This is a genomic window from Lentzea sp. NPDC102401, assembly GCF_044765805.1.
In the GTDB taxonomy this organism is placed as follows: domain Bacteria; phylum Actinomycetota; class Actinomycetes; order Mycobacteriales; family Pseudonocardiaceae; genus Lentzea; species Lentzea sokolovensis.
The window spans coordinates 57672-115342 of the sequence record NZ_JBIWKS010000022.1 but is presented as its reverse complement, the minus strand read 5'-3'; the positions used below and the strand labels follow the sequence as shown (position 1 = coordinate 115342).

55 protein-coding genes and 1 pseudogene (2 of these 56 cut by a window edge) are annotated in these 57671 nt (G+C 66.5%); 36 read left to right on the top strand and 20 right to left on the bottom strand.

Translation table 11 applies throughout. The annotated features are described in order from the left end of the window. Window positions 1-92, bottom strand: the beginning of a protein-coding gene (locus tag ACIRG5_RS45775; RefSeq protein ID WP_402917324.1) for a hypothetical protein. The gene continues 265 nt to the left of window position 1, outside the view; 92 of the gene's 357 nt are visible here — the first part of the coding sequence; its start codon is at window positions 90-92; the stop codon falls past the left edge of the window. On the opposite strand from ACIRG5_RS45775, the pseudogene ACIRG5_RS45770 reads away from it, so the two are divergent. Both ACIRG5_RS45770 and ACIRG5_RS45765 read left to right on the top strand, forming a co-directional pair. Continuing rightward, window positions 21-341 (top strand): annotated as a pseudogene (locus ACIRG5_RS45770) (ATP-binding protein); the annotation flags it as partial. The gene ACIRG5_RS45775 and the pseudogene ACIRG5_RS45770 overlap by 72 nt on opposite strands. 184 nt (window positions 342-525) lie before the next feature. Continuing rightward, entirely contained in the window at window positions 526-678 is a 153-nt protein-coding gene (locus ACIRG5_RS45765) for a hypothetical protein (protein WP_402917322.1), read from the top strand. Between the two features lie 219 nt (window positions 679-897). Here ACIRG5_RS45765 and ACIRG5_RS45760 read toward each other — a convergent pair whose 3' ends face one another. Then, window positions 898-1716 (bottom strand): abortive infection family protein, encoded by an 819-nt coding sequence (locus ACIRG5_RS45760; RefSeq protein ID WP_402917286.1) that lies wholly within the window; start codon window positions 1714-1716, stop codon window positions 898-900. A gap of 642 nt (window positions 1717-2358) precedes the next feature. Here ACIRG5_RS45760 and ACIRG5_RS45755 point away from each other — a divergent pair. Then, the gene (locus ACIRG5_RS45755) at window positions 2359-3687 is read left to right on the top strand and encodes a hypothetical protein (RefSeq protein ID WP_402917284.1); all 1329 of its coding nucleotides are present in this window, start codon (window positions 2359-2361) and stop codon (window positions 3685-3687) included. A gap of 64 nt (window positions 3688-3751) precedes the next feature. Here the strand turns inward: ACIRG5_RS45755 and ACIRG5_RS45750 are convergent, their stop codons facing one another. After that, entirely contained in the window at window positions 3752-4561 is an 810-nt protein-coding gene (locus tag ACIRG5_RS45750) for an SAM-dependent methyltransferase (RefSeq protein ID WP_402917282.1), read from the bottom strand. Window positions 4562-4820: 259 nt separating this feature from the next. Here ACIRG5_RS45750 and ACIRG5_RS45745 point away from each other — a divergent pair, with 259 nt between their 5' ends. Continuing rightward, on the top strand, window positions 4821-5465 hold the full coding sequence (locus ACIRG5_RS45745; protein ID WP_402917280.1) for an HAD family hydrolase: 645 nt from the start codon (window positions 4821-4823) through the stop codon (window positions 5463-5465). 6 nt (window positions 5466-5471) lie between these two features. Here ACIRG5_RS45745 and ACIRG5_RS45740 read toward each other — a convergent pair whose 3' ends face one another. Beyond that, window positions 5472-6857 (bottom strand): multiprotein-bridging factor 1 family protein, encoded by a 1386-nt coding sequence (locus ACIRG5_RS45740; RefSeq protein WP_402917278.1) that lies wholly within the window; start codon window positions 6855-6857, stop codon window positions 5472-5474. A 404-nt stretch (window positions 6858-7261) separates the two neighbouring features. On the opposite strand from ACIRG5_RS45740, the gene ACIRG5_RS45735 reads away from it, so the two are divergent. After that, entirely contained in the window at window positions 7262-8161 is a 900-nt protein-coding gene (locus ACIRG5_RS45735; RefSeq protein ID WP_402917276.1) for an endonuclease/exonuclease/phosphatase family protein, read from the top strand. Between the two features lie 98 nt (window positions 8162-8259). On the opposite strand, the gene ACIRG5_RS45730 is transcribed toward ACIRG5_RS45735, so the two are convergent. Continuing rightward, entirely contained in the window at window positions 8260-8631 is a 372-nt protein-coding gene (locus ACIRG5_RS45730; protein ID WP_402917275.1) for a DUF397 domain-containing protein, read from the bottom strand. Between the two features lie 25 nt (window positions 8632-8656). Next, entirely contained in the window at window positions 8657-9544 is an 888-nt protein-coding gene (locus tag ACIRG5_RS45725; RefSeq protein ID WP_402917273.1) for a Scr1 family TA system antitoxin-like transcriptional regulator, read from the bottom strand. A 590-nt stretch (window positions 9545-10134) separates the two neighbouring features. On the opposite strand from ACIRG5_RS45725, the gene ACIRG5_RS45720 reads away from it, so the two are divergent. The 9 genes from ACIRG5_RS45720 (at window position 10135) to ACIRG5_RS45680 (ending at window position 18220) form a co-directional block, all read left to right on the top strand. Further along, window positions 10135-10464 (top strand): zinc finger protein, encoded by a 330-nt coding sequence (locus ACIRG5_RS45720; RefSeq protein ID WP_402917320.1) that lies wholly within the window; start codon window positions 10135-10137, stop codon window positions 10462-10464. Then, window positions 10461-11006: a hypothetical protein gene (locus ACIRG5_RS45715; protein ID WP_402917271.1), complete on the top strand. Its 546-nt coding sequence runs from the start codon at window positions 10461-10463 to the stop codon at window positions 11004-11006. Before ACIRG5_RS45720 ends, ACIRG5_RS45715 begins: the two co-directional genes overlap by 4 nt. 128 nt (window positions 11007-11134) lie before the next feature. After that, a complete protein-coding gene (locus tag ACIRG5_RS45710) occupies window positions 11135-11590 on the top strand; it encodes a hypothetical protein (RefSeq protein WP_402917269.1) in 456 nt (151 codons plus the stop codon). Between the two features lie 74 nt (window positions 11591-11664). Then, window positions 11665-11892 (top strand): hypothetical protein, encoded by a 228-nt coding sequence (locus tag ACIRG5_RS45705; protein ID WP_402917267.1) that lies wholly within the window; start codon window positions 11665-11667, stop codon window positions 11890-11892. A gap of 416 nt (window positions 11893-12308) precedes the next feature. After that, window positions 12309-13685, top strand: a complete 1377-nt coding sequence (locus ACIRG5_RS45700) for a hypothetical protein (RefSeq protein WP_402917265.1) — start codon at window positions 12309-12311, stop codon at window positions 13683-13685. 281 nt (window positions 13686-13966) lie between these two features. Further along, entirely contained in the window at window positions 13967-14476 is a 510-nt protein-coding gene (locus tag ACIRG5_RS45695; RefSeq protein WP_402917263.1) for a hypothetical protein, read from the top strand. A gap of 401 nt (window positions 14477-14877) precedes the next feature. Beyond that, window positions 14878-15465, top strand: a complete 588-nt coding sequence (locus ACIRG5_RS45690) for a hypothetical protein (RefSeq protein WP_402917261.1) — start codon at window positions 14878-14880, stop codon at window positions 15463-15465. A 503-nt stretch (window positions 15466-15968) separates the two neighbouring features. Then, complete coding sequence (locus ACIRG5_RS45685) at window positions 15969-17270, top strand: DNA cytosine methyltransferase (RefSeq protein ID WP_402917259.1); 1302 nt, start codon at window positions 15969-15971, stop codon at window positions 17268-17270. A gap of 173 nt (window positions 17271-17443) precedes the next feature. Next, entirely contained in the window at window positions 17444-18220 is a 777-nt protein-coding gene (locus ACIRG5_RS45680) for a hypothetical protein (protein WP_402917257.1), read from the top strand. Window positions 18221-18719: 499 nt separating this feature from the next. On the opposite strand, the gene ACIRG5_RS45675 is transcribed toward ACIRG5_RS45680, so the two are convergent. From ACIRG5_RS45675 to ACIRG5_RS45660, 4 genes are all read right to left on the bottom strand, one after another. Continuing rightward, complete coding sequence (locus ACIRG5_RS45675; RefSeq protein ID WP_402917255.1) at window positions 18720-19481, bottom strand: hypothetical protein; 762 nt, start codon at window positions 19479-19481, stop codon at window positions 18720-18722. A gap of 240 nt (window positions 19482-19721) precedes the next feature. Beyond that, window positions 19722-20102 carry a hypothetical protein gene (locus ACIRG5_RS45670; protein WP_402917253.1) on the bottom strand — a complete coding sequence of 127 codons (381 nt, stop codon included), beginning with the start codon at window positions 20100-20102 and terminating at the stop codon, window positions 19722-19724. Then, complete coding sequence (locus ACIRG5_RS45665) at window positions 20099-20884, bottom strand: hypothetical protein (RefSeq protein WP_402917251.1); 786 nt, start codon at window positions 20882-20884, stop codon at window positions 20099-20101. Before ACIRG5_RS45665 ends, ACIRG5_RS45670 begins: the two co-directional genes overlap by 4 nt. A gap of 276 nt (window positions 20885-21160) precedes the next feature. Beyond that, the gene (locus ACIRG5_RS45660; RefSeq protein ID WP_402917249.1) at window positions 21161-21565 is read right to left on the bottom strand and encodes a hypothetical protein; all 405 of its coding nucleotides are present in this window, start codon (window positions 21563-21565) and stop codon (window positions 21161-21163) included. Window positions 21566-22064: 499 nt separating this feature from the next. Between ACIRG5_RS45660 and ACIRG5_RS45655 the strand changes: the two genes are divergently transcribed. The 15 genes from ACIRG5_RS45655 (at window position 22065) to ACIRG5_RS45585 (ending at window position 34924) form a co-directional block, all read left to right on the top strand. Beyond that, a complete protein-coding gene (locus ACIRG5_RS45655; protein ID WP_402917247.1) occupies window positions 22065-23243 on the top strand; it encodes a hypothetical protein in 1179 nt (392 codons plus the stop codon). A 168-nt stretch (window positions 23244-23411) separates the two neighbouring features. Continuing rightward, entirely contained in the window at window positions 23412-24218 is an 807-nt protein-coding gene (locus tag ACIRG5_RS45650; RefSeq protein WP_402917245.1) for a hypothetical protein, read from the top strand. A 126-nt stretch (window positions 24219-24344) separates the two neighbouring features. Next, entirely contained in the window at window positions 24345-25421 is a 1077-nt protein-coding gene (locus ACIRG5_RS45645; protein ID WP_402917243.1) for a hypothetical protein, read from the top strand. A 138-nt stretch (window positions 25422-25559) separates the two neighbouring features. Beyond that, window positions 25560-25754, top strand: coding sequence for a hypothetical protein (locus tag ACIRG5_RS45640; RefSeq protein ID WP_401023487.1), 195 nt, complete (start codon window positions 25560-25562; stop codon window positions 25752-25754). 19 nt (window positions 25755-25773) lie between these two features. Then, window positions 25774-26604: a hypothetical protein gene (locus tag ACIRG5_RS45635; protein WP_402917241.1), complete on the top strand. Its 831-nt coding sequence runs from the start codon at window positions 25774-25776 to the stop codon at window positions 26602-26604. Further along, window positions 26604-26792 (top strand): hypothetical protein, encoded by a 189-nt coding sequence (locus ACIRG5_RS45630; protein WP_402917239.1) that lies wholly within the window; start codon window positions 26604-26606, stop codon window positions 26790-26792. The genes ACIRG5_RS45635 and ACIRG5_RS45630 overlap by 1 nt, the downstream gene beginning before the upstream one ends. 515 nt (window positions 26793-27307) lie before the next feature. Beyond that, window positions 27308-27625, top strand: a complete 318-nt coding sequence (locus tag ACIRG5_RS45625) for a hypothetical protein (RefSeq protein ID WP_402917237.1) — start codon at window positions 27308-27310, stop codon at window positions 27623-27625. 708 nt (window positions 27626-28333) lie between these two features. Continuing rightward, entirely contained in the window at window positions 28334-28594 is a 261-nt protein-coding gene (locus ACIRG5_RS45620) for a hypothetical protein (RefSeq protein ID WP_402917235.1), read from the top strand. Between the two features lie 126 nt (window positions 28595-28720). Then, window positions 28721-28996 (top strand): hypothetical protein, encoded by a 276-nt coding sequence (locus ACIRG5_RS45615; RefSeq protein ID WP_402917233.1) that lies wholly within the window; start codon window positions 28721-28723, stop codon window positions 28994-28996. Between the two features lie 48 nt (window positions 28997-29044). Further along, window positions 29045-29599, top strand: a complete 555-nt coding sequence (locus ACIRG5_RS45610) for a hypothetical protein (RefSeq protein WP_402917231.1) — start codon at window positions 29045-29047, stop codon at window positions 29597-29599. Between the two features lie 281 nt (window positions 29600-29880). Next, a complete protein-coding gene (locus ACIRG5_RS45605; RefSeq protein ID WP_402917229.1) occupies window positions 29881-30330 on the top strand; it encodes a hypothetical protein in 450 nt (149 codons plus the stop codon). Window positions 30331-30949: 619 nt separating this feature from the next. Next, window positions 30950-31792 (top strand): hypothetical protein, encoded by an 843-nt coding sequence (locus ACIRG5_RS45600; RefSeq protein ID WP_402917227.1) that lies wholly within the window; start codon window positions 30950-30952, stop codon window positions 31790-31792. A 305-nt stretch (window positions 31793-32097) separates the two neighbouring features. Next, on the top strand, window positions 32098-33162 hold the full coding sequence (locus ACIRG5_RS45595; RefSeq protein WP_402917225.1) for a tyrosine-type recombinase/integrase: 1065 nt from the start codon (window positions 32098-32100) through the stop codon (window positions 33160-33162). Further along, window positions 33159-33494: a helix-turn-helix domain-containing protein gene (locus ACIRG5_RS45590; protein ID WP_402917223.1), complete on the top strand. Its 336-nt coding sequence runs from the start codon at window positions 33159-33161 to the stop codon at window positions 33492-33494. The genes ACIRG5_RS45595 and ACIRG5_RS45590 overlap by 4 nt, the downstream gene beginning before the upstream one ends. A gap of 296 nt (window positions 33495-33790) precedes the next feature. Then, window positions 33791-34924, top strand: a complete 1134-nt coding sequence (locus tag ACIRG5_RS45585) for a hypothetical protein (RefSeq protein ID WP_402917221.1) — start codon at window positions 33791-33793, stop codon at window positions 34922-34924. A gap of 125 nt (window positions 34925-35049) precedes the next feature. Here the strand turns inward: ACIRG5_RS45585 and ACIRG5_RS45580 are convergent, their stop codons facing one another. After that, window positions 35050-36285 (bottom strand): hypothetical protein, encoded by a 1236-nt coding sequence (locus tag ACIRG5_RS45580; RefSeq protein ID WP_402917219.1) that lies wholly within the window; start codon window positions 36283-36285, stop codon window positions 35050-35052. After that, window positions 36282-36848, bottom strand: coding sequence for an RNA polymerase sigma factor (locus tag ACIRG5_RS45575; RefSeq protein ID WP_402917217.1), 567 nt, complete (start codon window positions 36846-36848; stop codon window positions 36282-36284). Before ACIRG5_RS45575 ends, ACIRG5_RS45580 begins: the two co-directional genes overlap by 4 nt. Before the next feature lie 661 nt (window positions 36849-37509). On the opposite strand from ACIRG5_RS45575, the gene ACIRG5_RS45570 reads away from it, so the two are divergent. Together ACIRG5_RS45570 and ACIRG5_RS45565 are read left to right on the top strand one after the other, a co-directional pair. Further along, the gene (locus ACIRG5_RS45570; protein WP_402917215.1) at window positions 37510-37953 is read left to right on the top strand and encodes a hypothetical protein; all 444 of its coding nucleotides are present in this window, start codon (window positions 37510-37512) and stop codon (window positions 37951-37953) included. Then, entirely contained in the window at window positions 37950-39569 is a 1620-nt protein-coding gene (locus ACIRG5_RS45565; protein ID WP_402917213.1) for a relaxase/mobilization nuclease domain-containing protein, read from the top strand. Before ACIRG5_RS45570 ends, ACIRG5_RS45565 begins: the two co-directional genes overlap by 4 nt. Before the next feature lie 436 nt (window positions 39570-40005). Here the strand turns inward: ACIRG5_RS45565 and ACIRG5_RS45560 are convergent, their stop codons facing one another. After that, on the bottom strand, window positions 40006-42708 hold the full coding sequence (locus tag ACIRG5_RS45560; RefSeq protein WP_402917211.1) for an NB-ARC domain-containing protein: 2703 nt from the start codon (window positions 42706-42708) through the stop codon (window positions 40006-40008). 545 nt (window positions 42709-43253) lie between these two features. Here ACIRG5_RS45560 and ACIRG5_RS45555 point away from each other — a divergent pair. The 5 genes from ACIRG5_RS45555 to ACIRG5_RS45535 are packed head-to-tail and all read left to right on the top strand — an operon-like array spanning window position 43254 to window position 49078. Next, on the top strand, window positions 43254-44984 hold the full coding sequence (locus tag ACIRG5_RS45555; protein WP_402917209.1) for a hypothetical protein: 1731 nt from the start codon (window positions 43254-43256) through the stop codon (window positions 44982-44984). A gap of 49 nt (window positions 44985-45033) precedes the next feature. After that, window positions 45034-47484, top strand: coding sequence for a DnaB-like helicase N-terminal domain-containing protein (locus ACIRG5_RS45550; protein ID WP_402917207.1), 2451 nt, complete (start codon window positions 45034-45036; stop codon window positions 47482-47484). After that, window positions 47481-47747, top strand: coding sequence for a hypothetical protein (locus ACIRG5_RS45545; protein ID WP_402917205.1), 267 nt, complete (start codon window positions 47481-47483; stop codon window positions 47745-47747). Before ACIRG5_RS45550 ends, ACIRG5_RS45545 begins: the two co-directional genes overlap by 4 nt. 9 nt (window positions 47748-47756) lie before the next feature. Continuing rightward, window positions 47757-48002: a hypothetical protein gene (locus ACIRG5_RS45540; RefSeq protein ID WP_402917203.1), complete on the top strand. Its 246-nt coding sequence runs from the start codon at window positions 47757-47759 to the stop codon at window positions 48000-48002. After that, a complete protein-coding gene (locus ACIRG5_RS45535) occupies window positions 47999-49078 on the top strand; it encodes a DnaB-like helicase N-terminal domain-containing protein (RefSeq protein WP_402917201.1) in 1080 nt (359 codons plus the stop codon). Before ACIRG5_RS45540 ends, ACIRG5_RS45535 begins: the two co-directional genes overlap by 4 nt. Before the next feature lie 366 nt (window positions 49079-49444). Here ACIRG5_RS45535 and ACIRG5_RS45530 read toward each other — a convergent pair whose 3' ends face one another. The 7 genes from ACIRG5_RS45530 to ACIRG5_RS45500 form a co-directional block, all read right to left on the bottom strand. Further along, window positions 49445-49813, bottom strand: coding sequence for a DUF6355 family natural product biosynthesis protein (locus ACIRG5_RS45530; protein WP_402917199.1), 369 nt, complete (start codon window positions 49811-49813; stop codon window positions 49445-49447). Window positions 49814-50083: 270 nt separating this feature from the next. Continuing rightward, window positions 50084-50626 carry a helix-turn-helix domain-containing protein gene (locus ACIRG5_RS45525; protein WP_402917197.1) on the bottom strand — a complete coding sequence of 181 codons (543 nt, stop codon included), beginning with the start codon at window positions 50624-50626 and terminating at the stop codon, window positions 50084-50086. A gap of 92 nt (window positions 50627-50718) precedes the next feature. Next, window positions 50719-51891, bottom strand: coding sequence for a hypothetical protein (locus ACIRG5_RS45520; protein ID WP_402917195.1), 1173 nt, complete (start codon window positions 51889-51891; stop codon window positions 50719-50721). Between the two features lie 125 nt (window positions 51892-52016). After that, a complete protein-coding gene (locus tag ACIRG5_RS45515; protein ID WP_402917193.1) occupies window positions 52017-53084 on the bottom strand; it encodes an NlpC/P60 family protein in 1068 nt (355 codons plus the stop codon). Continuing rightward, window positions 53081-53635, bottom strand: a complete 555-nt coding sequence (locus ACIRG5_RS45510) for a hypothetical protein (protein WP_402917191.1) — start codon at window positions 53633-53635, stop codon at window positions 53081-53083. Before ACIRG5_RS45510 ends, ACIRG5_RS45515 begins: the two co-directional genes overlap by 4 nt. Window positions 53636-53706: 71 nt before the next feature. Then, on the bottom strand, window positions 53707-54132 hold the full coding sequence (locus tag ACIRG5_RS45505) for a DUF6292 family protein (RefSeq protein ID WP_402917189.1): 426 nt from the start codon (window positions 54130-54132) through the stop codon (window positions 53707-53709). Between the two features lie 33 nt (window positions 54133-54165). Beyond that, window positions 54166-57671: the end of a UvrD-helicase domain-containing protein gene (locus ACIRG5_RS45500; RefSeq protein WP_402917187.1), read on the bottom strand. Its footprint extends 24265 nt past the window's final position; the window shows 3506 of its 27771 coding nt (coding positions 24266-27771); the start codon falls outside the window, past its right edge; it ends in the stop codon at window positions 54166-54168.

The window sequence follows — 57671 nt, the reverse complement described above, 5'->3', positions numbered from 1 at the left end:
CGATCGCCGTCGTACACGGCATGGCCGGCGTCGGCAAAACCTTCGCCATCCAGACCGTCCTGCAGCGAGCCGAAGTGGCCGCGTCCATCCATGTCGTGAACATGGAGTTCCCGAACGTCCCCATCCCCCTGCGCGTCGCACAAGAACTCGCCCGCGCCGTGCTCGGTGAACCGCCCTCACCCAGCCTGAAGCGCTCCCAGCTAGACGAGCAAGTCCTCGCCTATCTCACCGGTCGACCGGTCCTGCTCGTCGTCGACGAGGCACAGCGACTCAACCGGCACGCCAAGGAAGTCCTGCGCAACCTCTACGACGATTCGGCAACCCGGCTCAGCCTCGTACTCGTTGGTGGCGACCGCTGCTGGCAAACCATCTCCCGCAACCCCATGCTGGCCTCTCGCGTCTACCGCTGCCGCCGCGTCCTGCCATTGGCCGCCGACACGGTCCCGCAGCTGATGAAGGCCTACCACCCCATCTACGCCGCCTGCGCTCCCGAACTCATCTCCCAGGTCGACGCCGACTTTGCCCATGGCAACTGGCGCAACAGACCTCGCACAGCAGGCCCAATGCACCACGCTCGACACCGAACTCGTCACCAGAGCGTTCGCCCTGCTCGGCAGTGCGGAAGAAAGGCCCAGTTCCGCCGCGGCCGCATCAGCGCAGATGACCGACAAGCGGTAGGTCACTCGCCTCGCCGCGCGGCTCTCCGGACCGCTGAGCCATCCCCATCCCGGTCGTGGATGGGGGCGTGTTCCTGCTCGGCTCAGCCTCGCTCGCCCTCTGTGCGATCGCTGTCGGGCCACCGTAGGAACTTGCCTCACCACGGCCCAACCGGCCGGATGACCACCGACAGGGCAGGTACAGCGCGCCGGCGGGTCAGCGCAGAACGGACAGCTGATCTCAGTCGACGCTCTGGTCGTGCAGCGTGTCGAGCATGAACGCCGACCATGCGATGGCGCAGCGCATCGCCAGGCGGCCGTGGCGCAGGTCGATTCCTTCCGGCAGTTCGAGCTCGCCGTGGCCGTCACCGGCGTGGTTGCGCAGGCTTCCCAGTTCGTGCACCAGCCCTTGCAGCCGCTTCATGATCGCGGCGATGTCCTGGTGGTGCAGATCGGTGGCCGACTTGCGGTCTACCCCCAGCGCCGCGGCGGTCTGCTTCGCGAGTTCACCGAGATCCCAGCTGCTCTTCGTCGGCACCTCCAGCTCGGCGAGAATGGTCTTGGCGACGACCTCGACAAGGTTCTTCGCCTCGCTCAGCGCGCTCACCGGGTCGACCGGCAACGCGGCCTCGATGCGCCTGAGCCGTGCCCGAACCGCGGTGATGTCGACCGAGTCATCGGCGGCGTCGACGAAGGCCTGGGTCGCGGCCGCCAGGTCGCCGCTGGCGCGATCGCTGATGCGGTGCCGCAGCGCCATGATGGTCTGCTCCGCGCGGTCGTGCAGGAACGCCGTTCGGCCCGCGTAGGTCGCGCTGTGGGTCTTGGCGGCCGCGACACCCTCGTCGACCTGGCTCCAAGGGAACGGGTTCCGGACTCCGTGCCGCTGCAAGATCGTCTTGAGCTGGCGGTGCATGGCCGTGTACTCGCGGCGGTTGGGCTGGTATGGCTCATTGAACTTCTTGGCCGTAGCAATCAGCATCACCTCCATCCGCTCCACAAGGTCGATCGCGGTGTCCAGTTCAGACTGATCGCCGAACTCGTCGTCCTCCTCGAAGTCCATTCAGCCAGGATCCCATCCGCCGGCTACTGGGTTTCGGTGCCTGAGCTAGTGGCGGCGCGGGATCTCACGTGTTTGCGGTCCCGCAGCGAGGAGCCCGTTCAGTTCGGCGCCCCGTGTGCTGCTCGGCACCGAGGTCGTAGAGGAAGCCCGGAACTGGCTTCTCTAGCCCACCTCACGAAGCCGCGATCATGGATGAGCTCGAGGTGCGACAGCAACAGGAACTCGACTACCGCCACTGCTCCCAGCGCGCGAGGCAGCGGGCCATGGGCACGGGCCTCTTGCAACGCCGTCTGATACGGCTCTCCGGTGTGCTGCGTGCGCACACGGACCATGTTGACGCGATTGGACACCTGGACCTGACCTCTGTGGGCGTCCCGGAAGCCCCCTCGTCAGGCGTGTGTCGAAGACGATCACGCGTTCACCGGCTGGAGGGTTGTCGAGCATCGCACCGCACCACAGCGGCTTCGGCTCCGTACCCACGCCGGGACTCTGCCGGGTACATCTACGCCAGGTCGCGAATCGACCGACGGCAGCATAAGGCATCGTCTGCAACCAGGCACACACCGAGTCGGTGGGGGCATGGTCGACCGGATTCGCGAATCCGCCTGTCAGCATTGACCCAAGAGGACTCCGGTACTCACGGTGGACAAGAAGGCAGTCTGCGAACCGGGGGCCGTAGTGGCCAGTGATGAATCCGTGCCTGCCACGCCGATGCTCGATCTCGTACGGCAGATGGCAGGGGACGACAAGACCGCGAGCAGGCGCGCAGCAGCCGAGGTGCAGCGGCGGTGGAACGCTGCGGCCGGCTTCCGCGAGTCGACCTGGTCTTCCTCAGACTCGCGGCAGAGCACGCCGAGCGAGTGGCCTTTCGATCTTGCAGCGGTCGACGACGCACGGCAGTACCTGTCGGTGCTTACCCTCGTCAACGAGCTCTCGGTCCTGCAACGGGCCGACGTCCACCCCGCGGAGGTCTTCCTGCGAAACGACGGGCCCGTGCGGATCTACGACGTGCTCAACGCAGACGACAATCGCGGGCATTCCGAATGGGCCGACGACGAGCCGCAACCGGAAGGGGCGGAACTGCTGTCACGGTGGTCTGAACGAACCCTGTTCGGCGAGCACGCACGAGTCCTCGACGAACACCTCAGGCTGGCCGGGTGGATGCGTCACGACCTGCTCCAGGAGTGCACCGAGCACGCCGTGCTCGCCGCCGCGCAATTGGAGGGTCCGTGGACGCTGGAATCCTTTCTGGCCGAGCACACCGGCACCCATCACCACCTGCCGCTAACGGCCGGACCCCAAGACCCGTGCGCAGCGATCGCCATCGCGCTCGGCCGGCCCGGCAACCCTCCGACAAGAGCGATGATCAACGCGTCCCACGTCCAGACCGGTGCCGAGCTCGCCGGCGAAACCGACAGGATCACACGAGAGGATCCGCCTCTGGACCTGCCTGAAGTGCGCGAATGGTCAGCAGACCGGCTACGCAGTTCCCATGCCGAGATGCAGTCATTCGTCGAGTTCCTCACCGCCGCACTAGGCGTGCACCGTCTCGCCGAGGACCACGTCGTCCGCCTCAACGGGCGTGCCGTATCCCCCAGCTTGCGCGGATGGGTACTCCATCACCTGATCAGCCGTGTTCGCTTCCCGGAATGGGAAGTCGGCACGCTGACCCTCGCGGGAGCCCAGATCACCTTCAAAGCAGATCACGATGGTGCTATCGCCACCGTAGACGCCGCAGGCACCCGCAAGGAGTTCTTCACCGACAGCCTGCCGGCCGTGCTGGTGGCGCTCGAATCGCCGAACGCGCTTACTCACCTGGCGAAGATGCGTGTCGGGGTCGACCGAATCGGACAACACCTGAGTGCTGGGCGCGCAATACCGTCCCGCCGCGAGGTACGTGGGATCGATCCTCGGCATAGCCGCCGCGACGGCCGTGAGACAAACCCCGGCGATCAGCGCCGACGTCGCTAGTGTGACGCGGTCGAGTAGAGCCCTGGAGCAGACGGCGTGCTCGTTGCACGACAGTGAACTGCGATCACGCCGCAGACTTGCAACCGATCGCGACGTGGTACAGGGCTGGGTGCGTGCCCAGGCTGGCATCGTCCGGGCGCCACAGCGCTGGCGTGGTAACGCCAGGGGCGAGGAGTTCCAGGCCTGCAAAGCACCTGCGAAGCCACGATTCACTCCGCGGCCGCACTGGGGCGGTGGTCGTGGCGAAGAGCTCCCGCACGAGGGCGGTTGCCTCCGCATCGTAGTCAGCGGTCATGTGGGACATCACCAGATAGCTGCCAGGGCACAACGCTTCGAGGTAGGACGCCACTATCCTGGTGGCATCATCGTCCTCGGCTTCACAGAGATGCTGCAGACTCGCGCACATCAGCACCGCGACAGGCCGTGTGAAATCGAGCAGCCCGCTCGTCACATCGTTACCCAGCACGAAATCTGAGTCCGCCAGGTCAGCTTGGACGACAGCTGTGCGCGCGTCCTGTTCCGTCATGAGCTCCGCGTGCGAAACGACCACCGGGTCGTTGTCGACGTAGACCACGACCGTCCCGGGAGCGACCTCGTTCGCGACAGAGTGCGGAGCGCTCAGTGTGGGCAAGCCGGCCCCGAGGTCAAGGAACTGGCGGACTCCGAGCCCGGCGATCGTGAGCACTGCGCGTTTCACGAAACCTCGGTGCGCCGCAGCGGAGCCTTTGATGCACGGGACAGCCGCGACCAGGCGTTCACCCGCCACCCGGTCAGCCCAGAAGTTGTGACCACCGCCGAGCAAGAAGTCGTCGATGCGTGCGACTGCCGGCGTCGACAAGTCGACCTGAAACGGCGGTTGGCTTGGATCTGGCAACGAGAATCCCTTGTACTGCCGGTCGGCGAACAGACAGACAATCAGTTAAGCCGAACGGAGCAGATGAAGGTACCCGGCTAAACCCGGGCTGGGCCCGGGCTTCTACCGGGGTTGGTCCGAGGGGCGAGATCGACGGGCGTCGCGATATCAGGCACGATGCGAGCCTGACGCTCGTGATCGGATCTAGGACCGCGCCCTCACTGGCGGCGCGGGCAGGGTGGAGGATGTTGTGTCGCGTTCTGGCACCGAGATCGACGCTGTGGTGTTCGACGTCGGCGAGGTCGTGGTGGATGAGACCACCGAGTACAGCAACTGGGCGAAATGGCTTGGAGTTAGTCCGCATGAGTTCTCTGCGGTGTTCGGCTGGGTGATCGGGCGCGGTGGCGACTACCGCGACACCTTCCTCGAGTTCCAGGACGGGTTTGACCTCACCGAACAGCGGCGACTTCGGGCCGAAGCAGGCTTCCCTGAGACGTTCACCGAGAGCGATCTCTACCCCGATATTCGCGACTGTCTGATCGCTCTGCGAAACAACGGCTTGCAGGTCGGCCTCGCCGGCAACCAGACCGCCCGCGCTGAGGAGATCCTCATCAGCCTCGACCTCGATGTCGACTGGATCCGCACCTCCGATGGTTTCGGAGTAGAGAAACCGGCACCCGAGTTCTTCGAACGGGTGATCAAGCAGACCGGTGTCTCCGCCGAGAAAGTGCTCTACGTGGGCGATCGGTTGGACAACGACGTACGGCCAGCCCAGCAAGTCGGCATGCAGACCGTTCTCGTCAAGAGAGGCCCCTGGGGCCGGATCCTGTCCGACCCCGACGTCGAGTCCGCCTGCCTGGCCGTCGTGAGCGATCTCCGCGGGCTCCCGGGACTGGTCGCCCAGCACAACGCCAGCGCCGCGTAGTCCTCGCTAGACCGCGACAGCAGGAAGCGCCCGAATCTGTTCGCTGAGCTCGCTGGCGAACGGGGTCCCTTCCAGGGCCGCCGTGAGCTTGGGGATCCGAGTGGTGACGGCTGCGGCGTAGGGCGCGACGACGAACGCGGCGCAGCCTTCCCTCACCGACGCGGCCGCCTTCTCTGCGTCGGTCGGCGCCTCGCAGAGCGCCCGGTCGAACAGCAGCACCGAGCGTTGCTTCGCAGCGTTCGCGCCGAGTGCTGTCAGCGCGTTCTGCAAATGGCTCGCCGCGAGTTCAAAGCGGCCTGCCTGCAAATATGCGTTACCGGCGAACCCGTCGAACCTGTCGTAGTCGAACCAATCCAGCCACTCCGGGTTCTCCCCGTCCATGCCCAACGCGTCGTGTGCCCGCTCGATGCTGCGGATGCTCTGCTCAGTCCGGCCAGTCATACCGTAGAGCTCCGCAGCGACGCACCTTAGCCACGCTTCCAGCAAAGGACTGGGCCGAGCACGGAGCAGACATCCCTCAGCCCGTTCCAACCATCCGTCTGCTCCCGTGCGATCTCCTGCAAATCCTGGGACGAACGCCCGATGGGCGTACACGGTGAGGGCGAGCGTGCTGTCCGACGCGTGTTCTACGGCCGCGGCCGCGATGGCGAAGCAGCGCTCAGCGCGCGCTTCTTGCCCCAGGTCGAAAAACAGCAGGCGAGCGGCGATCAGCGCATCGTGTGCGAGGGCGTTCGCGAGCGCCCGGAAGTTGGAAGAGTTCGCCTGAGCCGGTTTGAGGATCCGCACGTTGAGCTCGAGCCGGCTGAGCAGGTGGTCGAGAAGTTCCTGCGCGGGCAAACGCCAGTACCAACGAAGGTGCGCACGGTTGTCGTTCTGCGCCGTTTCGACGTCGCGCGGGTCCAGCGACAGTGTCGAGCCCGAACTGCGACTAATAGAACTCAGGATCGACTGAATCGAGCGGATCTGGCGATCGCGGCGGGCCAGCGCCGCGGAGTCTCCACTTGCGGGTGGCACCATCGGCTCCATCTCGTCCACAGTCAGATGACACGGCACCGCACCCCGCAGATACGAGGGTGCGAGGTCGGCGGGAAGGCGCGCCAACTCGTCAGGCGCGAGCAGTCCGAGCTCGGCCGCGGAAACGCCGAACACCAACACCAGGTGCATCTGGAAGTTCGGACTCGGCCTGGACCGGCCTCGTTCCCAGCGGCTGATGGTCCGCACCAGCTCGTCCATCGAACCAACAGTGCCGCCATCCTCGCGAATGCTCATCGCAAGGCGCTTGGCCAGCTCTGCCTGGCTCCAGCCGCGTACGGACCTCCGGTACGCGAACAGCCTGTTGTTCGGGGCGGAGGCGACCAGGAGGGCAACGTCGTCGGAGTCGAGTCCTGTCACGACCTTCGCGCCTCCCCTTGAGTGCATCTCGGCAGCTCCAGCGCTGCCGCCACTAGCACTCTAGAGGCGAACGTGCTCCGAGCCGATCTTCCGCGCCCCGCAACTCGCCAGGGGACAGCCCGGTTCCAGCCCGGTACCGCAACCCGCTCAACCACGATTTGATCATCCCTGCGTTGGAATAGCCTGCCCGGCCCCTTCGGTAAAGGCTGAACCAGCGCAGGAGAAGCCGCCGTCCTCGTGACGCCCCCCAGCGTCGGGCGGCGACACCTGCTCACGACCGAAAACTCCCCGCGAGATTGGTCGTGAGCAGGTCTCCAGACGCAATAGCGCGCCTACCGTTGCGCGCCCACGATCTGCGGGGGCCTGGTGCCATCGCAGATCTAAGACAACAGGGAGAGCTGGCAGTGAGCGAACCCGGCGGCGATTCGGCTCGCTTCAGCGTCGGCGTGTTCAACATCGAACATTTCGGTGTAGATAGGGCGACCGGGCGTCACAGTCGTCTCCCGCTCGCCGTCGACTTCATCAGGCAGACGACACCAGTGCCACCTGACGTGTTGATACTGCCGGAGTGCACTCGCTTCGACTACGACGGCCACGACGCCTTGCGTCGTGTAGTCAACGAACTAAGCCGAGCACTTCCTCACGGCGAGCTGTACGAGCCGTTTGTCGACCACTGGGGTGAGCGCCGCAATCCGCCAGGCGTGCTGGTGAATCGCGCGAAGTTCGAGGTCGACAACTATTACGAGCCCAACTCGAACGCCGGGCCCTACAAGGGCGTGGTCAAAACGAAGATCGACGGCATCGCTGTGGTGTTCATCCCGGATCATTGGCCCGGAGGTGCTGGCCGACCGGAGTTTGACCGTTCTGCACAGCGCTGGAAGCCGTGGAGCACCATGAACACGGTGGCCGGTGGTGACCTCAACATCACCAGCTCGTGGGGGCGCGACTTCCGCTTCGCAGAGCCAGCGGGACCAAGCTGGTACCAGGTGTGCGAGCGACGCGGTGAACTGCACAAGTTGAAGCAGAAGGGGCGTAAGAACCCCGTCACCGGTGAGTGGGAGATCGACACCGAAGCGCTGGACGAACTGCGCGAGCTCGGGTGGACCGACGCCGGCGAGGAGGCCGACAATCCCACGATCACCGATCCGCATCCCGCTGACGGTCTCGGCCTGCGCATCGACCGCATCCTCCGTTCTCCCGGCTTCAACGGAGAGCAAGTGCCTGACTCGTACTTCTGTGCGCAGTCGCCCAGCGATGTCAGCGATCATGCCTATGTCGGCGCTAGCTTCATCGTCCACCGTTGAGGTCAAGCCCTTCCCCCCGTCTATTGACCAGACGAGCGGAGGAGGGGCTCGCTCCCCCAGCGGACCCCTCCTCCGGTATTGCTACTTGCTCTACGCGGTCACGACGAGGGTGCCAGTTCGGCTAGCGCCACATCGCGGTCGAACTCTCCCGCGACGACGCCGGCGCGAAACGCGATGATCTCTTCGTGCGTGAAGCTGAGCGACACGTCGCTGCGAAGGGCGTGCACGACCCATCCCTCCGGCATAACCTCGACACGAACGCGACCGTTGCTGTTAGCGGGTTCGTTGCTCAGTACCTCCTGCAACCACGCTGACCACTCGGTCGGTGTGAAGCTGATTGATGGCCCGGCGGGCTCCTTGGAGTGGCGGATCTCTGCTCCGTCGCGTGTGAAGTCCACGTCGACGCAACTTTCGCCGTTGCTGCTGTAGGACGAGATGCGCCATCCGGCCCGGCCCAGTGCGGTGGTCACGACGTCCCTCACCTCCCGAAGGTAGTCACGCGGCAAGCCGTTCCTCGATGGCCTTGCGCGCAGCGTCGTCGGAGAGGGCTTTTGCCGCCAGATCAGTGGAGCTGTCAGTGTACTGAGCGACTCCGGCGCGAGTCGTCACGTACAGCGCGCTGTTGGGTACCTCGATGTAGGCGACGGGGCCGGCCTGGACCTGTCCGTCGGGCGTGCAGAAGGACGCGAACTGGAAGCGGCCTTCGAGCCCGTCGTGTCGGCCGACTTCCCGTCGCAGGATGCGCACGTCCACGTTGTCCCGCTCAGACAGCTCCAGAAGTCTGCGCCATGCGTTCCGCATGCCGGCGCGATCGAGAATCGGCCGATCCAACGCGTCCTCCTCGATGACGACGGTGAGGCCCAGACTTCCGTCGAGTACGCGTTGCTGGCGGAACATCCGGAACTCGACCAACTTTCTGGCTTTGTCCGGGCTTACTCGGGCGCTCGGAGCTGTCACTGCGAGGGCGTAATCCGGCTCTTGAAGCAGGGCTGGAATGAACATCTGCGCGTAGTAGAAGACGTGGGTGGCGATGCCTTCCGCTCCGACGTAGCGACGCATGAAGTGGTCGTGGGGAACGATGTCCTTCCAACGGTCCAGCCAGCTGGTGGTACTGCTCTGGTCAGGGCGGCCGAATTCGATGAGTCGTTCCGCGGCCTCGGGTGAGGCGTTGCAGAGGTTGTACCACTGGCGGATCTGATCCGGTTGCGGAAAATAGCGTCCTTGCTCCCAATGACCGGTCAGGCCGCGAGTGACTCCCATTTCCCTGGCGAGTTTCTGCTGGCTGGGCGGTTCTCCGGTCTCGCCGTCGATGGCCTCTGCTCGCGTGTTCGAAAGTTCGACGCCGGTCAGCCATTTTCGTGCGATCGCGTCATCGCGGATCACCGCGCCGTACCTCCGTCTCTTCAGGGGTGTCCCCCTGTGGTTCGGGTCCAGTCTGCCCTGCGTAGTCACTGACAGACACCGGAGACCACCCGGTTGGGGTATCGCGAGAGCTATCACGATAGCTAGCATGGAAGTCGCGGTGCGGGAACACCGTAGACGCATGTGACGGCGCTCTTCCGAACGGCTCCACGTTCGGATCCGGCCGCATTGCATGCGCAGCGGTCGGGAGCCGAGATGTCACCCCGGATGTGCTCGGCCCCGACTGCCTTGAAGTCACCGCGGGACGCAGGAGTCGAACTTGAGGCGGTGCAGGAGGACGCGGCCTGCCGCATCGCCGCAGCCCGATTGGCAACATCACACCAGGAGCTTCGGATGACGCAGCCGCTGAACTCGTCTACCACTTCCCAGCCTGGCGCTGAACCGCGCGAGGTGACCAACCTCGAGCGCGTTCGGGCATCGCTGGCGTCCGGTGGGTGCGCGACCCTGCACTTCAGGTCCGACGACGAGTTCGTTGCCGCACGAGCCGCCGTGCGCGAGCAAGCCACGCAAACGCGGTTCGGTACCGGCACGGCGACCAGCTGGCGGGCGTGATGGGCGCCCACTACAGCGATTTCGCCGTGATCCCACCGTTTTGCTGGGCTGATGTTCAGGTTGAGCACAGTGCCAAGACCGACAGCGCACGCCATGCAGTCAAACGCGAGCTATGCCCGGAGGATTCGTACATCGTCCACGCGGGAGCGACGCTGTGCGGAATCGCCGTGACCAGTGTCAACGCCACGCGCCACCTGCAGACCTGCCCGACCTGCGAGGAGTGCGACGACGCGTGGCGCAAGCACGTTAAGCAGAAGACCTTCAAGGAGCTCAAGCAGATCCCCGCGCAGGAACGTCGGAAGCTTCGTCTGCTGGCGGACGCGGCATGACCGCGGCGGTGATCGGTGTGAAATGGGCGAGCGGCTGCACTGACACACGTCAGCGCGGCGACCATCCCTTGTTCACGCCGTTCAGAGTGGGGCTGCTCTCTGCCTCCGGCGATCTCACGCGGGCCTTTCCGCGGTCTCGGCACGCTGCTGGTCCGCCACCGCTCACCGACACGGAACGCACCAGATTGATCCCCGTAGTTGGTGATGATGGCCTGCCGGTCCAGTCGCAGGCAGAACAGCCGGCACTGTCGGTGGCGGCGATGGCGGCGCAGGCGGCTGTGCTGCCGCAACTCTCCAGTGGTGCACGCCCACCCCTTGCTGCCTGGTGCCAGGACTACCGCATCCACCAAGTCAACCGAGACCTGTCGCCGTTGCGGTGCGGCTCGTGGTGGTCGAACTGCTACATCACTGTGACTCGCCGCGCGCCCTGTGACCTCGAAGCGTTTCCGCTCGCGCGGTTCTGTCTGAGGTGCTGGGATCTCGAGCTTCTCGCAAGGCGCCGATCTCAGAACCTCAGCCAGGTCTCGGGGGGAACGGCATGATTAACGCGGCCAAGCCCACTGTCTTTGAACCAGCATCAAGTCCACGGGACTGTCCTGTATGCCGGCGGCCGGGGTGGGGACGGCAGCGGTACGTGCAGAGGCTTATCAACCGCGGCCAACTTCCCGTCGTGCGCGAGGTCGTCGGACCGCTCCTGGACGACCGTGACGGCCGCTTGCGCGAATTCCGTTGTGGATCGGACGCGGGCGGCCTGTGGCATCCGACCAACTTGGACACCCGCCAGCTGCAGGCGGTCGTAGCACCGGAAGTCATGGTGCTGCCGCCAGCCCCGGCAGATCGGCCATCACGCGATCCCACTGGCCCATGGCAGGAGTATCTGGCAACGGTGTCCGACTTGCTGACGGCTGCCGTCCTCGCATCCTCTACTGGGCTCAACGATCAAAACTGCGGCACCGCGCGCGTACTCGCCCTGCCCGGAAGCGCTGTGCTGGCGCAGCGCTACGGGGTAACGCAAGCCTGGGTACGGAGAGCACGCGCGGGCCTGGTGAAGGCGCGCCTCATGCGTTGCATCGGTGGCGTGTACGTCACCGTCGCCGCGGAGGCTGATGACAGGCCAGCGTCATGACAGAAGGCTTCGAGCTTCGGCTTCCTCGACGCTCCCCATCGCCCACAGCCAGGCCACAAGAACAACTCCTGCACGTGCAGAAGTCGCTTGCGGCTGCCATCGCGACACAGGACGAAGGACTGGAACTGCCGCCGCTCGACCGCCTCCGCGCCCACTTCGGCCTCAGCCCGGCGACCGTATGGACCCTGCGAGCAGAGCTCGCGGAACGTGGCTATCTGCGATGCCTGAACCATCACCTGTTCGACACCGTGCATCCCAAGCACCACCGCGAATCCACAGGAGCGGACCGTGGCCGCGACTGACCGTCTGCTCCAACTTCCTCGCCGCCCAGCCCGCGAGCCGTGCGCCGGAATGTCGACATCGGCGCGTCTGGAATGCGAGCGGCGGTACCGGCTCGCTGCCTGGGACGCGCTCGCGCGAGCGGTCCGCGATCAAGGTCCGCGGGTGAGGTTGCCCGGCCCTCGAGTGATTGCCACCCATTTCGGCGAACTCACAGTCAATCAGGCCCTGTTCTGGTCAGCGGTGCTGTGTGAGATGTACGGCGCTGTCCTGACACACAACGACGCGAGCTGTCAGCCGTGATCTTCGGACGGCCTGGGCGCGGCGCTGCGTCCTTGTGCAAGCGGCAGCGAACGCAGCTGAAGCCTCCGAGCGGCGCACCTCGATTAGAGACCTGAACTCAACGTAATTCCTACCCTGCAACGTATTGGAGAACACGATGGCGGAGCTGTCCACCACCGCCAGCTGGGTACGCAGCACGCTCGCCGGGATGCCGGGTGTTCCCGAGGTTGTCTCCTTCTCCCTCATCGCCGCGGTCGTTGCTGACGCCGCGAATCCGCGCGACGTCATGGACGAGCTCCTCGCCGCCGGCCTGGCCGTCCGCGCGGACCTGACCTCCGACTGCTACCGCTTCGACGACCGGTTCGCGCCGGCGCTCGGCCTGGATGATGATCTCGCGGGCTATGCCACCGTCCTGTGGTGGTACGCGGCCAAAGCGGCGAGCGCTGACCGGACTCTGTACCCGGACGGTGACCGGAGCGGCGTTGTGTACGAGAAGGCGACCGAACTCTTCGACACACCCGCGAACGCGGCGGCGTGGTTCCAGGAGAACCTGTCTTGCCTCTCGCAGATGTTGACCGGAGGCATGAAGTACGGCGTCAGCAACGCCACGTGCGAACTGGCCGAACCCTTCGAGGCGTTGGCCAGTTATCTCGGCGATCACCGCTTCGCACACATTGCCCTGCACATTGCGGGCATGGCGCTAGAAACCGTCGAAGACAGGCATGATCAGCGACGCGCCAGAGTCACCGCGCGCCTGGCGCACTCACTGTCGAATATGGGAGAGCACGAGGAAGCCATCACCACGGCCGATCGCGCGGTCGAACTGGCCACGAACCTCGGCGTCGCCCAGACGATGGCCTTCGCGCACGCGGTCCGAGGCCGAATCCACCAACTCAACACCAACCTGGCGGCCGCGCTGGTGGACTACACCACCGCGCTCACCATCCTGGAGCATGGCAACGACTCCGCAAAACCGCGCCACCTGCGGATCGCGCCCGACTTGGTCGTCCTGGCCGGCACGACAGATGCGCCCACGCACCTGCGCACCACCGAGCAGTTGATGGTCGAGATCGGTGACACTCTCTGGCTGAACATCGGCGGCAAGGCCAACGATCCCGGCTTCACCGCGTTGCTGAACCTGCACATCGCGTCGGTTCAGGCTGCCGTAGGCGACACGGCCATCGCCATCACGCACCTGCACACCGCAAAGCGGTTACTGAAAGGGACTGGCGACGCGACACCGCGGGCACTCGTCCTCACCTGCCTTGCCCGAACGCTGCTCGACGATGGGCAGCACGCCAAGGCACTCGGCACGATCAAGGCCACGCTCGACCTGCTCAAATCCGCCGGAGGCCCCCTTCACCTCGCCGAGGCAGCGGCTATCGCTGGCGCGGCCGCCGAGCACACCGACCCAGCTCGGGCTCGCGGGTACTACATCCTCGCGATCTCGACTTTCGGCCTCCACGACCAGCGCATTCGCGCTGCTGAGGTTCAACATCAGCTTGACCAACTCGACCGCCCACAAGATCGGTAGACGTGAATGGACTCGGTGTGCGAGCACACAGATCGCGGCGGGCACGAGCGTGAAGCGGTGCCGTTCTCTGCGCTCCCCCTTCTCGACGCCAGGCCGCGCGCGATACCGCTCGACGTGGCACTGATGCCCGCCGGGAGGTGTTGCTGATGCCCGGCGATCGCGAGTTCTAGCGCACACACCGAACTGCTCTCGCACAGGGAGCAGGGCTCCGCGAATCCCCCACGTTGCACGGAATGACGTGCACTCATTGATGCGGGCATCTCGTCCGCGAAGGAGTCACCATGGCCACGGACCTGCACGTGTGGCAGGAGCTGCTCGCACCATCAAGCCCCTTGGTGAACCAGTCTCGAGAACTGCGGTCAGCGCTGATCGCCGGAAGCTTCATGGGCGTGAACGTCTACATCTACCAGATGGGGCGTGACGATCAGCTGTCCGCAGACGCCCAACGGGTGTTGCGAGGGCTCGCCGTCTACTTCGAACACATGTGGTTCTCGGCGTGCCGGGACTACCTCGGAGCGGAGACGTGCCTTGAGTTGGCGTGCAGAGAGAGTGAGGGCGACACACAAGAGCTCAGGCGTCTGGCGAACGTGGTGACTGCTATCGCCGTTGGCACCCTCACCCCGCAGAACTTCAAGGAGGCGACGAACTTCGTCCACAGCGTCCTCGTTCCGGAGCAAGCACAGGCCATCATGCAGACAATCCAGATTCGTCGGCCGAAGCTGCAAAGGTTGGTCACGAGTGCGATACATTCCGCCCTGCAAGGGATTCGCGTGCGGTCCCGCAGCGGGTGAGCATCTTCTTCGCCGCCACGCCGACAGACGTAGCGATCAGTCGTCCCAGGCACGCAAGCCGTCGGAGCGGTGAAACCCGGCGAGGCCAGGCGATCGAAGCACTTTTCGAGGCGATCGCCGTTCTCGTGGAACTGCGCGTCAAGCCGTCCGGTAAAGGTCACCCTGCCTCACGGGCCAGATCGGCGTCCGAGGCGTTGCCCGCGGCTGGACTGTCACGGTCGAGCACGTGCTTCCCAGGCGCCGCTGTACGCCCATCACGACCGAGAACGGCACGGCACCGATGTGCGGCCCGAGGTGAACACTGGCGGCCTCTGCGCAGACCAGAGACGGCATTCGAACCGGCTTGCCGTCAGCGGTACCGTTGTGACCTAACACGATCGCAGGGGGCGGGGGACAGATCGATGCAGCACCAGAACACCGCGGCGAACGCGTGGGCTGCGGCGGCCGACGTCCGTGAGTACCTCGCGCGAGGCGGTGCGCTACCGACTGTCCACAGCCCTGTGCCGCTCGACGCCGACGAGCACGCCGTCGCGGTCCTCAATCACCACACGGGCTCGGCTTTCCACTACGAGCGATACCTCTGTGCCGAGGTGACCGTGCCGACCCCGGGCCCCACCGTCATCGTCGGACCTCCCGCGTTCGTGGCCGGCGCCGTCGCGATGAACGCCCTGCGGCGCGCGCGAGCACAGCACCAGGCGCAAGCGGCTGCGGCATGGCAGTGGCGGCCGTCCCCGGTCATGGGAGTCACGCTGACCACGAAGCGGTTGTGGGTGCATCCGTACGGAACCGAGCGGCGGCACTTCACGTTCGACTCCATCACCGGGCTGTGGCTGCACGACAGCTCGATGACGCTTGAGTTCGCCCAGGTAGCGGCAATGCGGCTGACCGGCGCGGCGGTGCCGTGGCTGGCCGTGGTGATCGAGCACTACCACCGATGCGCAGGCTTCGGTCCCGCACACTTCGGCTGGTCAAACGCGGCAGCCGGCTGATCGACCCGGTCTCGCCGCTCGAACCTGCGGCCAAGGCGGACTAGAAGGACGCCGGGGCGAGGGGTGTTCTCGACGTCGCGCCTGACGCACCTCGTCCGTGCGGCTCGCGACTCTGCGCGCCGAAGCGCGCAGGTGACTGCCGAGAGCCCTCGCCCCAGCCTTCTTCCCCGCAACCCGCACGTGAATCCGCGCTCGTCACGAGAGCACCAGATGCTACTCGTCGGGTTTCAGACGGCCTGCACCACGCCCGCTGCGCGTGGCCTCCGTCGTGCCGCTGCAGGCACACCTGCCACCAGACCGACGATCAGTTCGGCCCGGCCAGCGAGTCTGCGTTCGCTCGGACGGAATCCTAATCCCGCGCTGTGCGTCGGCCTCGATAACCGCCGATCTGTTTCTGGCGAATCCCGCAAGGCTCAAATTGTGGCTATATTGAATGTACGCCAAATCGGAGGCGACGCTCCCATTTGGCGACTTCTTCCCCACATTTTGACGCAGGGATTCTCATGCTCACAATCGCCGACCATTTCGCGGGGGCGGGAGGCAGTTCCCAGGGATTCGAATCGATCGACTGGGTAAGCCTCGCCTTGGCGATCAATCACTGGGATGTTGCTGTTCGCAGTCATGCGCTGAACTTCCCGAATGCCGACCACGCGATCACCAACCTGTCCGTGGTCCCACCGCGTTACTTCATGCGCACTGATCTCGCCTGGTTCTCCCCTGAGTGCACGAACCACAGTGTCGCCAAGGGTAAGAAGCGCAACTCGAAAGCTGACCCGACGGCCGTGCGCTCCCGAGCCACGATGTGGGACGTCGTGCGGTTCACCGAAGCGCATTTGTACGAGGCCATCATCGTGGAAAACGTCGTTGACATCATGTTCTGGGACGAAATCGACGACTGGCTGCGGAGCATGCGCAACCTCGGCTACACGTACCAGATTGTTTACGCGAACTCGATGCATTTCCCGTCCGCCAACACCGCAGCCGCTCCGCAGTCGCGCGATCGCTGCTACGTCATCTTCACGAAGGTGGGCAACAAGGCGCCCGACCTCCAGTTGCGCCCCCCGGCCTACTGCCCATCGTGCGACAAAGTGGTCGCGGCGATGCAGGTGTTCAAGAAGCGCACCAGCAAGTGGCCCTGCGCCCAGTGGGGCAAGTACGGCCTGCGCAACCAGTACGTCTACCGCTGCCCCAACTCGACCTGCCGCAACGCCGTCGTCGAGCCCTTCACGGTCGCGGCGGAGACGATCATCGACTGGGACACGCCGGGCGAGCGCATCGGCGACCGAGCCAACGAGCTCAAGCCCGCCACGCTCGCACGCATCCAGATCGGCCTCGACCGGTTCGCCAACCCGTTCGTGCCCTTCATCGCCGAACTGCGCGGTGGCGGCTCCCGCAAGAAGGTCCGCCCGATCACCGACCCGTTCGCGACCATGTGCGCCTCGGGCAGGCACCACATGCTGGTGCGCAACAACGGCACGCGCGGTGCCAAGGACGGCAACATGTGCAGCCTGGTCACCGAGCCCGCGCGCACCATCACCACCCGCGGCCACCAGTCACTGGTCGGCTGGGAGGGCCCGGCACCGGCCATCGAGGACTGCACCTACCGGATGCTCACCGTGGACGAGATCCGCGCGGCGATGGCCTTCCGTGCGGGCTATCTCCTGGAAGGGACCCAGACCGACAAGATCAAGCAGTTGGGCAACGCGGTCACCCCGCTCTCAGCGGAGTTCTTCGTAGGCCGAGTCGCCGAATCCCTCGGATACCCGCCGGTGGAATACCCCGACGACTACGGCCTCGCGGCCTAACCCGGTGGGGCTCCGGAGATAAATTCACCGGAGCCCCACCCTGTTCTGTCGCCGAACTGCGCGCATTCGCCGAATCTTAAAGGCGGCGAAAATTGGATAGAGTAGTTCGTGTCGGACGGGCAATGTTCCGCCATCGGCACATCTAATACTCCCTAATCTTCGTGGAGATTTCCATGAGCGAGGAAACTCGTCGCGCCGTTCGCCCTGCAAAACTGCTGACGCAAAACAGTCAATTGAGAGCCCTCGGAATTTACAACTGGACCCTTCCGGCATGGGCCGGTCGATTCGAGGACGACGGCTCCAGCTTCAATACATGCCCCTCGGCTGGCGTCTGCGCAAAACTCTGCTACGCGCGGACTAATGCTTACCGCTACCCGATTGTTCGACGTAGGCACCAGCAAAACCTCCGCTACGTGCTCGACGACCTGCCCGACTGGGAGAAGGCAATGACGGCCGAACTCAGCCACAAGAAGTTCCGCGGTAAGTGGATCCGCATTCACGATGCCGGTGACTTCTTCTCCGACGACTACCTCTCGGCCTGGCTTCGCATCATGACCGCATGCCCCGACTCTACTTTCTACGCCTACACCAAGGAGGTTCCGAGATTTCGGCGGCTCGTAGAGCCCGAACACCCGTGGAACTTCAAATGGGTGTACTCGCTCGGCGGCAAGTACGACTCGATGCTCGACCCCGCCTACGACCGCGTCGCCGACGTGTTCCCAAGCGAAGAGGCCATCGCAGAACTGGGCTGGTTCTCCCAGCTCGCCGACGACCGGCTCGCCGTCATCGGCCCAGCCCCGGTCGGCATGGCCAGCAACCGCATCCTGCATCTCCAGAAACTCCAGGGACATTTCCGGTTCGGCGAACTCCAGAAAGCCCACGACGAGCGCGCACAGGAACGCCGGAAGCGGCGCACGACCACAGCGCCGCCCGACGCCGCGCCCGACTGAGCCGCGCGGCACTGGTTCGGCCGCCTGACGCCAGAAATCCCAGCGTCAGGCGGCTCTTCCGCCGACCAACCCCACGCAAGCAGGAAGGCATGACCATGCCCAATGTCCACTCCGCCACTCGCACGCAGCGGTGGCGAACCAAGACCGCGCTGTACCGACCGATCGGAGAACCGTTCGATCCCCACCGCTACGAGGTATGGGAGATCCCGAAGACCACCGCCGAGGTGTTCACGGTGACTCACCACTACTCGAACGCTTTCCCCGCGACCAGGCTGTGCTACGGCCTCTACGACTCGTTGCCGCCAGCTGGTCACCTGCCCGAACTGGTCGGCGTCGCGGCGCTCGGCGTCCCGTCGGATCCCGCGGTGCTGACCAACCCGTTCCCCAACCTGATCCCTACGAGGAGTCGCTCGACCTCTCGCGCCTGGTGCTGCTCGACCGCGTGCCGGCGAACGCCGATTCTGAGCGGTGATGCGTTGCTTGCATCACCACAGACCGATCAAGTCAGTGGCTGGGCACCACTCTTGGTGGTCAAGTCGGCGTGGCGCACAAGATCCTGCGTCGTCGTGTACCGCCGGTACCAAGTATCGATCTCAGTCGCGCCCTGGGCATCAGTTGATCTGTTGAGCGTCTGCGTCCGCATAGCCGCGCGCACCGCCTCGGCAAATCGCGCCGACCAGGTGGTTTGCCGGATAGCCTGCACAATCCCGGTGTGTGCGTCGACCAACATGACTGCCACCAGCAGGTGCCCGGTCTCGCCGACGAGGGGCAACCCCACGGGAACGTCTTGGCGGCATGCCTGCCAGGGAGCGTCCGACCACGGCAGTCCTGGCTCGAACCGGTGGGCGAGCAGCAGCGCGTGCTGCCCGGCGATCAGAGCGAACTGCGCCCGACCGGTGCGGACGGCGGTGATCTCGCTGGTGGTGGGTGAGCCCAGGAACAACAGGAGGCTCACGCCGGTATCGGTCAGCCGCCACTGCATGAGGCCGTCCGGCCAGGAGGTCTTGTTCGGGTGGTACGGCTTGCCGACCGCGTAGGTGTGCAGCTCGGTATCGGTGACGGTGTCCGCGTCGAATTCGTCGTCACCGGGTTCGGTCACCAGGCCGAGCTGCGGATCGTAGGGCAGGGCGGTTACCACGTAACCGTCCTCGCGGACCGTCCATCCCGCGCGTAGCACCGACTTCACCGGTGCAGGCACGGTGTGCTGGGAGATATCGGCGCTCGGCTTGTCGAAGTCGTCGGTGTGCGCAGCCAACAGCACCACGAGACTGTGCCCGCCGTCAGCGCTGTAACAGTGCCAAGGCGCCAGCTCTGGCGGGAGCGCACGCGGGTACCTCCGCCCGGCGACGACGTAGGCGCCGTGAACTCGGGCGATCACCTCGGTGGGGTCGACACGATCAGGCACTGCAACAACCTCCTGCGGGACGTGAAACCGGCCACGGTATCGGGCTGTCGTGGGCAACTGCGTCGGGGTGGCTGCGACACGACACCGCTCGGGCACTCACGCCCGCCGCGGATGAGGGTCTTGAACGAGTTGGCGAACCTGCGCCAGAAGTATGGCGGTCTCACGACCAGGTCCTTGATGCTCCCACGCGTCAACGAGATGCAGCAGATCTGCTGCCACTTCCGCCGACCAAGGACGCCATCCCGCTGCTTCGACCTCACCGCGCGCCTGGGCTACGTAATCGGCGGGCACCAGACTCAGGATCTCGCGTGCGATGCCCAGAATGCGTTCATCGATGCCATCGGCTGGAGCACCTGCGTCGAGCTGGCTGAGTTCAATGCCGATCTCGTCCGCGGCGATCTCGGCCAGGCCGGCAGGAAGCACAGCCGAAGCGAGCGTGGCAGCGCGCCGCAGTACGGCGGCGGGATGATCGTTCACCGTCCTGGCCCTGTCTGCACAGAGCCCGGACGTCCGTAGAGTGCCGGCGGGTGACCTGCGAGCTGGCGCATGATCGCCTCTGCGATCTCGTCGTGCGCACTTTGCAGACCAAGTCCGTCCAGAGTGGACTCGACGTCGGTGAACTCAGGGTCGTGCTCGTCACGCCAGAGTGTTGCCCAGGCTCGTTCACCGTCTGCTGGTGCTACCACGAACAGGTGGTCGTCGTACCCAGCGATGGCGATCGCGGCCTCTTCCTCGTCCGACGCGTCGGTCAGATGAGCCTTGAGACCGTTGAGAGCCAGCAGGGCGATGACGGGATCGGCGAGAATTCGGGCGTCCGCGACCGGGTGAAAGAATCTCTCGTACATCACGCCGAGCTCCACAGGGGCCGCGCCATCTACCTCGTCCGGGTCGTACTGCACGGTGATGCTCAGCAGTCTCACGGAGTCCTGGGTCTCCTCGGTCAGCCAAGAACGCATCTGCTCAACGGCTGCGAGCGCGGTGGTGCCACCGAACGCGCGACGGGTTATGTGCACGTCCGTGCCGTAGCGACTGCGCGCGGAGGGCTGGACGGGGATGGCCTGAGGCGACAGGTAGCTGACGTGGACCGTGATGTCGTCGATCGGCACGCGCAGGTTGTGCGCGACGTGCGTGCGTGCAGCGTCGGCCACGGACGTGGTCGTGGACTCCTCGACGGTGCCCGGGAAGCCCTCAACCCGGATGGACCACCCGTCCTCACCATAGGACTTACGGGCGAACGCCGTGAAGCGGTAGCGCGGCATCGAACATCCCCCTCACCTCCATGCGGTCTCAGCAGACACACCCGCCGAGCCGCCACGTGCGCGCCCCCACCAGCCTCCGGGGCACAGCGCATCCAATCCCCCACTTTTGTTGCCGTCGCGCGCCTGGAAATGAGCCCCAGGCACGAGATCAGGCACGTGTGACGGCAGGTGTGGGAATGAGCGCTCACCCCGCCACCTCAGCTGTCCCTGAGGCCGACCGCTGCGGTTGCAGTCCTGAGCGTTAGACCAGACACCGGTTCACAGTTACTGCTGGTGCTAGCCGGCGTCGACCGAACCATCCCGCTCGGCGCCGCCGAACTCCGCGGGTGCGTCCGCTGCGGGCGGCTCATCCTGCGTGCTCTTCGATGCCGTGCGTTGTCTGGAGGCTGGGCGTGAACTCGGCTGGTCGAGGTTCAGGCCACGGAGTTCCTTCGAGGTCCACCCCGCCGAGCGGGCCGTCTGGAGGGCCACGCGCGCTTGCTCGACCCGATTGGCCTTTTCGGTTTTGGCATTATCGAGGATGCGCTGTGCTTGTTCTTTCGCGTCCGTGAGCACCCGCTTCAGTTCCTCTGGCGCGGCCCTGCGCGAGGCAACCGCGAGATCGGCGAGCGCCTTGAATTTTGGTTCGTGTAGTTCTCGGGCGGCCTTCTCCGCCGCTGCTCTAATCTGCTTCTCCCCCATGTGCGGAGCCTAGCTACGCCGGACGTAATTGGATCCTGTGCGAGGGGCGAAATCCCAACGCGCGGCACCCATCGCCCGCCTGTTTCTGTCGCTCTCGCCGAGATCTGCCACCTCTGCCGGCGCCGCTCGATCACGGGCCGTGACCAGGTGTGCGGGTCTCGTGGCAGCTCTGGACCAGGCGGCGATCGGGCCGCCGCGCCTGCGTGGACGGATGCGAGACCCTCTGCGCTGGTCGCTGATGAGCCGCCTAGTCCGGCGCGGATCATTTGACGCTGATGGTCTGCGGCCCCTTGAACGAGAAGGGCAAGCGGCACTCAATTGGAAAGAATCTGGCCCTTCACTCCGTTTTTTGCCGTCCCCACGGCTAGCTGAATTGCGCTAGATTTGTCTTGTCGGAATTCGGGGTGACGCCCACTTCCCGACCTTCTTCCCCGCAACCCACAAGCCAAGGAATAGGCTCATGTCTTCGCGTACCCTCAATCAGTCCACCGAAATTCAGGTGCTTCCGACGTTTCTTCGCAGGTGGGACGTCAACCAGGAACACGACCCTGCTATCTGGCCCTACGACCTCGCGTGGCACGGGCTCGCCCTGAAGCCCGACGCATCGGCGTGCCGACTCGTGGCGGCCCGTCTCACCGGATTCTCGCTGCAGCGCCGCAGGCCCGCCGCGTCGCTCCCGGCAACGGTGACCGTCACGATGACCGAGCCGACCGTGCGAACCGCGTCGGCAGCGGCCTGGGCGCTCGCACCGGGCGTGGCCCTGGTTCTCGAACTGCCCAGCGCGTCCGAACTCGCGTTCAGGGTCCGGCTGGACGCGGACAACGGATGGTTCACGCTGTACCCGCGCATCGCCGAACGCTGGGCGTCCGCGCTGCTGACCATCGCCGCTCTGCTCGACGACGCGCACGCCTACGTTGCGACGGTGCTGAACCAGCGGTGGTCGGGCCACACCGTGGAGGCACGCCTCAACCTGTTCCTCGACGCGGCCGAGCCCGACCTCACTCCCAAACAGCGCGCGTTCGCCGACGAGGTCCGCAAGGTCCTCGCCGACGAGCAGGACGCCGCACAGACCAACCTGATCAACGCCGCGTTCGACGTCGCCAACCCGGATCTGCCCTTCGCGCTGAACGACCTCGTGCACGGCGGCACCCTCAATCACTGCGACGCCGCCGAGGTCATCCGGCGCCTTGCACACAAGTACCGCATCCCGATCTTCGCGCTGTCCGCAGCACACACGGAAATCCGCGCCGCCCTCAAGCGCGATGGCATGGGTGACGACCGACTGACCGAGGCGCAGTGGCGGCGGCTGGCGAACACCGAACACGTGCGCGAGCTCCCCGACCGGATCGCGCACGACGTCAGCTCCGGTCTCCTCCTGACCAACGTCGAAACCGCGCTGCTCCAGGCCGGAGTCGTGTGCAGGGGTCCGGCCGACGACCCGTGCCACTGCGCTGAACGCCTGGAAGACGGCGTGGCCGTGACGTGGGGACGATGCGACGAACACCGCCCCGCAACCCTGGCAAGCGCAATCGCCGCGCCGTGCCCGACCGGCTGGCGGGGCTTCGAGCAACACCACGACGACGGCACGGGCGTATGCGCGGTCTGCTCGATGCCGCTGACCGAGAACGGTTTCGTGGCCGTTGCCGAACCCGACGAGCACACGCCCGACACGGTCTAGCCGACCACTGCTGGTCGTGCCCTGCGCACCGCCGGGCACGACCAGCCCACATCACCCGCTCATCATCCATCCGGGCGGACACCCGAAACACAGGCAGAGACTGACGCCGCACCGCGTGCGCTTCCGTCTTGCCTGCGTGGCCGCACCTGTGCCAAGGAAACGATCACCGTGCTGATTCTCAACGGCGGAGCCCTGCCCACCCTGCAACGCTGGCGCTCGGAGAACCCCAAGGCCCAGCAGCACCTAGGTCGGCTTGCCCGCCCCAGGCATTGCTCGGACCTGCTGGAAACGATGGACGCCGGAATCCCGGTCGGAGTCGACAACGAGGCGTTCAGCAAGTGGAACCAGCCGCTGTTCATCAAAATGCTCGGACGCCTTGAAACCACACTGTACGGTCGCCCGGCCCGCATGAGCGAACGATTCGCACCACTCGCCGCCGGTATGGGGCTGGATATGACCCAATTAGGTCTGCCTGCCGAACCGACGCTGCCACCGTGGCACAAAAACCTGCTATTCGTCACCGTCCCCGACGTGCCATTCGACGCGAAAGGCACTGCCGAGCTCTGGCAGCAATGGACGCCGCTGATGTCACACCTGCCCCTGGCGCTGTGCGTGCAGGACGGCGCGGGCGACATCGGCATCCCGTGGAACACCCCCAACCTCCGCTGCCTGTTCATGGCCGGATCGACCAGCTACAAACTCTCCGACGAGATGGCCGCTATCTGCCGCGAAGGCAAGGCCCGCGGACTGCACATCCACGCCGGCCGGGTGAACAGCCGCGCACGCATCCGCTACATGCTCAGCCTTGGCATCGTCGACAGCATCGACGGCTCCGGCTTCGACACCTGGCGCGACACCCACCTCGGATGGGGACTCGACGAGGTCTCCCGGCAGGACTACCAACTCACGCTCTCGCCGGGAATCGACCCAACCGCGAAAACACAATTTCCCGCAAATGCGCTAATGTTCTCGTAGGCCCAGAAAGCGCGTCTATGACTGCGTCAAGACGGATCAATTTCTGGTTCCTGCATTTATCGCGAGCGCGGCGTGACGGCCGCGTTCGCTACTTCTTCCCACGATTCGCATAAAGGTGGAAACCTCATGCAGCACAGCTCTGCCCTGACAGGCTCGCAGACGGCGGAACCGCGCCCCAGTCGCGAAACGCTCACCGGCGCTACGAACGGCGTCGTGCGCGCCCCCTTCACCGCCCCGGAGTGGATCGTCGGCGACGACACGATCGCGGCCCGGTGGTGCGTCGGCACTCCCGACAGCCACGGCAAGATGCGGGTCACGACCCTCGTCACGACCCCGTTCCTCTCGTTCCTCACGTCTCAGGACATAGCGGACGTGATCTTCTGCGCTACCCCGGAGTTCCGCGAGGACCCCACGGCACTGCAAATCAAGCCTCGGCACCTCCCTGTTGTCCTCCCCGCCACCCTCCAGGAATTTGCCGACACGGCCCTGGCCGACCTGCGTCACGCCGTGATCAGCGGCGATGTGGACATCCTGGCGTTCTTCCCGCCTGGCTCGTTCCTGTCCACCCCTACCACCGCTGTCGCCGCCTACTACATCTGTGACGCACTGGAAGCGATGGCACGGCGCCTCCGCGACACCGCCCACACCGCGACCGATCCTCTGCAGGCAGCCCTGCACCACGCTGCCCTGCTGCTGCACGCGCAGGCCGCACACGTCCACGTCTCGCAAGCACTGGGCGAGGTCCAGCACGAGATCGACGCGCGGATGATCTCCGTCGCCAGCGACCTGTACGACTGGGCCGGGCAAGCCGACGATCACGAGACCACCGCCGCCCTCGGCACCGTGGTGTCGATGATGCTCCGCCCGGCCGAGCCTTTGAGGCTTCCCGTCGAGGCCGCCATCACCGCCGCGCGCGCCTTCGTGGACGCGATCGGATGCGCTGGCACGCCCGAGGTCGCTACGGACGCAGCGGGAAGCAGCCCCGAGGATCAGGCGCGGCTACTCCGCGCCCTCGACGACGTGCGGGACTCCCTTACGGAGTCGATCCAGGATCTCGCGTACGCCGGTGTCGGGTCCCCCGGCTCCAGCGCGCTGGCCGATGCGGCCGCGAAGTTGAGCTCAGCGGGCGAGGACTTCCAACTGCAGATCGGTGAGTTCGACATCGGCGAGCTCGACACCGAGGTTCGTCGCGCCGCCGAGTAGCCAGGGCGAACGGTCCGTGGTGGCGGGGCAGCGCATCGCACTGCCCCGCCACTCCGATCGCTGATCTTCACTCGGGCAACCGGCCCACTCCCTTTCTCTGCCACGAACAGCACGTTCCCGTCCACGCAAGGAGATCCAGTGAGCAACACCGCCGAAGGCTTCTACGTGCCCGGCCCTGCGGGTGGCCTGATCCACACCACTGACCCCGAGGTCGCCCAGGTCGCCATCGAGGAGCAGGGCGACGACTGGGACGACTACGACCCCAGGACCCACGACACGAGGACCTGTTGGCGTGACGCCGGAAGGTGCCCCGGATGCCGCGACGAGATCTGACACAGGGGAGAGAACAGCCGTGACTAGTAAGCACCCCCAGACGCCCGCGGAACAGGACGGCGTGCGCGCGCTCGTCGCACCGTACGTGCACGGTGCTGGCACGCGGCAGATGTGCCTGTTCGACCTCATCGCACCGGCTCCGCCCGCCGGGTTCGCACCAGAACCAGAACTCGCGAGCTACGACTGGATCCTGTTCAACTCCTCCGGCGGCAAGGATTCCCAGGTCGCGCTGTCGCACGGTGTCGCACTCGCCGACGCGGCCGGCGTCGACCGGTCGCGCATCGTGGTCGTCTATGCCGATCTCGGCCGCGTCGTGTGGCCGCAGACCCGCGAGATCGCCGAAGCTCAGGCCGGAATGCTCGGCGTGCGGTTCGAGGTGGTGAGTCGGGAAAAGGGCGACCTTCTCGACTACGTGATCGACAAGAATCGCCGCCGCGTAGCCGATGGCAAGACCGGCACACAAACCTTGTCCTGGCCAGCGGCATCGGCTCGCTGGTGTGCAAGCGACTTGAAGATCGGTCCTGTCGCGAAGCTGATGACGCGGTTGGTCGCCGAAACCCGCCTCCAACGCCCGTCGCATCGTGTTCGCGTGCTGAACTGCCTCGGCATCAGGGCCGAGGAATCGCCCCACCGCGCGAGGAAGACGGCGTTCGGTCCGACCCTGCGACGTGGTCCTCCACGCGAAAAGGTTCCGGCTCTCCAAGACCACACAGCAAGCGCGAGGTCGATCGTTGGCTGCCCATCTTCACCTGGACACGCGCACAGGTGTGGAAGGAAGTCCGCCGTTCTGGCTTGCCCTGGCACTGGGCTTACCAGTTCGTCGACCGGCTCTCCTGCATCGAGTGCGTGATGTCGCCATATCGGCAGTTGGTCGTCGGCGCCTACTTCAACCCAGACCTCGCCCTCGCATACCAGTCCGCCGAGGCCGCGACGGGGTACAGCTTCAAGCCGGACCTCACGATGACCGAAGTCATCGACGCGGCAAGAACAATGCCGCCACCTCGACCGCGGGACCCGTTCCAACTCGCACAGGCCTAGCTGGTCTCGCCCGAGACGCGAAGCCGACCCCGGTCTTCACATCCCCCACCCACGCCGTGGCCTCACACCAGTTGGGATCCAGCTCACCGGCGTGACACCGCCTGAGCCGCGCCCCCGCCACGCTGCGGGGGCGCACTCCGCTCGCCCGCCCCGTTTCAGCCGCCATCCACCGAAGATCGTGCCGGTCCGTAGCCGGCGCGGCGGGCGCCAACGGCGCCGACACCCGCAGCACTTTGACTCCGCGATCAGCTCGCGCAGACCGCCCACGAGATACCCCCATGGGGTATAGTTGATCTTGTTGGGCCGGTGACGACACCCGGTATCTCCAGCGAATTCCGTTGATCAGCAGCAACCTCAGCGCGTCAGCGCCCAGGTTGCCCACGTATCGAACCGTCCACTCGAAATTGGGACTGAGAACGCATGAACCACGAGCAGAACACCGCCGGGCGCACCCGCGTCCACGACGGACACACCGATCGAAGCACAGTTCGCGGCAACACGGAGGCGGCAGACCGATGAGCAACGACGGCTTCTGGGAAGTGATCGGCGACCAGCTCCACGAACTGGAGTCCGCCAGTACCGCCGGTGACGTGGTGGGGATTCTCTCGCACGAACGAAACCCCTACGGGTCGGGCGCGACTGGTGCGGACAGGTTCTTCGCCGGTAGCGGTGGAGACGGCACCGTGCAGGACGCGTTGCGCACGGCCGGGTGGGAGTACGAGTGGTACGACGCTCGCTACCACTTCTGCATGCGAGCACCGGACGGTTCCCTCATCACGTATGTCGAAGGTGACATCTACCTCGGTAACAGGCGAGCGCCCAAGAACGGGTGACCCATTCCGGCACGGCCATGCGGCAGCAAGGTGTGGCCGTGCCGGGATGTGGACGCTGAAGTCGGCGTGGCCCAAGCGCGGGTGCGCGCGCTCCGGGCCACAGCTCTTCCCGGCACTCGACCTGGGACATGTCCCCATGCCCGGTCACACGGGTTACCTACCGCCCTAGCCAGGCCAGAGAACGCGGGTGACGCCACGTTCTCCTCTCTTCCCCACAACGACCCGCTCTCAGAAAGGCCGTACATGCTTCCCCAGAGCATTGCTGACGCAGGGACACGACACGCGCTCGACCTTGCCGCAGAGCACGGGTTTCAGGTCACCCGGCTCACGATCGACGGCAACACCCACCAGCCCGGCTCACCCGGTTTCGATCCGCGTCTCGTGCTCCACGCCGAGTCTCGAAGCGAGGATCAGTGGGGAGTGCGGGACGCAGTACACGGTGGATCGTTCTTCAACGTCACGACCGGGCAGTGGGACCCCGAACGTGTAGCCCGATGCAGCGTGACGTCCGAAGAACGCCAGGCGTACTTCGCGACGCTCGCGGAGACGCTGCAGCGGGCACAAGCCGCACTCTGCCAACGCCTCGAAAGCGTCCGCGCACATTCATCGTGCCCAAGGTGCGAGGCGACGACCACGGCCACAACTGGGACCGGGCCGGCGGCCCCTGCCGAAGCCGCGATCGCCGCTGCCCGAACGTTTGTCGACGCCATGGAGCGCGCCGGGCTGCACGAGGTGGCCGCCGACGCTGCGGTGAGCAGCGTGGACGTGCAGGTGGGGCTGATCCAGGCTCTCGACGGTGTACGGGACTGCATCGGGGAGACGTTCACCGAGCTCGCGGGAGCCCTCGACCGCGACATCGACGCCGACGCGCTGAACGACGCCGCCGCGCACCTGAGCACGGCGGGTGAGGACGTTCTCGACTTGCTCGACGTGCTCGACCCCGAACGGGACGCGGCCGACCGCCACTGACCAGCAGCGGTTCCCGACGCGGCGGGACATGTCGCTTCTGCGCTCCGCCGCGCCCTTCACCGCGTCGTTCAGCGGCCCGCCGCGCGTACTGACCGCACCGATTCCCACCATCGAGGTGAAGCAGCAATGACGGACACCCTGGATTCCCTGCGCCAACGACTCGACTTCCTCGAAGCCGCCCACAGCCACAACTCCGACTGCCCCTGTGCCGGGGACTGCGACCCCGCCACGTGCGAGTGCGGCGACGGCCATGACTGCGACGAGATGCAGACCTACGAGGGCGCCCAGGACAGGCACCTGACCGAGACCTTCGCAGCACTGGACGAGTTCGTCCGCAACGTGCGGACGTTGCTCGCCGACCACAACCAGACGCCGGACACCCGCGACCACGGCGCGAGCTAGCGCCCGAACTACCAGCTCGCACGAGAACCGAGGAACGAGGGGATCACCATGAAGACACACCGCATGTCACCGCGGATCCAGCCGGCGCGAGCACTCACGCGAGACGACATCGAGGCCCTCCGCAGTGCAGGACGGATGGAAGTCCGCTTCGAGGCTGAGACCGGAATAGCCGCGGTTCGGGTAGAGAGTGCCAGCGTTGACCGCCGCGCCCAGTACTACCCGGACAGGGGCAGCGAATCCGGCCTGCGCAGCAGGACGATCCGGACCGATATCGAGATCCTCGGCACCGAGCCTGGTGGGCACAGGCAGCTCTGGGGCATTTCCGACGCGATCACCACTGTCTGCGAAGCGCACCTCACGCCGACGGGCGGACTGGTGAGCACTGCAACCGCACTGCTGGAGGAGGGCGACACCCTCACGCAGGTGTGGTTCGCCGACTGCGCCGGGCCAGGACTGCTCCACGAGGCGAACCTGACCCTCGACGAACTCGCGCTCCGGATCAACCGGCCAGGACACCGAGCACTGGTGTTCAGCCTTGCCAGCTATGCGACTGCTCCGACCGACCCCGAACGCCTGATCCGCAAGCATCGGGACACCGTTTGATGACGAGTTCCGTCGTGCAGCCTGCATGACGCAGATATCCGAGCGCCTCAGCGTCGGTAGCCGCTGTGCTCCGCAACCACCGCACCGGGCTGCGGAGCACAGCGGGTCTCAGAACTACCCCGAACCCACTCTCGTCTCAAGGCGATGCCCCTGCGCAAGTCAGCGACAAGAGTGCGATCCGCCGACTGAATGCGAGCGCCGAAGTTGCTGTGCCGAGGACGTGGATTCCCAAGCCCGCGGCACAGCCTCGCGGCGCTCCCCTCGTCCTGGAAGGACTCATCATGCGCACAAATAACACTGTCCAATTCGCTCGGCTGATCGCCGAGCTCGCGGCCACTGGCCGGTTCGACAACGACGCGGTTGCGTCGGTCTCGACTGCGGCGAGGATGCGGCCAAGCGACATCATCGAGTTGAAAGACCGCGCGGTCCATCTGTGGGAGGAGGTTCAACAGCACGCTAATCCGGTGGCCTGGGTCGAGGAGGCTCTGGGCTCAGAGACGCCGAGTGCACCTGCCGATCCGCAGGCCAACGCTGTTCACCAGCTCGCATACGGCTACGCGTTGGGAGTGCTTCACGCGCAGCCACAAGGTGTGTCGTACGGCGTGCGAACCGAGCAGGAAGCGTCTGAATTCGCGCGGGCCTACCGCGCGCAGTTCGAGATCGACGCGTTCACTCGCGAAGTCGGGTCCGCGTTCGGCGAGTGGCGGACCACTGGCGCGGTGATCACGTAACCAAGCCCGACCATGTCGAGCCGCTCGTTGACGAACCGGGCTCGGTGAGACCAGACCCGCTAACGGAGCGAGTCACCGTCCGGCCGGCGAATCGCACCCCGGCTCGCACGGTCGGACGTACCACGGTCGCAGGGATGATGGCGCCGCTACGACCTTTGGCACGCGATCCGTAGGCGCGCTGACTGCACTCTGACACCGTGGCTCGACGCGCTCATCTTGGGCCCTGCTGGTGATCCTGGCGGCCAGTGCCACTGGCCGCCACGGCAGTGGCGCTTGCGCTGATGCGGCTGCTGGAAGTTGCGAACCCGTACCCGAAGGGCGTCCGAACACCTACATCCAATCGCCCAACTCGGAACCCTCCTCCGCTCTAGCCGGCGGGCACACTCGATCCGACAGTGCCACCCGAACAGCCCCGCAGACATCGTCCTGCGGGGCTGTTCGCATGCCGATAAGTGCCGACCGATCCAGCGTCATGTCGCCATCAATACCGACATGAACCACGAATCAACTCACGCGCCTGTATACCCCTAGTGGGTATTATTGATCTTGTCGATCCGGTGATGACTTCCCGGATTCTCTGACGCCTTCACGCAAACCCCCCACAGCCTTGGAGAGAACTGTGACGACCGCGCACGCCAAACGGACGGTAGAAGCGCTCAGCGACGCTATTGAGCGAGCGCTACACGACAAGTACACCCTGGTCCACCTCGACCAGGCCGATTCGCTCTCTGCGGACGTCGTGGCAGCGCTGGTCTGCGGAGACAACCCGTGGGAGACCAAGGGCGGCGAGGCACTCACGAAGTGGGAGGGCGAAGCTCAATGGATCAATGCGTGCGACGCCGTAGACGAGCTGGCCAAGAACATTCTTCGCGACTGGGAGCGGCAGGATGACGTCGACTATGAAGAGTTGCTGGAGGACGAATGGCTCGTTAGCGATGCGCGGATAGCCCTGATCGACACGGTGCGAGCGCGTGACGAGTCGGAGTGGTTCGGGGAACTGGTCAACCGCCACGGCGCCGTGCTGTTGAGGGTGACCATCAAGCAGATGGACGAAGACGCAGGCCTCAGCTTCACCGCGCTTGAGCCCGAACAGTTCCTTGTCCGAATGGGTTTCAGCCATACAGAGCACAACTTGCATCTCGCCGGTGAGGTGATCGACAACGCGTCGCCGGAGTTCAGCGTGGCGATCGGCCAGGCACTCATCGGCGTCGATCTGGCGACGGTCGTCCGCCTGCCAGCCAGCGGCACGGTAGAACTCCGCAATCCACATGTGTGGCTAGGCAACCCGTTCGCGGGGTCCGGTTGGTGCAGCGAGGAAGCGTTCACAGGAACGCTCACCGTGGACCGCAGCGACCTGAGGACCGACAAGGATGCGTTCGGCTACTCCTGGGACGAGGTGGTCGGCGGCACATCACCGAGCACCTACACAGGTGAAATCGCGGCATACGCGGACGTGCGGTAGGCCAGTCATCGCCTCAGCCGCGCTGCCCGGCGGTCGGAGTGACCGCCGGGCCCTGCTGCTGACGCGGCCTTCAACGGACCGGCGCAACCATGATCAATATGAGCTCTCTACGCAACAACACCTCGGTTCGTGTCTGACGCGGCGGCTGTCCATCAGGCCTGAACCATGCAGGACCTGCGCCTGCACAGACAGAACTGGCTGACGAAGGGCGAATGAGCCGGCTTCGACGTCTGTGACATGATCACGTTCGTAGTGATGATCTTTCAGCGTGCGTGAACTTCGAGGGGGCGGGTTTGTCTCTGGCCGTGGTCCGGTCGCTTCGCGAGCGCCGGGCACCAGCTACAGAGGAAGAGCTGGCGGACTTCGAGCTGGACGTCTTCTCGGAGTTCATTCTCGCCCGGCACGCGGCGGGGCTCGTGGACAGCAGCATCCGGACAGACACGACGCACTTGGAGCAGGTGCGGGACTGGTTCGGCCGACCGTTGTGGGAGATGAAGCCGCGCGACGGTGACCGGTACCTCGGTGGGGTGCTGCGAGATGCCGCACCGTCGACGCGAGCGGGCCGAGCGCAGGCGCTGGTCACGTACTTCGCGTTCCTCGATCTGCGGTACAAGGTCGAGCTCCACGAGCTGACCGGTCGGGTGGTTGAGTGCCCGATTGACGAGATGAACCGGCCGCGGATGTCGGTCGACGTCCAGGTACGGATCCCGCCCACGGCGGTGGAGCTGGAGCAGTTGTTCGGCGGCTGGCGCGACGAGTTGGCGTCGTGTCGCAAGTTCGTGCCAAGCGCCCGGAACTACACGGTGTCGCGGCTGATGGCCGACGTCGGCGTGCGGATCAACGAAGCAAGAATGCTCGACGTCGCCGATGTGCGCTGGGAGCTGGGCCTGTTCGGCAAGCTGAATGTCCGGCACGGCAAGGGATCGGGCCGGAAGGGGCCGAAGCAGCGGCTGGTGCCTCTGATTAACGGTTCGGATGCGGTGCTGGCCTGGTACATCGAGGACATCTGGGGCCAGTTCGATGGCGACTTCGCTCTTCCAGGAGCGCCGCTGTTCCCGTCCGAGCGCCGGTGCGCGGACGGCCCTGGATCTCGGCTGAGCGACAACGTGGTCCGTCGCGCTTTGGCGGTAGCGGTGGAGAACCACCTGCCGAGCTGGGCTGGTCGGCTGACGCCGCACGTGCTGCGCCACTACTGCGCTAGCCAACTCTACGAACTCGGCGTGGACATCCTGGCGATTCAGGAACTGCTCGGACACTCCTGGATCGCGACGACGATGCGCTACGTCCACGCCCGCAACACCCGCATCGAGGACGCGATCGCCCGCGGCCAGCAGAACGCCGCACAGCGGTGGGAAGGACTGATCCGATGAAGTGGAACCTGCGTCTCGCCGCGGCGAACCGAGGCATCTGGAAAGCCAGCGAGCTGCGAAGACTACTCGCGGACCGGGGCCTGGAGATCAGCGTGGGGAAGATGTCGGGTCTGTGGTCGGGGCAGCCCAGCGTGCTGCGGCCGGACGAGCTTGACGCGTTCTGCGCGGTGCTTGGCTGCGAGATCAGCGAACTGATCACCGCCGAGCCGGAGAAGGTGCCTGTGCTCGAAGAGCGTGCCGAGCACAGGTCCCGAGCAGTCGGAACTGACGATGGACCGGTTCGCCAGATCATGCCGAAGCCGAAGTCGGGTCGTTCCCTGCCGCCCCGGTGACCGCGCACGTTCCTGCTCAATCGTGCCGGACCTGTGGCGGCTTGATCGAGCCCAGCACGAGCAGCCGCGGCGGACGCCCACGCCAGTATTGCCGCACGTGTCGGCCGTCCCAGACCGATGCCCGCCGCGCACATCCCGACCACGAAGTACTGACCGCACCATGCCGAAAGTGCGGCGAACCTGTTCCGCCGGTCTCCAGCCGCATCGGCCCACGCAGAAAGCACTGCCAAACCTGCCGACCTACACGCAACGAGGCTCCCCAAGTCGCCCTGGACGATCTCCTAGCGGACCCGGCCATGACCGCAGTGCACCGCAACGTTCTGGCGCGAGCCGCCTACCTCGCCGAGGCGGGCGGCTGGACGCCCAAAGCGGTTGGCACCATGCTCGCCGGCCTGCATCGCCTTCTGAGCTCACACACCAACGCTCGGCCGATCCTGCGCAGCGAGGTCCAGGCCCAGCTGCGGTCAGCGATGTTCGTGAACGTGGCCGCCGATGTGTTGCAGGAGCACGGAATGCCACTGGACGACGACGTCGTCCCGACCATCCGAACCTGGATCGACAGCCGAAGTGACGAGCTGCCCGAAGGGTTCCGTGACGACGTCCGCGCGTGGCTGCTCGAACTTCACGCCGGCGGTGACCGGGTCCGGCCGCGATCCCGCGCCACGCTCTACGCCTACCTCGGGCGAGTCCAGCCTCATCTGCTGACCTGGTCAGCGACCCGCCGACACCTGCGCGAGGTCACCGAAGACGACGTGATCGAGGTGTTCGACAGCCAGCGCGGACACCAGCGCGCAGGCACCTTCACGTCCCTGCGATCGCTGTTCAAGTTCGCCAAGCGCCACCGCCTGATCTTCGTCGACCCGACCCATCGACTGCACGTCGGCCGGGCACCGAAACGCACAGCCATGCCGATGACCGACGACGAGTTCGCTGCGGTGAAACGCGCCGCCGTCACGGCGGTACAGCGCCTCATAGTCGCGCTGGTGGCTGTCTACGCTGCCCGCTCAACCACTATCCGCCTGCTCACCCTCGACGACGTCGACCTCACCCGCCGGTGCATCCGCATCGGCGGCACGACCCACCAGATGCCCGACCTCGTGCACCGCCTGCTGACCAAGTGGCTGGTGGAGCGCCAAAGAACGTGGCCGCACACACCGAACCGGCAGGTCCTCGTATCCTTCGGTTCTGCGGCAGGGATCGGGCCGGTCACCGACTACTACCTGACTTGCCGCCTGTCGATGCAGGACGTTCGCCTCGAACACCTCCGCGCCGACCGCGTCTTGCACGAAGCCCTCACCGTCGACGCCGACCCTCTGCACTTGGCAGCGGCGTTCAACCTAAGCGACCAGACCGCTATCGATTACTCCGAGATGGCCCGCAATCTCCTTTCCAGGCCGGTCGAAGACCAGCTGCCAGGCAACGAACACTGAACCGGCTCGTGTTGAGCGACGGTCGAATGACGTCTACGCCGATGGCGGTCTGCCAAGTAGTGGCCGCTGCACGGAAGGGCATGGTCACCTGCGGCAGGGAAGTGGCTGACGTCGATGTTCGGCCGTCAGGTTGTACCGATGTGATGATGTTGGTGGGTGGCGGTTCCTGGCCGGATTTCATACAGATCGACGTCGATCTGGATGGAGTTGTGCCGGATGTGCTCGGCCCACTCTCTCGGCCACCGTGTCGTGGTCGGAGACCAGCGCACGCCATCCAACGGGATTCCGCGCAGATCAACATCCGTGAGGTCGCAGGCCACCATGTTGCTCAACGCTGCATCCAGTTCGTCAAGCGCACCGATCAGCCAACGATCGAATCCCTGATGCGCGACACCACGGAGGGCAAGGACCAGCGCGTGGGCGAGGTCGAGGTCGACGTCGCAGGCGACCGTGAGTGCGCGGATGAGATGGCGGCCGCGGTCACGGACGATGGCGTGGACGACGGAGTGGGCGTGGGCGTGGGCGTGGGCAAAGGCGCGCTGGTATTCGGGGACGAGGTAGAGGACGTCCAACTCCATGAAGCCGGCGGAGTCGAAGATGCGAGCAAATTTGCAGACGAGGGCGACGCTCTGGGCCAGGTTGTGGTCGACGTCGAGGGCGAGGTTGTGATCGACGTCGGGGTCGAGGTGGTGGTCGACGTCGAGGGCGGGGTCGAGGACGAGGTCCTGGGCGAGGTCCTCGGCGAGTTTGAGCGCTCGTTTGTAGGCACGGTGGATGCGTCCGGGGATGCGGAAACGGGCGAGGTCGCGGGCGAGGTCGCGGGCGAGTTTGACGGTGAGTTTGACGGCGCGGTCGCGGTCGCTGGTGCGCGCGACCGTGTATGTGAGGTCGTGGGCAAGGGTACGGATGCGTGCGAGGTTGAGGTCGCGAGCGCGGGCGTGGTGCAGGTCGAAGGCGAGCTGGAGGGCCAGGCTGACGGACTGGACACCGATCTTCAGGGCCTCCGCCGTTCGGGCAGCGGCCAGATCGTCCATGGGGAACCAAGTACGGGCGGTGAGCCGCTCATGGACAGGACGCGCGGCAAACCACACGGCGAACTTCAGGAGCGGATTCGAGTGCGCAGGCTCAGGCCCTGCCCGCAATGACGACTGAGGGACGGCGGCTGAGGTCGGCATGATTTGGCGGAGCCCGGCGTCGAGGTCGAGAATGCCGTCGAGCGCTTGGGTGAGTTGGGCGCGACGGCTGGGGAGTCGGGCGTCGGCGAGTCCGGCGTCGAGGTCGAGGACCTTGTCCAGGGCGGTGCTCAGGGCGGCGCTGGCGGTGTCGAGCCGGGCATCGAGCTGAGGGTCATCGATGTTCACAAGTCACCGTCCTTGGGGAAGAACCAGTTACGCAGAGCGTGCCGGGCCCGGCTGAGGTGTTCACGGACCGCGCCAGAGGTGATGCTCAGTTCGGCGGCGATCTCGGTGTTGTCCACGTCGTCGAGGTGCAATGCCATGACGTGCCGCTGCCGGTGGGGCAGCCCCTCGAGCGCGCGCAGAAGGTCGTATTGACGTTCCCAGTGCTCGATATCGACGTCACCGCGCAGCAGCCCGCTGGGAGGCGGGAGCTGGTCGACCGGGGTTTCGCGTTCGGCGAGCTGGCGGCGGATCAGTGCGCGCGACGCGACCCGGCGGGTCCACGCTTTCGGGTGCTCAATGGTGAGCCAGCTCTGGTACGCGGCGCACAGGGTCTCCTGGGCGAGCTCTGCGGCGTCGGCGAGGCTGGCCCCCTGTATGAGCAGGAGCGCGACCAGCGACTTCGCGTACGCGCGGTAGAACTCGTCGAACGCGGCGTCGTCAGCCTTGGTCCTGCCACCGGTGCGGTCCGGCTCGCTACCGGTGGCCGCAGAACTGGCAGGTCTGGCCGAGTCAGATTCGCTCACCTGGGCCGCCGTTGAGGATCTAGGGCCGGGCTGGTCTTGATTTCAAGGTGGCTGCCGTCGCCGCGGACGTCGCGAATCTCGACGACGACGCCAGCGGTTGGCAGCCGTGAGGCGAGAGCGTGCAGGGTGTCTTGACGCCGTTGGTCGCGGACGGCGTGCCACCGCAACCGCAGGGCCAGGCCAGCCAGACCAAGTAGTGACGGTCCGAGCACGTACCCGATCATCGTCAGTGCCTGGGTCATCGTTTCCCTCACAGGTGGTCCGCTGAGACAGCGTCATGACTGAGTGGCACTACACCGGCCAAGCGTCAGGACGCCGCACGATGACCACCCGATCAGACCAGTCGTTCTGGACGGTTCGAGCCACTCGTCCAAGTAACGGCTGGAACACAACTGCTCGCGAGCACGACATCGACCATGCCCCCTCACGGAGGGTGCCTCGGACGGACCCGACGCCATTTCCGACGCGGTGACAAGAACGCCGTTGGGTTCTCACCAACGAAGCTTCACCGAGGCTGAACACGTCCGGTTCGGCAGAGCAAGATAGGCAAAACCGAGTCGGTTTTCCCACGACCGCGGCGTCAGCTGGCAGACTGTCGGTAGGCAGCCCCCCACCGCTTGCCTCAGGCCGGCGGGCCGGTCATCGGGGGAGGTGGTCCAAGATGGACGTTGAGCACGATGCCGGCCACGACGCGGCACTGCCTTCGCCTCGTTATCGCGATCACTCGAAGTCCGGAACGCGCAAGCAGCGCGGCATACTGCGCTTCTCTGACGCCGAATGGGCACCAATCGTGGCCGTGTCCGCAAAGGACGGATGGGTGCCGCAGGCCTGGGCTCAGCAGGTCGCGTTCGCTGTTGCATCCCGTCGCCTGGCAAGGGCGGCGGGCAGCGGCGCCGGAGTTGATGAGCACCTTGAGTCGTTGCGGGGCGCGCGACGTCTGCTGACGGTGATCGGCGGCGACATCCACGACATTGCCAGAGAAGCGAACGCAAGAGGAGAGCTGCCGAGCGAGGCCGCACTCGTCGAGATGCTGGCCATCCTCGGGCAACGCGTGCAGTCGCTGGACACGTGTATCGCCGCACTGCGTCCTGGGCTGATGCCATGATTGCCAAGGTGGTGCGCGGCTATCGCCCGGCTGGTCTGTTGCGGTACCTGCTGGGGCCTGGCCTGCACGAGGAGCATCGGAACCCTCGCGTGGTGGCATCGTGGGACGACGCTAGCTGGGCACACCAGCCCGCCAAGATCGGCCCTGGGGAGTTCGATTTCGACCTCCGTGCGCTCACCACGACGATGCAGGAACTCGCGGCGCTTGCTGGCCTGCCATTGAGCAATCCTCCAGCACTGACCGATGAATGGCGGGAGCATCTGCTGTCTGGGGCGCCACCGCGGGCGGATGCGCCGGAATGGCTGACGCATTACCAGTACGACCCGCGTAAGCGCGCGGTCGTGCTGCGTCAAGGCTATGTGTGGCATTGCCCAGTGCGTCTGCACCCCGACGACCCAGTACTGAGCGATGCGCAGTGGGAGCGCATCGCCAAGCGGTTGATGAAGGCCGTGGGGATTCACGACGAGGGATGCCGGTGGATCGCGGTGCGGCATGCCGACGACCACATCCATCTGATGGCGACGCTGGTGTCCGAGCGGACCGGTAAGCGCGTTTACCCGTTCCGGGACTTCGTGGCGTTGCGTGAGGAGTGTCGCGAGCTTGAGCGTGAACTTGGGTTGGTGCGAACCGCTGGAGCGGACAAGACCGCGTTGCAGGCTCCCACACGCAAGGAGAAGGGGAAGGCTGCCCGGCTAGGCGAGCGTGTGGGCTGGTTCCAGGACCGCGACGGCAGTGCGCTCACGCCGAAGGTGGTGCTGCGGCGTGCAGTGGGTCGACATGCCGCGGTGTGTCGGGATAGTGCGGAGTTCCTGGACGCGCTTGAGAGCGATGGCTTGTCGCCGGTCGTGCGGCGAGATGGCGAGGGTCGGATCGTGGGATATGCGGTTTCACTGCCCGGCGACGTGACCTCGGCTGGTGCATCGGTGCTGTACTCGGGGTCGAAGCTGGGTGCGGACTTGAGCTGGCCGAAACTGGAGACGAGGTGGCGCTCGGTGAGCAAGGCCGAGGCTGGCAAGCTCGGTCCGGAGGCGATCGATCCGGGGTCGTTGGAGGGGCGCCATGCGGCGTTGCAGGATGCGGCCCGTGTTGTCGAGCTGGCGCTGGCGGCGGTGCGCGGGAGTGAAGACGCCGAGGACGCCGGAGGGATCGCGCATGCGACTGGTGAGGTGTTGGTCGCGTTCGCCCAGGGGCGTGATGGTCGGATGGCAGGGGAACTGACTGACCTCAGCGAGGTGTTTGACAGGGCGGCTCGTGTGCCCCATCGCGTTCTTCCGTCGGTGCTGGGTCCGGCGGCGGCGGAGTTGCGGAGGACGGCTCGTCGGATCGGGGCGGTGGGCGTGCTGTCCGGCCGCGGGCGTGAGCGCGATGCGGCCATGGCATTGGTGGTGGCGCTTGCCGCGCTCATCACCGAGATCGCAGCGTGGCAGGAGATGCGGGGCAGGGTGCATCAGGCTGCGGCTGCTCGTGTTGTAGCGCGTGGGTTGCGGCTGGAGAGGGATGCTGCTGTTCGTCGGCCAGCAGGGACTCCAGCGCGGCCGGCTCCTGGCCGCCGGGTGGCATGGGTTGCGGCGGAGCCGCAGGAGCGAGTGCCCAAGCCAGGTCCGCGGTCGCGTTGAGCGCAAGTGGCCATTGCACGCCTCCTCCTTTCGATTGGGCGCCGTTTGGGCCGTGCCACCGAGACCGTGGTGCGAGTCAGTCGCCGAGGTCGTGTGCTGGCGCGTCACAACAGCAACGCATCGAGGCGGTGACCGCAGCACGTCACGGATTCCGTGGCTGATAAGGCGAAGGGCCTCCGCAAGCAGAGACCATCCGTATGCCTGCCACCGAAGGTCGCCGGTGTTGGTCAGGTATCCCGAGCAGAGCTCCCGCAACCGGGTGCGAAGCTGAGTTAGCGCCACCACGAGCACTGTCAGGGCAGTGGTGTTAGCAGGGTGGGGCGAGAGTGCGGTGACGCGCGCTCCTCGCGGCAGAGGCGACGCGGCGTTAGCTTGAGGTGTTGTTGACTGCCCGCGCCGCGGCGATATCGGTCGGCGGCGTATCGCGGCGCTTGCTTCACCACTTGCCGCGAAGCGCAGACCGCACGTCCACGAGGAACGTCTGCCACCGCAAGCCGGCCCAACGAGCGGCAAGCCGCACGACCAGCTCGGCGTTGCGCGGTGAGGCGACAGCCTCTAGGGCCGTGCGTACCTCCGACGTGGCCGATTCGTTGTCCCCGAACCGCTGGCGCATCCGTTTGTGGCGGGACACGTCGGTCGCGAAGTCGACCAAGCGCTTCGGATCAGCGTGCACGAGCAGCATCTGCGGGTAGAAGGCCAGTAGGTAGTCCGGCGTATCGTCGCGCCACCCCCGCGCACGACAGTCGTCCGCCCAGGCGTGCAAGGCGGCGCGGCATTCGGCGAGGCGGGCCGGTCCGAGCCCGGCCGACGCGGCGTCTACTCCCTCGGCGTACGCGAGGGAGTAGACGGAAACTCCGTTTCTCTCAGTCTTGGCGAAAATCCGCCTCGTAACGAACTCCTGGATCACCTGCTCAGGTGAGCCGGTCAGGTCGCGGAGATCCGGCACTGAAAGACCGCCGCCGGAAGCGGTGATCAGGCCGAGCACGTCTGGACCGGATGATCCACCGTTCAGGATCTCAGACAGTTCTCGTTCCATGTCGACTCGAAGGTGTTGTGCGTGCGCGCTCGGGTTGAGATGGCGGACGATGCCTGCGGCGCGCAGGGCGTGGTGGTGGGGCAGGTCGCTGGGAAGCGGCGGATGAGGTCGTGTGCCGACAACAACGCGCAGCCCTCTTGGGACGTCGGCGGGTAGCAGTGCGGCGATGCTGTAGGTTGCGGGCCCAGCTCCCGCTCCTCGGTCCTCGTCCAGGCCGTCGACGAGCAGGACCAGGCGCTCACCGCGAGCGAAGCAGGCTTGCGCCGCTTCCCCTAGAAGGTTGAGGAAGGCGGCATCGCGACCAGCCTCGGTCAAGAAGACCGGGCTTTCCCTACCGAGCATCACCAACAGCTGCTCGATCACGTTGTCGACGAACGCCGAGCGGTCGTCCTGGCCAGCTAAGCGTCCCGTGACGAAGAACGACACGACCCGTACTCCGGTCGGTGGGTGCAATGCGAACCACGACAACAGCGCTGTTTTGCCGGACCAGGGAGCGGCCACTAGCTGGAGGTAGCCGGGCTCGCCATCGGAGGTGCAGAAGGCCGCCAGGTCCGCGAGTTCACGGTCCCGGTCGGCCAGCAACTGGGGGGCGATTCGCCGGATCTGGTTCAAGTAGCGAGACTGCACCGGAGAGAGTGCGGCATCGTCGACGGTGCCGGCGTCGGCGGTTGAGTAGATCTCGACGTCGTCACCGACCTGGCTCTGCAGGTACGCACCGAGCCTGTCGAACAACGAACTCGCCTGCTCGTCGGACACCTCAAGGTTCTCGGCGTGCTCGATCACAATGCTGGCGTGCGCTGAGAGCAGTGCACAGAGCGGCCATTGGCCGACGTCCTGCGGCCGCAGAGGAAACAACCGATTCACCAGTGCGACAGCCCGTCTCGCCCACGCCCCGGCGCCAGGCCCGAGGTGCAACCGCGTCACCTGCGACACCAGGCGGTGCACGCTAATCCGGTCCGCGTCTGTCCTGGTGACGAGGTGGGTTCGGACCAACGCGCCCACCACGCGCTCGCGGTCGATCGAACGGACGGCGGCAGCCGCGAGCTCCGGTGGAAGGAGGTCTGGAACCGACAGCATGATGCCTAGGTCGATGTCTTCCGCGTCGAGGAAGGCGCACAACCTCAACAGCTGCAAGGCGGCGGGCTCGTCCTCGTCGAGCTGGTCGTAGTGCAGCAGCCAGGTCGTGGCGACGCTGGCCGGGTACCCGTCGACTGCCTCCGCGAGCAAGTGTCCCGCTGAGTCGCGGTCACGGTACAGCTCGAGGTACCTCGCGATCGGCAGGTCGTGCAGGTCGACGTAGGCCGTCGCCTGGACGAGTGCCAGCGCGAGATCGCCGAGTGCCTGGGCCAGCGCGTCCGCGGCGGCCGGGTCACCGCGATCGCCCCTGCCGGCTAGGAAGACCAACGACTCCTCGCGTGTGAAGCGATCGATGTCGATCTGCACCGCTACCGCGCCCCACCCGCGGAATCGGCTAGTGATCAGCGTGGCACCCGATCCACCGGGGAGGAACGACCGGACGTCCTCAGGACTCGCGACGTTGTCGAACACGATCAGCCAGTCGGTGCGGCTTTGGAGTGCGGCGTGCACATCCTCCACCGTCTGATCCTGGTCCGCCGACGGAGTCACCGCCAAAGCCGGTGCCAGGTCCGTGAAGTCCTCGACGAGCGTTGACTCCGTCTCCGCCCGGACCCACCAAGCGATGGCGTACCGCCCGGACGTCAGCCCTCGGTGTGCCAGTTCGAGGGCGATCGCCGACTTGCCCATACCGCCCAGTCCGTGCATCGCCGCGACCGCGACAGGCCCTCTCGCGAACTCGGCCTCGATGCGGTCGAAAACCGCGTCCCGGCCGACGAAAGACGGATTGCGGGGAGGCAGGTTGTGCAGGCGCCTCGCTCCCCCGACGCACTCCGCAGGCACCTGGCCGGGTTCGCTGGATGACTGCCGCTGAAGAGCGACCGCAACGACGATAACCAGACCGACGAGAACCACAGTCGCGCCCCAGGTCCACCAGGGGTCATCTGTCCAGCGGGTGAAGCGATCGGGAACCGCGTTGGTCGCCAGGTTCGTGGCCACAGCCAGCAATGCCACCAGAAGAGCACTCAAGCCGGCGAGGAGGCCGAGCAACCTCGTACGCCGTCTGTGACGCACGTGCCCGCCTGCAGCCATGACAGATCATCATCGCAGACGCCGGCCGGCGTAGGGCGGCCTGGTCAACTCGCGGTGCATTCCGGCTCGTGCCTCTGGTGCAGCATGTCCGTCAGCTCCTCGACGAAGACGGCGAGGCTCGGCAAAGACCACATCAGTGCGCCGAGCGCTGGCGAGCCGCGCTGTTGGGTGATTCGGGTTTTCCCGGTCACCACTTCGTCCTGTAGCGGGTGGGTGCCTACGCTGGCTGGGATCGGGTGCCGTCCGGGGGAATGGCACCCTGGGTCTGGTCGCGCAGGTAGGTGCCAGGACGTAGCGGTCGGCGTGGGACAACGCCGACCGTTCGGGACCGCCGACGGGGTCAGTCGGGTCCACTCCCCCGCCTGGCCTGGGCGCCGCGCGTTGTGAGCCCACGCCAGTACGCACCACGCTGGTGAATGGGCGCTGGGACGCTGCAGGCAGCGAATCGGCGCCTGTCCGGCAGCCACACCGTCGGGGGGACGATGAGCGACGACGCACCTGAATTGGGGCTATCGGCGCAGGAAATCCATACGTGGACCCAACTCGTGATCGGGTTGGCCACGGTGTCGTCACTCGCGCGGCGACACCTTGAACGTGCCCGGCTGGAACGCCTCGCGTTCGCCGACGCCGAGCACGCGGCGCGGATGTACGAGCAGAGTCTTCACCCTCCGCTGCGGCAGATGAACGCCGAGGAACAGCAGGCGTGGCAGCGTCGCGTGCCGCGGGAACTGGCTGGGCCACAGCCGGGTGAGTCGGTGACGGTGTGGACGGCGTGGATGGCGGACGCGCAGGGCGCTCCCACCGGCGAGTGGGGCGTGGAGGCGCATAGCTGGGGTCGCGACGGGGCCGCGACGTCGTCATTGTGGGTGGTGTGCCGAGATGCCGAGGATGCCATCGGGATGCAGGCTTACCTGCGGAAGTTCGGCACGGCCGAGGATCTTGGGCGCCTGCGGTACCTGGCCGGTGCCGGTCAGGGGCAGTTCGTGGTGTCCCCATCGGTGGACGCACCTGAGGTCGTCCGGCGGCCACGCTCGGCACCGGTGGCCCGACCGGTTGACCGGAACATCATCATGCAGTTCGAGGCAGCACTGCGGGCGTTGCTGCCTGCTCACGCGGGGAGCGTGCTCTACCCAGACCTGGTCAGCGATGAGCACGACGCGGCCAAGGAACTGCGGCGCCTCGTGCACGACGAGGTCAGGCAGTCGGGGGTGACTCCGTATGCGCTGGCCAAGATCGTGGCGACCGTTCCGCGCTGGAACGCCAGCGAAGGAGTGCGCAATGCGCCAGCGCTCGCAATATGGGCCATCAAGCGTGTGCGGTCGTCCAGCGGCTACGAGCGCTTTGCGGAGCAGTCGGCTCGGTCTGACTCCGCGCCTGCCGCCGAGCCCAGCACACCGCGAGAGTCAGCCGAAGAGCAGTCCACGACCGCGCTTCGCCTGAGGGAGGTGCGCACGGCCGCTCAGGCCAGGAGGTGGGCCGAGCATCTGGATCCGCGGAACACGGAGCACCAGATCGAGGCGAAGCAAGGGTTCGGCGAGTGGCCGGAGGTCGACGGCCTTCTGGCAGCCAAGTTCCCCAGCCTGGTGTCGCATGCCCTCGCGGCGGCGAAGAAGGAGCAGGACAAGAAGGCTGCGGTCGTCGTGGCGGCCGAAGAGGTAGCCGTCGGCAGTGCTGCGCTCGGGGATGATGCCGCTGTGGCCACTGTGGACGATTCGGAGGTTCACACATCCGAGCAGAGCGCGTACAAGCGGGCCGAGATGGCGGAGTGGGTGGACACCCTGGACCCCCGGAAGGGCATGGACAGGACGCTTGCACGCAGCACGCTTGGCCGGTCCGGTGTCGAGATCGATCGGCGGCTGGCAGCCAAGTTCGGAATGGCCGATCACGAGACCGCGACGAAGAAGGCCAAGGACGACGATGCGTTCGCGATCAGGTTGACGGAGCTGTATCCGGACGGTCTGCCCGATCCGACCGCCGAGGCGGAGGCTGGCGCGTGGCGCGGCCGTGCGGAAGGCGACGAACAGCAGGCCGCCGCGCACCTGGCCTCACCTGACGATCGCCACACACCGGTGCGCGAGGACGTCACCGGGGCCGAGCAGGCTGCGACGGATCACGCAGTGGCCGCCGTTCACCGAGGAATCGGCGCCACTGTCGCGACGCGTCCTGCTGTGCCGCGCCAGGCCATCGCGGCGCGGCCACCGGCCACTCGGTGAACCTGGCGCGGCCGCCGCGCACCATCACAGATAGACCAGGGGGAAGTCCATGACAGAGGCCATCGAGTCGACGGTCGTGATGCAGGCACCGGAGGACAGCGCCCGAGATCCCGTGGATGAACGTACTGCGGCAGATCCGGCGGCCACCGCTTCGGTGCCGGTGCCGCGCCCGGACGACGCCGCCGAGCCAGCGGTGCCTGTGGCGGCGGACGAGGAGGCTTCGGACGCGGCATGGGACCTGTTCGGGGACGACTTCGCCAACCAGGTCTCGGGTCTGGCTCGCGACGCGGACGCCGTCGAACGCAGCGCACGGGAACAGCTGTCGCGGGGGTACGGCGTCGACATGGCAGTTGCACTGCGTGCGCTCGCGGCCGAGGCTCGTCGGCGCGCCCGCGTCGACGGGGTGATCGGGTCGGCGCTGCGTGGTCTGGGCATCGATGTCACGGCGGCGCACCTCGACGCGGTGGCCGACCAGATGGCCGCGATCGGCGGATTCGACCTGGTCGAGGTCATCGGTCCGGGCGACGAGACTACGGCCGATGAGGACCTGGTGGCGTCCGCGCGTGCCGATGCCGCCGGCCAGTTCGACCTTCTCGCCAGGAATCATCTGACGCCCCTGCTGGCCACGGAGGTGCCCCAGCCGCCAACCGACCTGGCGGACGAGCGATTCCCGCTGGATCTGCAGGAGCGTGATCTGCGGACCCGCGGGCTGCTCGCGATCACGTGGCGGCGGCAGATCGACGAGGTACGTCAGGCCAATCCCGGCAACCTGCCGGTACAGCGCGCGCTCGCGCTGGCCGTTCTCCTGATCGAGGATCGCTCGGAACGCGGCTCCTTTCCCATGGTTCAGTTCGCGCGCACGATCGTGGGGACCGACTCGACTCCGCTGCACACTGCGGCCCGGTTGCGGCAGCTCGCGGGCTTGCTCGATGAGCGTTTGCCTGATCGCCGGGTTCAGAGCCGGGTGATCAGTGCGGTCGACGGTCTCTCACCGGCCGGGAAGCTGTCGGCGGTTGCGCGCGAGATCGAACGGATCGCCGGCGCTCCTCCTGAGTGGGCCAAGGCACGCATTGCCGGTGCGTTCGTCACCGCGAAGCAGCGGGCTGTCCGTGATCGCGATCGTGGCGGATCAGCGTCCGCCCCGGTTGCTCCTTTCCAGGAGGCTGCGGCGGAAGTCGGCTCATCCGCAGTGGCGCTCGACTCGGCCACTGGCCCCACGGAGGCCTCGGACACCAGTTCGCCCGACGAGACGTCGATCCAGTTCGATCCTGACCTGCCAGTGGAACAGGCGCTGCTGGGAAGCCTGCTCAACGCGCCGGCCGCGATCGGGAAGATCGAGAAACGTCTGGGCGCCCGTGACTTTTCCAATCCCGAGATGCGCGTGGTGTACGAGGCGCTGCGGGCGCTGAATCGCAGTGGCGGGCTCTACGACGTCGCGTCGATGCCGACGGAGGCAAAGCGTCTGAGCGTGGCGCAGGAGAACCACGTCAAGCTGTTCGAGGCGCTGCAGAGGTCGCTCGTGCCGCACAGTCTGTCCAGAAGGGACATTCAACGGGTGGTGGCCGAGATCAACGCGGCCGCGCCCACGGCGAGTGTGCCGTTCCGAGGCGTGTTCGATCCGGCCGCGCAGTTCCGCTTGGCGCGCAAGGTGTGGGAGACCGGATTCTCCCGGCGTCTGGCCGCAATGGCCGTGCAGATGGATCGTGGGACACCGCTGATCTCCCCGGAGCTCTTGGTACCGGACCGCTCGGCGCGCTCGGCACGGAACTTGGCGGCGACCTTGACGACGATCGACGGACAACTGGACGTGATGTCGGCGCAGTTGGCCTCCGCAGTGCGGCGGTCCGGTGTGGACGTCGATGGGCAGCAGGCTGCTTCCGCTGTGGCCGAGGCGTCACGGTCGTGGCGCATGCCTGATCCTCTGCGGCCGGTTCTCGCGCCGTTGCGTCACCGCGCCGAGCGGCACGTCCTGCATCTGGCGCTGCACGCCGGGCGCATGGAGTCGATTCCGCAGGCGATCCTGGACCTGCAGCCGGAGCACTTCGGCAGTGAGCGTCACGCGAACCTGTGGCGGACGATCAAGGACGTGCAGGGCAGGGGGGAACCGGTGAACTGGGTCTCGGTGCACTGGGAGACAAGGAACCCAGACTTCGCGCACCGTCCGATGCCCGGCGTCAAGGAGCTCGCAAAGCTGGGGGCGCCGCCCGAGGTCGACCACGGTAGGGTCCGCCGATCGCTGGGGCTGCTGGTGTCCTCGGCGTTGGCGCGCGCCAAAGCAGACGTGCAGAGCGCACTGGTTGCCCTTGCCGACACGTCAAAAGTGCCGACCGAGGCTGGGATCGCGGCAGCGAAGTCGCAGGTGCGGAGCCTCCGCACACATGCCACCTCGGCGGCTGAACAGCTCGAACAGACCAGCGCGGTGCGCGCGGGTTCACGTCCGCCACCCCCACGGCCGTATCCCGGTGAACCGCTAACTCGAGCAGGAGGGCCCCGAGCATGATCAGCCGCGCCGCCATGGACGAGTACGTCGCCGCAGGCCGGGCTCAGCGCTGGACGCATGAGCTCGGCCCTGGGCGGCTGGTGCCCCAAGCTGTGCTGCTCGACGGCACGTGGTTCACGGTCATCGAGGGAGAGGACGACTTTCAGGAGGCGTCCGCAGAGCTCGCCGCTGAGCTGACGGCGGGACTGGCCGCAGCCACGTCGTTCGACGCGCTCTTCGCTGCAGGCGACCTGGGCGCCGACCTGCCCACCCACCAGGCCTGAGGAGGCACGATGGTCAGCGACGTTGAGATGATGAGCCGTGCGCAGATGACCGCGCTGGTAGACGAGGGACGCGGACAACGGCACCGTGTCGCCGAGGCGGTCCTGATCGGGGGCCGGTGGTGGGCCGTTCGCGTTGACGACGACGTGTACCGGCCGGTGTCGCCGGAGACCGGGGCCGAGCTTGACAGCATGCAGACGCTCATGATCGCGTCCGAGGAGAAGGTGGCGCGTGCACGGTCGGCGTTGTCGCCATGACCGGGCCTGTGATCGTCGCGAGTGCGGCGTGGTACGCCGAGCGGGCCATGCTCGGCGCCGTAGTCAGACAACCGGAGTTGGCTACCGGCACGGCCCCGTTGACGGTTGAGGAGTTCGGATCCCCCGAGCACGCGGCGGTGTGGACCGCGGTACTCGGCGTGCAGGGCGAGTCCGGGCAGGTTCGTGACCCTGCTGACGTCGCGCTGGCGCCTGCTGTTCCCGCGCGGGTTCTGCAGAACGCCACGGTTGTGGCCGAGGCCGTGGAGTCCAGGCGATTCAGTGAGACGGACGTCGTGCATCCGCGCCGGTTGATGCACGAGGTGCTCGCGGCCGCGCCGTCGAACATCTTCGACGTCGCGATGTACGAGGTGGTCGTGCGCGAGGCAGCCGGTCGGCGTCGCCTCGACGGGCTAGGGCTGCGGCCGGCTGCTGCCAGCGGCGGCATCACCGGCGATCTCGGCGCTGCGGCCATGACGTCGCAGGAGTTAGCGGACCGCAAGCGGGTCCTGAGCAACGTCTACCGGGAGGCACGTGAGGAGAGCCGCAGTCACGCCGGCCCAGGTTCCACTCCAGCGTCCAACCTGGCCGATCCGACCACGCCGCTTCCGAAACGGCTCGTCGACCGCCAAGAGGCTGTGCTGATCCGTGCGATGCTGGCCGACCCCGCCGCGCGGGAGAGGAACCTCCTGGAGCTGTTCCAGCCTGAGGACTTCGGCTTGGCGAAGCACGCGTCAGCTTGGCGTGCCATGCAGATCGCGTTCGAGCGCCACGGACAGCTCAGGCCGATCACCGTCGCCTGGGAGTCGGAGAAGCTCTCCACTCTCACCGCGTTGAGCGTCATGGAGCTGACCGCCATGACCCGCGAGCCTCCTAGTGATCTCGCGCTGGCCGTCGTTGTCGTCGCCCGTGCGGCGTGGACGCGGTACAACGACGTCCCGGCCCGTGTCCGTGCAGGTGACGACACAGCGCCACACGCTCGCGCCGATCGGTTGCCGCACAACACAGCCGGCCCGGCAGACCAGAGGAGACGAGCCGCGACCGAGCACGGGTCCGCCGCGGTGGTCAGCCGCAACTGACGACACACAGGTCCTGCTCCGACTCAGGAAGCCATCCGCTGAGCCGCCCTCCGCAATGGTGAGGACCGCCGCCATGTCCGATTCGGTGAGGGCACACACGGCGGCGCTGATGGCGAGAACCTTGACCGGCGTCGCCCCGGAAGGCGCCGCGCACAAGAAGCCGTGCGCGCGAAAGCCGGATTCCACGTGAAATTGAGCGGAATCCGGCTTGGGAGCATTAGGTGACGGCCCACACTTCGACCGGCAGGTTTCGGAAGTGTGGGCCGCTGTGCCGTGAATTCACGTGAACATCCGGCAGAGTGGGTACTGACGGTCTAATTGTGCGAGATCCTCCCTTCTGGTCGGGTCATGAATGCCGGTGGCGAGTCAGCAGTAGCCGACCGCGCACGCATAGGTGACCTTGCCGCGACCCTGCAGGTCCCAGTGGTCGGTCAGGTTCGTGACTCCGCCCATGACGCGGATCTCCTTGTAGCTGGCGAAGGGCCAGTACGAGAAACGCACCTTGATCCGACCGTCGTACGAGCTGCAGTGGTTGTAATAGGCCTTCTCGTTCGTGTCCCAGCCCGAGAAGTAGAAGCCGCAGCTCGCGGTGCTGTAGCTGCTGCCTGAGCCGGGCCCCTGCTCCGCGGCAGTGCGCCCGTGGACCTGCGCGGACGCGGTCGACGCGAGTCCTGTCGCGAGAGTGGCGGCGACAGCGAGCGTGGCCGCGCCGCGGGCAAGGATTGAGTTCTTCACGATTTCCCCCGATTGCATCACTGATATCGCGGGTGGCGCGCAACTGTTGGTGATTCGCGCCGGATTCCCCGCGTGCTGACCTCAGAAAAGTCGAGGGTCTTCGTCGTGGTCAAGACATGGGGGAAAGTATCCGAATTTCCGCCTCGACGGGAGTCTGTCAGCTAATCGCTGTTGCGTACTGCACTGAAGTGAATACGTCTTACAACACCGGTTTGCGCCAGGAAGGCGGTGAGTCAATTTATCCGCGCGGCGATCCGTCCCTCAGCCTCTTCACGCGGCCGCCGCGCGTGGCGTGCGATGAGCGCAGCGGGACGCGGTGAAGGCGGCCTGCACGAGTCGAGGTCGCACACGCAGGGCGTGGGCGAGCCTAGTTCGGATCGGCACAGGAAGAGCACCGGTGCGTTCGAACGTGGCGATCGACTCGGCGCCGATGCCAAGGTTGGCGGCGAGCAGTTCTCCTGTCTCCTCCTGCGCTCCCAGCGCGCCGGCTTCCCACCATTCGAGCCGCTGGGGGGTGATCCACAGCCGCTGGGCGAGTTCTGCGCGGGTCAGCGCACGCAACTCGCGCAGGTTCGTCAGCGTCGGAAGTGCGGTCAGCGGGTGCTGCAGTTGCGCGGGAGTCACGCGCAAGACCTCGGCGACGCTGCGCAGAACGCGCGCGGTGATCGGCGTTACTCCGCGCTCCAACCGGGACACCGCGTCGTTGGCGGCATGGATCTGCTCTCCGAGTTCGGCTTGGGTGAGGCCGGCGCGCTGCCGGTGGTAAATCATCGCCTTGCGATCGAAGTTCGGGACCTCTCGGCGGACAGGCATGAACGTGTTCCCCCTGGGTGGTGATGTGCTCGCGCAGACGGCCGCCTCGAACGTCCGGTGACGCTGGACAAACCGGCGCGCTGACGGGTTCTTCAGCCGCGCGGGCGGCTTGAGCCGGGCGAGATACTCGGGTCCGCGTCGACACGCGGACGCACCAGAGCCAGCTTCGCCCTGCCCGGCTGGGCGGCTGGTGGGGGCGCTTGGCTGACGGCGGCCACGACGGCGCGCACGAGTCCCGCATGTACCGGCGGCAGCGTGCGCACGACCTCCGGGTCCTGCGCGTGCAGCTTGGCGATTCCCCGGGACATCTCGTTGCGGGTGTTCTTCTCGGCCTCGGGGAGTTCGCCCCGTGGTGCCGTGGGATGGATTAGCCGGTTGAGGAACCGCTCTGCCGCGCGACGCAAGGGACTGGGCAGATGCGTGGGGCCGTCGCCGCTTGGGCGTTGCTGGTCGTGCCACGAGGCGTCGGGCACGAGGAGCTTCAGAACGTGGGCCCGGCCGCTGTCGAGCAGGGCGATCGCGGACGGAGTCTCGGCCTGGATCCTGGCGATGCGGGCGGCGGCGCGCGAGGTGTCGCTGATCCCGCGCCCGTCCATCTGGCTATGGTCGAACTGAGGCAGGGCGGTGAGAACCGCGAACTCGTCGATCAGTACCTCGAGCTTGTCGGCTGCTTCCTGTGTTCGTTGCCGCTCGGCTGTGGACTCGTCGTGAGCGCGCAGGGTCGGGACCACCACCCCTTCGGTGGCCGCAAGGCCGCGCGCGACCTCACGCATGTCCTCTGCGAGCGCCGAGACGTCCTGCAGCGGCAGCGCCGCGGTGGAGATCGAGCCTTCCATGTCGAGAGCCCGCAGGTCGCTGTGTCCGTTCGTCTGTGCGATCGCGACGGCCTCGTCATACCGCGTTGCCTGGACAGCCAGGTGCTCACACAGCCCCGCGACGTAGTTCTGCTGGTCGAGTCTTTCCTCGAAGCCTGGCGTCGGCCCCTGCCGCATGGCGCGCTCGTAAGCATCCAGGGCGCCGCTGACGTCGAGTGGTCGTAGTGAGGAGGGCGCCAGTCGAGCGTCGACGAGGCGCTGGGTGAGCAGTTCGGCGTGGTCCTCGCCGGCGTTGCGGTAGTGGTGATCGATCAGCGAGTCACGGGCGTCGCGGGCCAGCGTGCCGAGCATGCTCTCCACGCGCTGAGCCAGGGGCTCGGGCAGCGGCGGCTGGATCACCGGAAGCCCGGCGAACGGCACGACGGTGGATTCACCAGTGGGTCTGGTCATGAGGACTTCCTGTTCTGATCGGACGTAGTCCGGGCGGAATCAGGAAGCGGGGGCTGATCCTGTGCTCCTGCAAGGCGTTGCGCTGCACAGGAGCGGTACAGCGATGGGCTGGCTTCCCAGCGGGTTCAGACTTTAGGTTGTTTCGGGTCGCGCGGTCCACCGAACACGCGGGTGGCGACCCATCGGCCTCCCTTCGCCTGCAGAGAGATCTGGCGGATCAGCTGGCCCGACTGGGGTGCCTCGATCATCTGCTGGTCGCCGATGTAGAGGGCGACGTGGTCTTTCTGGCCGTCCTCGTTCCAGTCCCAGAACAGCAGGTCGCCGGGTTGTAACTGGTCGGCGCGGACGGTCTGCGCGCGGGTGCTGTTGTACTGGTCGTCGGCCACGCGCGGAAGCTCGATCTGCCGCGAGGTGCCGATGTAGAACGCGTACCGCACGAGCGACGAGCAGTCGAAGCCGACGACGTGGGTGTCTGGGGGCATGCCCAGTGTGGGTTTCTCGAGTCCGCCGCCACCCCACGAGTACATGGTCTTGTTCACGTGCGTGGCGGCTGCGGCGATGACGTCTTTGGCCTCTCCCGAACCGCGAAGCACCTGCGCGTACTTGGTGACCGCGAGTTGGCGGATCTCGCGGACGTAGTCCTGGGTTTCTGCGATCGGAGGGATTCCGCCGCTGTCGAGAACCCGCCCTGGGCCCGCGTTGTAACTGGCCAGCGCCAAGCTGATCGCATCGCCGTTCAGGCCCGGTCGCTTCTCCACGAACGACACCAGGTAGTCCATGTAGGCCGATTGCGATGCGATGGCGTCCGCGCCGTTGCGGGTGTCGGCACGGCCGTCGCCGTCGCCGTCGCGCCCCCACTCTGTCCACGTTGTCGGGATGAACTGCGCGGGCCCGTCCGCGCCTGAGTCGTCGTTGTGCGCGTCGAGGCGCCATTGGCTCTCGACCTCGAGTTGCGCGGCCAGAATCGGTGCGGGCAGCTTGGGGTACTTCGCGGCGGCGGCCTGCAACGGTCCGCACGCCCACGCCGGAACCCCCGAACAGGTTAGGGAGATCCCACTCCAGTCCAGGCCGCCCCTGGACGCCGTTGCGGTTGTCGAGTTCTCCTGCGCGCCGATCATCAGCGTCATAAGAACCACCATGATCATCCCGAGGGGCAGCAGTAAAGCCGTGAACCCCAGCCGGCCGGCGTTCACGGCGACTCCGCGCCGGATTCGGAGTCCGCGAGGCGCACGCCGGTGACACGCCAGCCCGAGTCCTCACGACCCAACGCGCAATAGATGACCACTGTGGACAGTTCCTGGCGCCAGCCCGCGTCCCCGACCGCGACCCGTGTCGCCACCGCACCGGCGCCGGCACTGCCCTCGCGCGGTGCCGGTGGGTCGTCGCGCACCGGCACCGTGGTGACCTCGACGCGGCCGCGGCGTGCCGCCACCATGTTCCACGTCGTGGTGCTGCGCCCCTCTGCGCTGAGACGCGACGCGAGCTCGGGCGTGCCGAACCGCTCGGCCGCCCGTTGGCGAGCCTGACCCGGTCCTTGGTCGCGTGTCGTGTCGAAGGCCAGCGAGGCCGCCGCGAAGTCCGAGCACACCTGCTGAATCTCCGGTGGTACCGCCGCCGGTGTCCCCGCGGGCACGGGTGCCCGCGCGTCTGGTGCCGTGCCACTGGGATCGCGCGAGCATCCCGTGAGTGCCCAGGCGGCAAGTGTGACGAGCAGCGCGGCGCGTGTGAAGCCTGGTACAGCCATGATCGTCCCCCTCGATCATCAGGTGATTCCTGGTGGCGTTCGGTCGTCCCCCGACGTGCCGCACGCGGCGCTCACATCGCGGACACGGTGTAGCCGAGCAAGTCCTTCTCCAAGCTCGTGCGGTCGAGAGCATCGGCTTCACGAGTCGGCTCGACCCCCGGATGCCGCAGCGCGACGACCAGCCACGTGGCGACCTGCCGCGGTGGCGGAACGAGCGCGAGTCCGAAGTAGGTGGGGACGCGGGGTTGCTCGCCCGCGTAGCACACCTGCCAGGACCAGCCCTGCCGCTCCGTCCACATCAGCCGTACCCATTCCGCCTCGGACTCGGTGCCGGCGGGCGCCGGTTCGGTGATGGTCATCTGGCCACGCCGAAGTGGCACCGACTCGACCACGACGTCAGCGACGGCAACGTCCAAACCGCGGAGTTCGGTCACGACCGCCTGCACGTACTGGGCGTGAGTCGACGCCTCGGGCATATCACGATCTTGGCTCGTCATGCGGGTTCTTCCTCTCGTGCAGGCAGTCCAAAATCACCGGACGCCACGGCTCGCGTACAGCGCTACCACATCCGTAATCGGGTCCCAGCCTGTGACGCTTTGGGGGCCAGTCGTGCGACGTGACCAGCGCTCAGTCAACCTGGCTGGCCGGCGTGGGCGCGGCACGCTGGCGGCGGAGTCCGTGGACGCCTCACTGAGAACGCCTTGGTCGAGGACCGTTGGCTTCGTTGCCGTGCCGTGCCGTGATTGGAGTGTGGCGTCGTGGACCGGGTCAGGAGGTTCCGGCTCGCTGGGCGCGCCTGAAGTGTTTCGTTGTGGCTGCGCGAGTGCCGGTGAACGGCCGGGATCGCCGTAGGTCCTGAGCAGGTCGTCGTAGATCGGGTTGAGCGACGGCGTCGCCGTCGGCCGCGCCGGGACGGTGGGCTGCATCTCCAACTCCTTCAGGGCCTGGGTCAGCTCCGCCACGCGTTCAGCGGGAGGACTGGCGGCAGATATCTGGATGGTCGACGAGCCAAGGTCCACAATGGACACTGTGCCGGTGTGTACCGCGTACCCCAGCTGTGCCGCTTCGTTGACTAGATCTATCCATTGTGCGACGGTCTGGTGCAGGTCCGTCTCACCGCTGTCACGGATGGCGCGTGTACGGGATGTGTCGCGTGAGAAGAGATCCGCGGGTTCTCGCGGAGGTAACTGCACGTCGGGAGCTACTGGCTGGTCCGCCGCAACGGCACGCGGTTCGTCACTGGCAGGGGCGTCGGTGCCGGGTGCCAAGGCAGCGCTGTCACCGCTGGATGGCCGGGCTTCGGCCTCCTGGAGAGAGGCAGGAGGGGCTGAGACAGCAGTGCCGTTGACGACGTCTTCTCCCAGTTCCCCGACCCAAAACTCCCACGGGTCAGGGTCCTCGTCATCAGCCGCCAGGTGATCACCGCTGTCGCCTGCGCTTTCGGGCGCTTCCTCCGCATCGTGGTCACCGTCCGCCTGGGGTTCGCCGCCTGACGCCTCGGGCTCAGGGTCAGCGGTGCGATCAGCCGCGCCGGTCGTGACGAGATCAGGTGCCGCCGGCGGATCGGGCATCGTGAGCGAGAGCGACGTGCCGGGATCTGCCGTGTCGAGCGGGAGCACATCGACTGCCGCAGAGGTGAGGTCTTCTCCGTCAGCGAGGGCTGATCGCCAGTCGTAGTCATCATCGGCACCCAGAGATGCCGGCGGCGCGGTGATGGTCTCGTGCTCGCCGAGTGCGTCGTCTGCGAGCTCATGCAGCTCCGAGTCGGCGTCGTGCACGGCGATGGTGTGCGTGTCCTCGGGCTGCTCAAGGGCAGGCATGTTGCCGTGGTAGTGCTCGCCCTGCTTGGCCTGCTCGGGCGCAGCCTCGGCTGGTTCTCGCAGCGACCGTGGTGGCGGCAGAAACTCCTGCTGTGACTGCTCCCCGATCGGTTCGGGGCGCGGGTCGGCCGCTTCAGGAGCCTGGCCAGGTGGAGCGAGGATTGCCGCGAGCTGCTCGAACAGCATGGCCGTGGCCGTCTGGTCATCGACCGCGAACGGGACTGTGATCACCTTCAGCTCTGGGTCGTAGCGCGGGACCTGCGCGGACCTGGCCTTGACGACCGACAAGCTGTGCTGCTGTGCCAGTTCCTCGAGTTGCTTCCAGGACATACCCACGCGCAGGAGCGCGGGAGCGTTCGCCACTGGCGAGGCCTGTCCGGGCACGCTGGCAGTGGACGCGAGGTCGGACGGGGCTCCTGGACTCTCTGCCTGCGCACCCGCCCTGTCGGTCTGCGCCGTGTCGGTCTGCTTGCTGGCTGTCGCGCTCTGCTCCGCGTCGCTCTGCGCCTCGACGGCCTCGATCGGATCCGCCGACCGATCGGTGGACGCGGGGTCGTGGGTGATGCCGCTGAACGATCGCAACGAGCCTGGTGGCACGACGCGGGGTACGCGCGACTGGTCATCGCGCTCGATTTTCCAGAGCAGGTCGCGGGTGGGATCCGTCCCCTGCACCTCACCATCAAGGTCGACGTGGCTGATCGTGTCGGCACGCGCCGTGATCCGCACCGCGTTGTCCGGGTCGGTGTGCGGATCAAGGATTAGGTCCCCAACACGGAGTTCCCGCCAGGGCACTTCGTGCGTCGCCGGATCGGGGAGAAGCGCGAGCAGCTCGCGGACCGCGGTGATTGTTGACCCGTAGGTACGAGCGTCACGATCCACGGCCACGTCGAACAACGACGCTGTTGCGCGTCGCGTCAGGACGCGGGCCGCCGAGCCTGGACGCGTGGAGCCGAGCACGTGCAGCGCGTTGTCTACCACTGCCCGCTTCACTTGGTGAATGATCCGCTCCAGGCCGTGCTCGACCTGATCCCGCAGCTCCGCCTCGCCGATTGCCCGATAGCCGATCTCGGCCTTTCCCAGCAGGGTCAGGGCCCGATCGGTGTCAAGGATCAGCTCGCGAAGCGGATCAGACAGGCCCGTCGCGACCCAGCTGCCGAAGTCCTCGTTGGTCAAGGTCCCGTCGCGATGCGGGGGGCCACTGGTCGTGTGGATCGTGACGCCGCGGGCGGTCCACTCGAACCACAGAGTTGCGTCGGCGTGGACGCTCTTCACGCCAGCTCCCCACCAGTCCGGGTGGTACGCCTGTCCGGACACGACGGCCCGAACCAGGCGAGTGAACTCCCACTCGGCCATCTTCAGCACTACCGCCGCGATGTCGCCGTTGGTCAGCGGATCGCCCTTCGGACGCTGCTTTGGTGTGGTCTCGGCGGCGATGATGCCGAGCTTGGGTTCGAGTTTGTACAGCTCCACAGAGGCCGCCGAGAATGCGTGCTCCGCGGCAGCGAAACCGACTCCGTGGGTCAGGACTGCCGCCGGGAGCTTGTTGCCCTCGGCGTCGATGCGGTCCAGCGTCCACCACCACGGCCCTGCCCCCTTCCGCCGCGGCGCTTCGTGGCCGTCGCGGCCGATGACGAGCCGGAACCTGCCCCGCTCCTCACGCACGAAGGCCTCCACTGCAGAGCCCAGATGCTCGCCGGCGCCGTCAGGAACATGTGTGAGCTCGCGGCCGTCGTGCAGCCTGAGGACCATGCCCTGGCCGGTGGGGACATCGAGGTCTGGCACCACAGCCGGAGCACCGTCCGCGGCAGCGCTGGGAGCGACGCTGATCGGGGGCACGGCGTCCTCGTTGTCAGTGACGGTGGCTGCCTCGACGGGCACTGGGTGCGCAGGCGCGGTCTCGGCTGCCGCAGTGTCAGGGATCGCCTCCTTGGCCGCTTGTCCGGCAGGGTCAACGGCGACCAGAGCAGGAGTGGTGGGAGTCGGTGCGGCGCTGTCGTGTGCCTCGTCTGGTTCCAGGCCGAACATCGACATCTGGTCGCCGCTCGCGGTGGCCATCCGCCGCTGTTCCCGGCCTGGGACGGCGAAACCGCCGTGCTCGGCCATGTGATCGCTCAGCGCGTTCAGGCTCTCGACGACATCACCGGCCGGGACCCCGCGCAAGATAGCGCCGAGCAGGTCCGCGCCCTGCGACCGATGTGTGAGTTCGTCCGCGACCG

Bases quoted from the DNA above. Each gene is read 5' to 3' on its own strand.
- ACIRG5_RS45610 (WP_402917231.1), top strand. From the start codon at position 29,045: ATGAAGACACACCGCATGTCACCGCGGATCCAGCCGGCGCGAGCACTC.
- ACIRG5_RS45590 (WP_402917223.1), top strand. From the start codon at position 33,159: ATGAAGTGGAACCTGCGTCTCGCCGCGGCGAACCGAGGCATCTGGAAA.
- ACIRG5_RS45645 (WP_402917243.1), top strand. From the start codon at position 24,345: ATGCAGCACAGCTCTGCCCTGACAGGCTCGCAGACGGCGGAACCGCGC.
- ACIRG5_RS45665 (WP_402917251.1), bottom strand. From the start codon at position 20,884: ATGCCGCGCTACCGCTTCACGGCGTTCGCCCGTAAGTCCTATGGTGAG.
- ACIRG5_RS45715 (WP_402917271.1), top strand. From the start codon at position 10,461: ATGACCGCGGCGGTGATCGGTGTGAAATGGGCGAGCGGCTGCACTGAC.
- ACIRG5_RS45680 (WP_402917257.1), top strand. From the start codon at position 17,444: ATGAGCGAGGAAACTCGTCGCGCCGTTCGCCCTGCAAAACTGCTGACG.
- ACIRG5_RS45570 (WP_402917215.1), top strand. From the start codon at position 37,510: ATGGACGTTGAGCACGATGCCGGCCACGACGCGGCACTGCCTTCGCCT.
- ACIRG5_RS45605 (WP_402917229.1), top strand. From the start codon at position 29,881: ATGCGCACAAATAACACTGTCCAATTCGCTCGGCTGATCGCCGAGCTC.
- ACIRG5_RS45660 (WP_402917249.1), bottom strand. From the start codon at position 21,565: ATGGGGGAGAAGCAGATTAGAGCAGCGGCGGAGAAGGCCGCCCGAGAA.
- ACIRG5_RS45630 (WP_402917239.1), top strand. From the start codon at position 26,604: ATGTCGCCATATCGGCAGTTGGTCGTCGGCGCCTACTTCAACCCAGAC.
- ACIRG5_RS45615 (WP_402917233.1), top strand. From the start codon at position 28,721: ATGACGGACACCCTGGATTCCCTGCGCCAACGACTCGACTTCCTCGAA.
- ACIRG5_RS45555 (WP_402917209.1), top strand. From the start codon at position 43,254: ATGAGCGACGACGCACCTGAATTGGGGCTATCGGCGCAGGAAATCCAT.
- ACIRG5_RS45695 (WP_402917263.1), top strand. From the start codon at position 13,967: ATGGCCACGGACCTGCACGTGTGGCAGGAGCTGCTCGCACCATCAAGC.
- ACIRG5_RS45545 (WP_402917205.1), top strand. From the start codon at position 47,481: ATGATCAGCCGCGCCGCCATGGACGAGTACGTCGCCGCAGGCCGGGCT.
- ACIRG5_RS45685 (WP_402917259.1), top strand. From the start codon at position 15,969: ATGCTCACAATCGCCGACCATTTCGCGGGGGCGGGAGGCAGTTCCCAG.
- ACIRG5_RS45700 (WP_402917265.1), top strand. From the start codon at position 12,309: ATGGCGGAGCTGTCCACCACCGCCAGCTGGGTACGCAGCACGCTCGCC.
- ACIRG5_RS45765 (WP_402917322.1), top strand. From the start codon at position 526: ATGGCAACTGGCGCAACAGACCTCGCACAGCAGGCCCAATGCACCACG.
- ACIRG5_RS45760 (WP_402917286.1), bottom strand. From the start codon at position 1,716: ATGGACTTCGAGGAGGACGACGAGTTCGGCGATCAGTCTGAACTGGAC.
- ACIRG5_RS45585 (WP_402917221.1), top strand. From the start codon at position 33,791: ATGACCGCAGTGCACCGCAACGTTCTGGCGCGAGCCGCCTACCTCGCC.
- ACIRG5_RS45565 (WP_402917213.1), top strand. From the start codon at position 37,950: ATGATTGCCAAGGTGGTGCGCGGCTATCGCCCGGCTGGTCTGTTGCGG.
- ACIRG5_RS45540 (WP_402917203.1), top strand. From the start codon at position 47,757: ATGGTCAGCGACGTTGAGATGATGAGCCGTGCGCAGATGACCGCGCTG.
- ACIRG5_RS45550 (WP_402917207.1), top strand. From the start codon at position 45,034: ATGACAGAGGCCATCGAGTCGACGGTCGTGATGCAGGCACCGGAGGAC.
- ACIRG5_RS45525 (WP_402917197.1), bottom strand. From the start codon at position 50,626: ATGCCTGTCCGCCGAGAGGTCCCGAACTTCGATCGCAAGGCGATGATT.
- ACIRG5_RS45535 (WP_402917201.1), top strand. From the start codon at position 47,999: ATGACCGGGCCTGTGATCGTCGCGAGTGCGGCGTGGTACGCCGAGCGG.
- ACIRG5_RS45520 (WP_402917195.1), bottom strand. From the start codon at position 51,891: ATGACCAGACCCACTGGTGAATCCACCGTCGTGCCGTTCGCCGGGCTT.
- ACIRG5_RS45620 (WP_402917235.1), top strand. From the start codon at position 28,334: ATGGAGCGCGCCGGGCTGCACGAGGTGGCCGCCGACGCTGCGGTGAGC.
- ACIRG5_RS45690 (WP_402917261.1), top strand. From the start codon at position 14,878: ATGCAGCACCAGAACACCGCGGCGAACGCGTGGGCTGCGGCGGCCGAC.
- ACIRG5_RS45625 (WP_402917237.1), top strand. From the start codon at position 27,308: ATGAGCAACGACGGCTTCTGGGAAGTGATCGGCGACCAGCTCCACGAA.
- ACIRG5_RS45505 (WP_402917189.1), bottom strand. From the start codon at position 54,132: ATGACGAGCCAAGATCGTGATATGCCCGAGGCGTCGACTCACGCCCAG.
- ACIRG5_RS45720 (WP_402917320.1), top strand. From the start codon at position 10,135: ATGGGCGCCCACTACAGCGATTTCGCCGTGATCCCACCGTTTTGCTGG.
- ACIRG5_RS45510 (WP_402917191.1), bottom strand. From the start codon at position 53,635: ATGGCTGTACCAGGCTTCACACGCGCCGCGCTGCTCGTCACACTTGCC.